The following is a 57200-nucleotide window of genomic DNA, read 5'->3' as shown; positions in this document are numbered from 1 at the left end:
TGACCACCGCGCAGCGGCCGGTGGTGTCCAGCCCCACCCAGGTGCCGCCGGAGCGCAGGTCGCGCCCGGCCAGCAGGCGCTGCGCCGGGGCCGGCCAGCGCTGCAGCGGCGCGGTCGGACGGGCGTGGAATTCGTCGCGGTTGCCGACCAGCAGCAAGCGCCATCGCGGGTGCGCAGCGTGCGCGAGAACGACCAGACACATGCCCGGCAGTGTGCGCGCTTGCGCAACGCGAGGCGAGCCCAGGCGACATGTCGACGGCCGGTGACGACCGCCTTAACACCCCCTACACAGGCCTGAATTTCCGTTCAATCTCAAAATTTGAGACGAAACAGTAACTTGTGGATAAGCCTTGAACAAGTCTCTAAAGATCGTTGCAAACCATTGATCCCGCTAGCGATTTGCCGCTCGCAAAGTTGTTGACAACCCGTTGCGCGCTGCTAAGGTGGGCACTTGAGGGGAAACCGGGTTTTTTGTGGTTTTTCGTGGTTCAATGACCGCCCAGGCGGATTCGGAAAGGTGCAGGCGTCGTGTTTCAGGGCGAGACCGCAATCACTGTGGACGACAAGGGGCGTATGGCGGTTCCCACCGCGTACCGCGACCTCGTCGCGCGCGTGAGCGGCAATCGGCTGGTGCTGACCTACAACCCGTTCGAGGCCGGCTGCCTGTGGTTGTATGCGGAGAAGGAGTGGGAGCGGGTCCGTGACGACGTCATGGCCAAGCCCAACACCCAGCGCGTGGTGCGGGTCCTGCAGCAGAAGCTGGTGGGTTCGTCGGCGGCGCTGGAGCTGGACGCCAACGCCCGCATCACCATTCCGCCGAGCCATCGCGCCGCGGTGGGCATTGAAAAGCGCGCCGTGCTGTTGGGCATGGGCGACAAGTTCGAACTGTGGAGCGAGCAGGCTCATCGCGCACTGATCCAGCAGACGTTGTCTGACGAGGATCTGGGCGATGGATTGCTCGATCTGAAGTTGTGAGTCGGGGTGTCCGGATGCGCGGACAGGCGCAGGCCGGTCACCTCCCGGTGTCGCAACCATCGGCGGCGCATGTGCCGGTGTTGTTCGCACAGGTCCTGGACGGGCTGCAGGTGATCGAAAACGGAATCTATCTGGATGGCACGTTCGGGCGTGGCGGACACGCGCGCGGGGTGCTGCACAAACTCGGCCCAGGAGGCCGGCTGCTGGTGATGGACAAGGACCCCGAGGCGATCGCCGAAGCCGAACATGCGTTCGGCGCCGACGCGCGCGTGTCCATCTATCGCGGCAGCTTCGCCGAACTGGGCCAGTGGGACGCCGCGGTCGCCCTGGACGGGGTGCTGTTCGACCTGGGCGTGTCCTCGCCGCAGCTGGACGTGGCCGCGCGCGGCTTCTCCTTCGGCAAGGACGGCCCGCTGGACATGCGCATGGACCCGGACGCCGGCGAGAGCGCGGCGCAGTGGCTGGCGCGCGCCGACGAGCGCGAGATCGCCGACGTGCTGTGGACCTACGGCGAAGAGCGGCAGAGTCGGCGCATCGCCCGCGCCATCGTCGCCCGCCGCGAGAAGCAGCCGCTGACCCGCACCGCCGAACTGGCCGACCTGATCGCCGGCGTGATGCCGCGCGGCGACAGCAAGACCCACCCGGCCACGCGCAGCTTCCAGGCCATCCGCATCCACATCAACCGCGAACTGGCCGATCTGGAAACCGGCCTGGACGCGGCGCTGGCCCGGCTCAAGCCCGGCGGCCGCCTGGCGGTGATCAGCTTCCACTCGCTGGAAGACCGCATCGTCAAGCAGTTCATGCAGCGCCACGCCAAGGCCCCGCCGAGCAACCGCCGCCTGCCGGAGGCCACGACCTTCGTGCCGACCCTGCGCCTGCATGGCGGCGCGATCAAGGCCGACGCCGACGAACTGGCGGCGAACCCGCGCGCGCGCAGCGCGGTGTTGCGGGTGGCGGAGAAGCTGGGAGTCGGGAGTCGGGAATCGGGAATCGGGAAAAGCGAAAGCAAGAGCGCGCTTCCCGGGACGGAAGGTTTCCGTGCGCAGTCGACCGGCTCTTCCCCATTCTCCATTCCCGTTTCCCCATTCCCGCCGGCCCATGGCGCGCTCCACAGGAGCGCACCATGAGCCGGCTGCTGCTGCTCGTGCTGCTCGCCTGCACCATCGCCTCGGCGATCGGGGTGGTGTACATGCGCCATCGCCATCGCCAGTTGTTCGTGGAGCTGTCGCGGCTGGAGCACAACCGCGACGAGCTGAACATCGAGTTCGGCCGGCTGCAGTTGGAGCAGGCGACCTGGGCCGAGAGCAATCGCGTCGACCAGGTCGCGCGCGAGCGGCTGGGGATGAAGTTCCCCGAGACCGGCGACATCGTGGTGGTGCGTCCGTGAACAAGAGCGGCCGCAATCGCCCCCGCAGCAACTTCAACCTGCGCGGCCGCCTGGCGCTGGTCGGTGCGGCGCTGGGCCTGTGCTCGGTGACGCTGATCGGCCGTGCGGCCTACGTGCAGTTGATCAACAGCGATTTCTACCAGCGCCAGGGCGAAGCGCGCTACCTGCGCGAACTGCCGATCGCCACCTCGCGCGGCATGATCACCGACCGCAACGGCGAGCCGCTGGCGGTGTCCACGCCGGTGGAGTCGATCTGGGTCAATCCGCAGGAGCTGCTGCGCAGCCCCGACCGCATCCCGCAGCTGGCGCAGGCGCTGGAGCTGCCGGTCGACGAACTGACCGCCAAGCTGTCGCAGAAGGCGGACAAGGAGTTCATGTACCTCAAGCGCCGGATCAATCCGGACAAGGCACATGCGGTGGTCGCGCTGGGCATTCCCGGCGTGTTCTCGCAGCGCGAATTCCGCCGCTTCTACCCGCAGGGCGAAGCGATGGCGCACGTGCTGGGCTTCACCAACATCGACGACCGCGGCCAGGAAGGCCTGGAGCTGGCGTTCGATTCCTGGTTGCGCGGCAAGCCGGGCGCCAAGCGGGTGATCCGCGACCGCAAGGGCGCGATCGTCGAGAGCATCGACCTGGTCAAGCCGGCGCAGCCGGGCAAGGACCTGACCCTGAGCATCGACCGCCGCATCCAGTTCCTGGCCTACAAGGAACTGCGCAACGCGCTGGTCGAGAACAAGGCCGCCGGCGGCTCGATCGTGATCATGGACGTGGCCACCGGCGAGATCCTGGCCATGGTCAACCTGCCGACCTACAACCCCAATGCGGTCAACGGGGTCAACCCGGACGTGCGCCGCAACCGTGCGGTCACCGACCTGGTCGAGCCGGGTTCGACGATGAAGCCGCTGACCATCTCCACCGCGCTCAAGGCCGGGGTGGTGACCAAGGACACGCTGATCGACACCAACCCCGGCTACATGTCGGTGGGCCGTTTCACCATCAAGGACGTGCCGCGCAACAACGGCGTGCTGACCGTGACCGGGGTGATCACCCGCAGCTCCAACATCGGCGCGGCCAAGATCGCGGCCAAGCTGCCGGACCAGACCTTCTACGACCAGGTCCACAGCTACGGCTACGGCAGTTCCCCGCACAGCGGCTTCCCCGGCGAATCGGCGGGCGTGTTCCCGTCGCCGGCGCGCTGGAGCGGTTCGTCCAAGACCACCATGTCCTACGGCTACGGCCTGTCGGTGACGCCGCTGCAGATCGCCCGCGCCTACTGTGCGCTGGGCAACGGTGGGCGCCTGGTCACCCCGACCTTCGTCAAGGGCCAGCACGAGGACAGCAAGCAGGTGCTGGACCCGGCGATCGCCAAGGAAGTGGTGGCGATGATGGAGACCGTGGTCACCCAGGGCGGCGCCAAGGGCGCGGCGATCCTGGGTTACCACGTGGCCGGCAAGACCGGCACCGCGCGCAAGGCCGGCCCCGGCGGCTACGAGCGCGGCCACTACAACGCGCTGTTCGCGGGCCTGGTGCCGGCGAGCAACCCGCGCTTCGCCACGGTCATCGTCATCAACGACCCGCAGGGCGCCAAGTACTACGGCGGCCTGGTCTCGGCGCCGGTGTTCCACAACGTGATGGAAGGCGCGCTGCGCCTGATGGACGTGCCGCCGGACGACATCCAGTCGTGGCTGGCCGCGCAGGCCGCCGGCAAGAGCGGCCACGCGCCGCCGCCGGCGCCGGTGGAGCCGGATCCGGCCACCGTGCCCGACGCTGCCGCCGAGGTCGATGCCGCGCTGCCCAGCGCGCGCGCGGTGGCGCCGCCGGCGCCGGCGGCGTTGCCGGCCCCGCTGCAGGAGACCCGCCAGTGACCCGCGCGATGTCGCTGTCGCAACTGCTGCCCGGCGTGATACTGGCGCACGACGTGCAGGTGTCCGGGCTGGTCATGGACAGCCGCGCGGTGCGCCCGGGCGATGCCTTCGTGGCGATCGCCGGCTTCGGCGCGCACGGCCTGGGTTTCGTCGAGCAGGCGCGCGCCAACGGCGCGGTCGCGGTGCTGTACGACCCGCCGGCCCCGGCCGATCTGCCGGCGCCGGCCGACGCGATCGCGGTCCCCGGCCTGCGCGCGCGCATGGGCGCGATGGCCGACCAGTTCCACGGCCATCCGTCGCAGACCATGACCATGGTCGGGGTCACCGGCACCAACGGCAAGACCTCCACCGTGCAACTGCTGACGCAGGCCTGGCACCTGCTGGGCACGCGCAGCGGCAGCATCGGCACGCTCGGCGCGGGCCTGTACGGGCAGGTACAGCCGACCGGCTTCACCACGCCGCTGGTGCTGCCGCTGCACGCGCTGCTGGCGCAGTTGCGCGACGCCGGCGCGCAGGCGGTGGCGATGGAAGTCAGCTCGCACGCGCTCGACCAGGGTCGCGTGGATGCGGTGCATTTCGACGTGGCGGTGTTCACCAATCTCACCCGCGACCATCTCGACTATCACGGCGACATGGCCAGTTACGGCGCCGCCAAGGCGCGTCTGTTCGCCACGCCGGGGCTGAAGTCGGCGGTGGTCAACCTGGACGATGCGTTCGGCCGCGAACTGCTGGGCACGCTGGATCCGGCGCTGCGCCGCATCGCGGTCAGCTCGCGCGGCCAGGACGGCGCCGAGGTGCGCGCCGAGGCGCTGCGCCTGGACGCGCGCGGCATCGGCTTCATCCTGGCGATCGGCGAGGAGCGGCATCCGCTGCAGTCGCCGTTGCTGGGCCGTTTCAACGTCGACAACCTGCTGGCCGTGGCCGGCGCGCTGCATGCGCTGGACGTGGCGCCGGTACGCATCGCTGCCACCCTGGCGCAGCTGCAGCCGATCCGCGGGCGCATGAACCGGCTTGGTGGCGATGGCGCGCAGCCGCTGGTGGTGGTCGACTACGCGCATACCCCCGACGCGCTGGAGCAGGCGCTGCAGAGCCTGCGCGCGCACGCGCAGGGCCGCATCACCTGCGTGTTCGGCTGCGGCGGCGAGCGCGACACCGGCAAGCGCCCGCAGATGGCGGCGATCGCGCAGCGTCTGGCCGAGCGCGTGGTGGTCACCGACGACAACCCGCGCGGCGAGGACGGCGACCGCATCGTCGCCGACATCCTGGCCGGCTTCGACGGCATGCAGGCGGTGCAGGTGCAGCGTGACCGCGCGCAGGCGATCGCCATGGCCGTGGCCGACGCCGGCGCCGAGGACATCGTGCTGATCGCCGGCAAGGGCCACGAGCCCTACCAGGAGATCGCCGGCGTGCGTCACCCGTTCGACGACACCGAGATCGCCGCGCAGGCGCTGCGCGCGCATGCGACGGAGGCGGCCCGATGAAGCGCCTGCCGTTGTCGATGATCGCGCACTGGGCCGGCGCCGAACTGCACGGCGACGACGTGGCGATCGACGCGATCAGCCACGACACCCGCAGCCTGGCCGCCGGCAGCCTGTATGTGGCGCTGCGCGGCGAGCGTTTCGACGGCCACGCCTTCGTCGCCGACGCCGCTGCGCGCGGCGCCAGCGCGCTGCTGGTGGAGCGCGTGCAGCCGCAGATCGAACTGCCGCAGATCGTCGCCGCCAACGCCGAGCTGGCGCTGGCGCGGATCGCTGCCGGCATGCAGCGCGGCCGCGCCACCCGCGTGGCCGCGATCACCGGCAGCAACGGCAAGACCAGCGTCAAGGCGCTGCTGCTGGCGATCCTGCAGCACGCCTGCCGCATCGACGGCGGCAGCGTCTATGCCAACCCCGGCAACCGCAACAACGAGATCGGCCTGCCGCTGGCGGTGATCGAGGCGCCGGACGACGCCGACTACGCGATCTACGAAATGGGCGCCGGCAAGCCGGGCGACATCGCCTATCTCACCGACATCGCGCCGCCGCAGGTGTCGCTGGTCAACAACATCGCCCCGGCGCACCTTGAGCGTCTGGGCAGCCTGCTCGGCATCGCCCAGACCAAGGGGGCGATCTACACCGCGCTGCCGGCCGACGGCACCGCGGTCATCAATAGCGACGACGCCTTCGGGCTGTGGTTCGAGCAGCGCCTGGCGACGGCCGACGTGCGGCCGCAGTTGCTGCGCTTCGGCCTGCAGCACGGCGCCGACGTCGGCGCGGCGCAGGTGCGCATGGCCGCCGACCTCACTCGGTTCGTGTTGACCACGCCGCGCGGCGACGTCGAGGCGACGCTGCCGCTGCCGGGTCGGCACAACCTGCAGAACGCCCTGGCCGCCGCCGCGCTGGCGCTGGCGCTGGGCGTGGCCCCGGCGCGCATCGCCGCCGGCCTGGCGCAGGTGCAGCCGGTCCCCGGTCGGCAGATCACCCACACGCTGCCCGACGGCGCGGTGCTGATCGACGACAGCTACAACGCCAACCCCGGCTCGCTGGCCGCGGCGATCGATGCGCTGGCCGCGGCCGGCGGCGAGCGCTGGCTGGTGCTCGGCGACATGCGCGAACTCGGCGCCGACGCCGCAGCCCTGCACGCCAGCGGCGGGCGCCGCGCGCGCGACGCCGGGCTGACCCGGCTGTACGCGCTCGGCCCGCTCAGCGCCCACGCTGCGCAGGCCTTCGGCGAGAGCGGCCGGGTGTTCGACAGCCATGCGGCGCTGATCGAGGCGCTGCAGCGCGACCTGGCGGCGGTGGCCGGGAATCGGGAATCGGGAACCGGGAATCGGCAAGAGCAGGATCAAGAGCAGGAATTCAAGCACATGCATGAGAACACCGGTGCGCCGTCGCATGGCGCGCTCCAGCCGGCCCCGGCCACGCTCCTCGTCAAGGGCTCGCGCGGCAGCGCCATGGACACCGTGGTCCGCGCGCTGCTGAACCAGGCACAGGAGGCGCCGCATGCTGCTTGAACTCGCCCGCTGGCTGCAGCAGCTCGAAAGCATGTTCGGGCTGTTCGGCTATCTGACCTTCCGCGGCATCCTCGCGGCGCTGACCTCGCTGTTCCTGTCGCTGTGGCTGGGCCCGGCGGTGATCCGCAAGCTGGCGCAGTTCAAGGGCGGCCAGCCGATCCGCCAGGACGGCCCGCAGACCCACTTCTCCAAGGCCGGCACTCCGACCATGGGCGGCTCGCTGATCCTGCTCACCGTGCTGCTGTCGGTGCTGCTGTGGGGCGACCTGCGCAACCGCTACGTGTGGCTGGTGCTGGCGGTGATGCTGGCGTTCGGCGTGATCGGCTGGTACGACGACTGGATCAAGATCGTGCGCCGTGACCCGAACGGGCTGAAGTCGCGCTGGAAGTACCTGCTGCAGTCGATCTTCGGCCTGGCCGCCGGCCTGTTCCTGTACTACACCGCCGACGTGCCGGCAGCGATCACCTTCTACATCCCGATGTTCAAGTCGATCGCGCTGCCGCTGGCCGGGATCAGCTTCGTCGCCATCGCCTACTTCTGGATCGTCGGCTTCTCCAACGCGGTCAACCTGACCGACGGCCTGGACGGCCTGGCGATCATGCCGACCGTGCTGGTGGCCTGTGCGCTGGGCGTGTTCGCCTACGCCTCGGGCAACGCGGTGTTCTCGGCCTACCTGAAGATCCCGACCATCCCCGGCGCCGGCGAACTGATCATCATCTGCGCGGCGATCGCCGGCGCGGGCCTGGGCTTCCTTTGGTTCAACACCTATCCGGCGATGGTGTTCATGGGCGACATCGGTGCGTTGGCGCTGGGCGCGGTGCTGGGCACCATCGCGGTGATCGTGCGCCAGGAACTGGTGCTGGTGATCATGGGCGGCGTGTTCGTCATCGAGACCCTGTCGGTGATGATCCAGGTCGCCTCGTTCAAGCTCACCGGCAAGCGCGTGTTCCGCATGGCGCCGATCCACCACCACTTCGAACTGAAGGGCTGGCCGGAGCCGCGGGTGATCGTGCGTTTCTGGATCATTTCGGTGGTGCTGGTGCTGGTCGGCCTGGCCACGTTGAAGGTGCGCTGATGAACGACGCTGCCCGCCAAGCGACCCGCCTGGAGGCCATCGGTGGCCGCTACGACCCGTGGCTGCTCGGCGCCGCGGTGGCGCTGGCGTCGCTGGGCGTGGTGATGGTCGGCTCCAGCTCGATCGAGCTGACCACCAGCCCGTTCTACTACCTGAGCCGCCACCTGCTGTTCCTGGCCGGCGGCATCGGCCTGGCGTTCTGGGCGATGCGCACCGAGCTGAAGAACATCGAGCAGTACAACCAGTTGCTGCTGCTGGCCTGCTTCGGCCTGCTGCTGGTGGTGTTCGTGCCCGGCCTGGGCAGCACGGTCAACGGCGCGCGGCGCTGGATCAACCTGGGCATCTCGCGCTTCCAGACCGTGGAAGCGGTGAAGGTGCTGTACATCGTGTGGCTGTCCAGCTACCTGGTGCGCTTCCGCGACGAGGTCAACGCGACCTGGCCGGCGATGCTCAAGCCGCTGGGCGTGGCGGTGGCACTGGTCGGCCTGCTGCTGCTGCAGCCGGACTTCGGTTCCTCCACGCTGCTGCTGGCGATCACCGCCGGCATGCTGGTGCTGGGCGGGGTGAACCTGCCGCGCATGTCGATGCCGATCGTGATCGGCCTGCCGGTGTTCGCCTTCATCGCGATCCTCGAGCCGTACCGCCTACGCCGCATCACCTCCTTCCTCGACCCGTGGGCCGACCAACTCGGCTCCGGCTACCAGTTGTCCAATGCGTTGATGGCGGTGGGCCGCGGCGAACTGTTCGGGGTCGGCCTGGGCGGTTCGGTGCAGAAGCTCAACTACCTGCCGGAAGCGCACACCGACTTCATCTTCTCGGTCATCGCCGAGGAACTGGGCTTCGTCGGCGTGTGCCTGATCATCTCGCTGTACGCGCTGCTGGTCGGTCGCGCGTTCTGGCTGGGCATGCGCTGCGTGGAGATGAAGCGTCACTTCTCCGGCTACATCGCTTTCGGCATCGGCCTGTGGATCAGCCTGCAGAGCTTCGTCTCGGTCGGCGTCAACCTGGGCATCCTGCCGACCAAGGGCCTGACCCTGCCGCTGATCTCCGCCGGTGGCTCCAGCGTGCTGATGACCTGCGCGGCGATGGGCCTGCTGCTGCGCGTGTCCTACGAACTCAACCGCGCCGAGCGCCAGGTGGCGCTGGTGCGCAGCGACGCGGCGATGCCGGTCAAGCAGACCGTGGACAACGCCGAGGACCTGCACGCCGCGCGCGAGGCCAGCGCCAGCGCGGTCGCCGCGGCGATCCAGGGCGCCCCGGGGCGCGGCACCAGCCGCATGCAGCCGCGGGTCGAACCCACCTTCGGGAGGCTCGGATGAGCGCGGTGCAGGGCGATCGTCCGGTGATGATCCTCGCCGGCGGCACCGGCGGGCACATCTTCCCCGCGCTGGCCGTGGCCAAGGTGCTGCGCGCGCGCGGCGTGCCGGTGGTGTGGCTGGGCGCGGCCGGGCGCATGGAAACGCGGCTGGTGCCGGAGCACGGCATCGAGCTGGACACGATCGAGATCGGCGGGCTGCGCGGCAAGGGCGCGCTGGCCCTGTTCGGCGCGCCGGTGCGGGTGATGCGTGCGGTGCGCGCCGCCGGCTTCGTGCTGCGCCGGCGGGCGCCGCGTGCGGTGATCAGTTTCGGCGGCTTCGCGGCCGGCCCCGGCGGCCTGGCCGCGCGGCTGCTCAAGCTGCCGCTGCTGGTGCACGAACAGAATCGCGCGCCGGGCCTGACCAACAAGGTACTGGCGCGGGTCGCGCGGCGCGTGCTGACCGGTTTCCCCGGCAGCTTCGCCACGCGCGAGGAAGCGGTGGGCAACCCGGTGCGTGCCGAGATCGCCGCGCTGGCGCCGCCGGCGCAGCGCCTGGCCGCGCGCCACGGCGCGCCGCGGCTCCTGGTGCTGGGCGGCAGCCAGGGCGCGCGCGTGCTCAATCAGGCGCTGCCGCAGGCGCTGGCCGCGCTCGGCGTGGCCGTCGAGGTGCGCCATCAGTGCGGCGAAGCGCTGCGCGAGGAAGCCGCGCGCGCCTACGCCGACGCCGGCGTCGCCGCCAGCGTCGAAGCCTTCATCGGCGACATGGCCGCCGCCTACGCCTGGGCCGACCTGGTGGTGTGCCGCGCCGGCGCCTCGACCCTGGCCGAACTGTGCGCGGTCGGCATCGGCAGCGTGCTGGTGCCGTTCGCCGCCGCCGTCGACGACCACCAGACCCGCAACGCCGAATACCTGGTCGAACGCGGCGCCGCCGTGCTGCTGAAGCAGGACGACGCCCTGGCCGGCCACCTGCAGCGCGTGCTGCGCGACCTGCTGGCGCAACCCGCGCAGCGCCTGGCCATGGCCGAGGCCGCGCGCCAGCTGGCCAAGCCGGATGCGGCCGAGCGGATTGCGGACATCGTTTTGGAAGAAGCCGGGAATGGAGAACCGGGAATGGGGAATGGGTACAAGCACAATCAAGGGCAGAATCACGCAGTGACACACGCAGACACGAACACGCGGCAGGCGCGGATCGCCGCCAGCGCTTCGCTTTTCCCGAATCCCGAATCCCGATTCCCGAATCCCGCCTCCGCAGGAGGCCAGCAATGATTCGCCGTCTCCACGACACCGGCGATCTGGTCCGCGCGTTCCCGCGGGTGCACTTCGTCGGCATCGGCGGTACCGGCATGAGCGGCATCGCCGAGGTCATGCTGACGCTGGGCTATGAGGTGTCCGGCTCGGACAACGCCGACAATGCGGCGACCCGGCGCCTGGTCAAGCTCGGTGCGCGGGTGATGCGCGGGCACTCGGCGGCCAACGTGCTCGGCACCGACTGCGTGGTGGTGTCCAGCGCGATCCGCGAGGACAACCCGGAACTGATGGAAGCGCGCAGCCAGCGCATTCCGATCATGCCGCGTGCGGCGATGCTGGCCGAACTGATGCGCTTCCGTCGCGGCATCGCGGTGGCCGGCACCCACGGCAAGACCACCACCACCAGCCTGGCCGCGGCGGTGCTCAGCGAAGGCGGGCTGGATCCGACCTTCGTGATCGGCGGGCAGCTGCTCGCCGCCGGCGCCAACGCCAAGCTCGGTGGCGGCCAGTGGCTGGTGGCCGAGGCCGACGAGAGCGATGGCAGCTTCCTGCGCCTGAATCCATTGGTCTCGGTCATCACCAACATCGATGCCGACCACCTGGAGAACTACGGCAACGATTTCGCCCGCGTCCAGGCGGCGTTCGCCGAGTTCCTGCAGCGCCTGCCGTTCTACGGCCTGGCGGTGCTGTGCATCGACGATCCGGAAGTGGCCGCGCTGGCGGCGAAGACCCCGCGCCACGTGATGAGCTACGGCCTCAGCGAGAACGCCGACGTGCGCGCCGAGGACGTGGTGCAGGACGGCCCGCGCATGCGCTTCACCCTGCGCCTGCCCGAAGGCAACAGCATCCCGGTGACCCTGGCGTTGCCGGGCCGGCACAACGTGCTCAACGCGCTGGCCGCCGCGGCCATCGGCTGGCAGCTCGGCGTGGCGCCGGAAGCGATCGCCAGCGCGCTGCAGAGCTTCGCCGGCATCGGCCGCCGCTTCAACGATCTTGGCGAAGTGACCACCGCCGGCGGCGCGCGCGTACGCCTGGTCGACGACTACGGCCACCATCCGCGCGAACTGGCCGCGGTGTTCGCCGCCGCCCGCGGCGGCTGGCCGGACAAGCGCCTGGTGGTCGCGTTCCAGCCGCATCGCTACAGCCGCACCCGCGACCAGTTCGACGCCTTCGCCGCGGTGCTGTCGGAAGTCGACGCGCTGGTGCTCAGCGAGGTCTACCCGGCCGGCGAGGCGCCGATCCCGGGCGCAGACGCGCGTTCGCTGGCGCGCGCGATCCGCGCACGCGGCCGCAGCGAGCCGGTCGTGGTCGGCCAGGTCGGCGAACTCGACAGCGTGCTGCCGGACGTGCTGCAGGACGGCGACCTGCTGCTGATGATGGGTGCGGGCGACATCGGCTACGTCGCCCAGCACATCGCCCAGCACGGCTTCGCCGGCGGAGCGGACGCATGAGCGTGCAAACCCTGCCGCCGCCGCGCGTCACCGACCCGGCCGCGTTCGGCCGCGTCGCCGTGCTGCTCGGCGGCACGTCCAGCGAGCGCGAGGTGTCGCTGAACTCCGGCGCCAACGTGCTCGAGGCGCTGCGCAGCCGCGGCGTCGACGCGCAGCCGGTGGACGGCATTCCCGCCTTGCTCGAGCGCATCCGCGCCGGCGAGGTCGATCGCGTGTTCAACATCCTCCACGGCGGCGACGGCGAGAACGGCGTGCTGCAGGGCCTGCTGCGCGCGCTGCAGGTGCCGTTCACCGGCCCCGACGTGCTCGGCAGCGCACTGACCCTGGACAAGATCCGCACCAAGCAGGTGTGGATCGCCGCCGGCCTGCCGACTCCGGGCTTCGCCCGCATCGACGCCCAGGCCGACCTGGCCGCGGCCGCCGCCGCGCTGGGCTACCCGCTTTTTGTCAAGCCCGCCTGCGAAGGCTCCAGCGTCGGCGTGTTCCGGGTGCTGTCCGAGGCCGACCTGGCGCCGGTGCGCGCCTTCGCCGCCGACTACCGCGGCGAACTGCTGATGGAGCAGATGGTGCAGGGCGAGGAATACACCGTCGGCGTCCTCGGCGACATCGCGCTGCCGTCGATCCGCATCGTCCCCGCCGGCGACTGGTACGACTACCACGCCAAGTACATCGCCGAGGACACCCAGTACCTGTGCCCGGGCATGGACGGCGAGGACGAGACCGAGATCCGCCAGCTTGCGCTGCAGGCCTTCGCCGCCGCCGGCTGCAGCGGCTGGGGTCGCGTGGACGTGATGCGCGACCGCGTGCGCGGCCTGCAGTTGATCGAGGTCAACACCGCCCCGGGCATGACCAGCCACTCGCTGGTGCCCAAGGCGGCGGCGCAGCTGGGCGTGGACTTCGCCGGCCTGTGCTGGCGCATCCTGGAGCAGACGCTGTGAAGCCGGGAATCGGGAATCGGGAATCGGGAATGGGCAAGAGCGGTGCCGCGTGCGCGGCCGCTTGTGCCTTGCCCATTCCCCACTCCCGATTCCCCATTCCCGCGCACCGGAAGGTGCGCCGATGAACGCCTCCCTGCGCATCCTCGCCTGGCTGCTGGCGCTGGCCCTGGTCGCGCTGCCGATCGTGGCCGTGCTCAACGGCTGGGTCGGGGCCGAGCGCTGGCCGCTGAGCCGGTTGCAGGTGAGCGGCGACTTCAAGCGCGTGTCTGCCGAGCAGTTGCGCCAGGTGGTGCTGCCGTATGCGCGGCGCGGCTTCTTCGCGGTGCGCCTGCAGGATGCGCAGGACGCGATCGAGCGCCTGCCGTGGGTCGAGAGCGCGCGCGTGCGCAAGCGCTGGCCGGACGTGCTGGAAGTGCGCGTCGTCGAGCACCGCCCGTTCGCGCGCTGGGGCGAAGACCGCATGCTGTCCGAGCAGGGCCGCATCTTCGCCCTGCCCAACGAACTGCGCGACGTGGCCCTGCCGCACCTGGCCGGCCCCGACGCCAAGGCCGCCGACGTGGTCGCGCTGTACAACGCCTCGCGCGCGCTGTTCGCCCCGGTCGGCCTGCCGGTGCAGGGCGTGGCCCTGGACGCGCGCGGCAGCTGGTCGCTGGCGCTGGGCAACGGTGTGCAGGTGGTGGTCGGCCGCGACGACGCGCGCGCCCGCCTGGAGCGCTTCGCCCGGGTGCTGCCGCAACTGCTGCAGCCGGGCCAGCCGCCGCTGGCGCGCGCCGATCTTCGCTACACCAACGGATTCACCGTGGCATGGGTACCCGAGAGCAAAGAGCCGAGTAAGGAGCCGGGCAAGGAGAAGAAGCCTGCGGCGCCGGCCCAGCCCGCGCGGCACGCGGCACTGGCCGACCCTCCATCCCATCGCGAGAGCCCGCTCTTCTCCCTTCCCCATTCCCGATTCTCTATTCCCGGCTCCAAGACATGAACCGCAAAGGCGACAAATCCCTCATCGTTGGACTGGACATCGGCACCTCCAAGGTCGTCGCGCTGGTCGGCGAATACTCGCCCGGCAACCCGATCGAGGTGATCGGCATCGGTTCGCATGAGTCGCGCGGCCTCAAGCGCGGCGTGGTCGTGGACATCGAATCCACCGTGCAGTCGATCCAGCGCGCGATCGAGGAAGCCGAACTGATGGCCGGCTGCGAGATCCGCTCGGTGTATGCGTCGATCTCCGGCAACCACGTGCAGTGCAAGAACTCGCCGGGCATCGTGCCGATCCGCGACGGCGAGGTGACCTGGAACGACCTGGACCGCGTGCTGGAAGCGGCCAAGGCGGTGGCGATTCCGGCCGACCAGCGCATCCTCCACGCGATCCCGCGCGAGTACGTGCTGGACGATTCGCAGGAAGGCATCCGCAACCCGGTCGGCATGACCGGCGTGCGCCTGGAGGTGCACGCGCACCTGGTGGTGTGCGCGCAGTCGGCCGCGGCCAACATCAGCAAGTGCGTGCAGCGCTGCGGCCTGCAGGTGGACGACCTGATCCTGTCCTCGCTGGCGTCCTCGGTGGCGGTGCTGACCGCCGACGAGCGCGAGCTGGGCGTGGTGCTGGTGGACATGGGCGCCGGCACCACCGACCTGGCGGTGTTCGTACAGGGCGCGATCTGCCACACCGCCTCGCTGCCGATCGCCGGCGACCACGTCACCAACGACATCGCGCACATGCTGCGCACGCCGACCCCGGAAGCCGAGCAGATCAAGGTGCGCTACGCCTGCGCGCTGGCGCAGCTGGCCACCGCGGAAGAAAGCATCCAGGTGCCCAGCGTCGGCGACCGTCCGCCGCGGCGCATGCCGCGCCATTCGCTGGCGCAGGCGGTGCAGGGGCGCTACGAGGAGATCTTCGAGATGGTGCAGGCCGAATTGCGCCGCTCCGGCTTCGAGGAACTGGTGCGCGCCGGCATGGTGCTCACCGGCGGCGCCTCGAAGATGGAAGGCGTGGTCGAACTGGCCGAGGAAATGGTGCAGATGCCGGTACGCGTGGGCATTCCCCAGCACGTCACCGGCCTGGGCGAAGTCGTCGGCAACCCGGTCCACGCCACCGGCGTGGGCCTGCTGCTGATGGGCAGCCAGATCGAACACCCGCGCCGCCCGTCGCTGCCGACCGGCCGCGCCGGTAGCTTGTTCAAGAAATTGAAGAACTGGTATCGCGGCGAGTTTTGACGGCCGGGAATGGTGAATCGGGAATTGGGAATGGGTAAGAGCAAAAGCAAAGGCGGTGCTGCGGTGAGATCGGTGGAGAGCGGTGAGAGAAGGTAGGTAGGCGTGGTTTTTTTGCAATTCCGCTGAGGAAAAGGTCCCGGGCTGGAGACGCGCTGTTGCGATTCCCCACTCCCGATTCCCCATTCCCAGCTTCCAAACAACAACACTCGCCGAAATGCGGGTGTCGGGACAGCGAACGGAGCGATCCGATTCCCCATTCCCGATTCCCCATTCCCGGCTCAAAGAGGAAACGGACATGGCGCATTTCGAACTGATTGAAAAGATGGCACCCAATGCAGTGATCAAGGTGGTCGGCGTGGGCGGCGGCGGCGGCAACGCGGTCGCGCACATGGTCAGCAGCAGCGTGGACGGCGTGGAGTTCATCACCGCCAACACCGACTCGCAGGCGATCAAGAACTGCGGCGCCAAGCTGCAGCTGCAGCTCGGCACCAACGTCACCAAGGGCCTGGGCGCGGGCGCGAACCCGGAAGTCGGCCGCCAGGCCGCGCTGGAAGACCGCGAGCGCATCATGGACGCGCTGCAGGGCGCGGACATGGTGTTCATCACCGCCGGCATGGGCGGCGGCACCGGTACCGGCGCCGCGCCGGTGGTGGCGCAGCTGGCCAAGGAAATGGGCATCCTGACCGTGGCCGTGGTCACCAAGCCGTTCCCGTTCGAAGGCCGCCGCCGCATGCAGGTGGCGCTGAAGGGCATCGAGGAACTGAGCCAGCACTGCGACTCGCTGATCACCATTCCGAATGAAAAGCTGATCACCGTGCTCGGCCGCAACGCCACCATGATCCAGGCGTTCCGCGCCGCCAACGACGTGCTGCAGGGCGCGGTGCAGGGCATCGCCGACCTGATCGTGCGTCCGGGCCTGATCAACGTCGACTTCGCCGACGTGCGCACCGTGATGTCGGAAATGGGCCTGGCGATGATGGGCACCGGTTCGGCCCGCGGCGACGACCGCGCGCAGGCCGCCGCCGAAGCGGCGATCCAGAACCCGCTGCTGGACGACGTCAACCTGGCCGGCGCCAACGGCATCCTGGTCAACATCACCGCCGGCCCGGACTTCACCATGGCCGAGTTCGACGAGATCGGCCGCACCATCGAAGGCTTCTCTTCCGAGGACGCCACCGTGGTGGTCGGCACCGTGCTGGATCCGGACATGCAGGACGAAGTGCGCGTGACCGTGGTCGCCACCGGCCTGAACCGTGCGGTGTCGCGCCAGTCGCAGCGTCCGGAGCAGCGTGCGCCGATCAAGCTGGTGCGCAACGCCACCACCGGCCAGCCGGAGTTCGGCGACTTCGAGCACGGCGGCGATGCCGTGTCCAAGGCGGTCGGCGGTGCGATGGGCCTGGGCCTGCGCCGTCCGAGCGGCGACGGCATGGGCGCAGCGCCGTCCGCACCGGCGCCGGCCGCGGCCGACCTGCCGAGCGACTACCTGGACATCCCGGCGTTCCTGCGCCGCCAGGCCGACTGAGGTCTGCGTCATCGGCCGGCGCGCGCGCCGGCCCGCAACACCGCCGTCCAGGAGCGCCTCCCTGGCCGGCGCGCCGTGTCCCTTGCTGCCGGGTCCCCGCGACCCGGCAGGTTTTTGCGACCGCGACGCCGGCACGGGCCAGTGTTGCAAGCATGGGATGCTGTGACCGCTTTGTTAAAATTTAGCTAAACGCGTGATATTCTCGTTGTCTGTTCAGTTCCCGTGCGAACAGACGTTCCCAGACTGTCTGCCATGACCCAGCAACGCACCCTCAAGAACACGATCCGCGCCACCGGCGTGGGCTTGCACAGCGGCGACAAGGTCTACATGACCCTGCGCCCCGCACCGGCCGACCACGGCATCGTGTTCCGACGCGTGGACCTGGATCCGGCGGTGGACGTGCCTGCCGATGCCGAGCTGGTCACCGAGACCACGCTGTGCACCGGCCTGAGCCGCGGCCAGGCCAAGATCCAGACGGTGGAGCACCTGATGTCGGCGATGGCCGGCCTCGGCGTGGACAACGCCATCGTCGAACTGTCCTCGGCCGAACTGCCGATCATGGACGGCTCGTCCGGTCCGTTCGTGTTCCTGCTGCAGTCGGCGGGCATCGTCGAGCAGGACAAGGCCAAGCGCTTCATCCGCATCAAGCGCGAGGTCGAAGTGCGCGACGGCGACAAGATCGCCCGTTTCGTGCCGTACGACGGCGGCTACAAGCTCGGTTTCACCATCGAGTTCGACCACCCGATGATCCCGGCCAAGCAGTCGCGCCAGGAGATCGAGTTCTCGACGATGGCCTACATCAAGGAAATCTCCCGCGCGCGCACCTTCGGCTTCATGCGCGACCTGGAGTACATGCGCGAGCGCAATCTCGGCCTGGGCGGTTCGATGGACAACGCCATCGTGCTCGACGAGTTCCGCGTGCTCAACGACGACGGCCTGCGCTACGCCGACGAGTTCGTGCGCCACAAGATCCTCGACGCGATCGGCGACCTGTACCTGGCCGGCGGTGCCATCCTCGGCGCCTACGAGGGCTACAAGTCCGGCCACGCACTGAACAACAAGCTGGTCCGCGCCCTGCTCGCCGAACAGGCGGCGTGGGAATGGGTCAGCTTCGAATCCGCCGCGCAGCAGGCGCCGGTGGCCTACGGGGCGGCGGCTTACGCCTGAACCCGTTCAACCCGGTGACGGCCGGGTGGGGATCACGGAATCGGCAATCGACCGTTTCTTCTTCTCCCCTTAACGCCGATTTAACGAATCGGTAACGACCTGATGCCCGACGCCCGCTAGGATGCGTCGGTCGCGGCGTGCGTGTCTACGTACGTCGACGGCCACGGTCGGAGCCCGTGGTCGCATCAGGCGTCGCGGAGACGACGTCCTGCAGGGAAGCCAAGGCCTCGCGCAAACCCTTGTGCGTGGCCGCAGAAACCGGAGCCGGCGTGCTTCTTGCCTGCTGCATTGGGGAATGCGCGGGTGCAGTCGCAGTCTTGACGGTCACTTTGGTGGCTTTCAGCCCGAGGGAACGGGCCGCAGCAAGGATGTCGGCCTCGGCCAGCCTGACCCGGGCGTGCCAGACCGGAGACTCAACGAGAAAAACGAGCTGTTCGCCGTTCACGTTGGCCAACCGGCACCGGGAGGCCAGGTTCGGCGGCAGATGGGGGCGTAACTGCCGGTCCAGCGCGTCGAGCCACAGGGCGCGGCGCAACGGGTCGCCCGCCTTGTCCGCCAGTGCGGCGTCCAGTGCCGGCTGCGGCGTGGCGGTATGGCCTTCGCCGGACTTTCGCTTAGACATGAAAACTCATATGACGTTCAAGAAGATCGTAATCCGTTCCAGTGAAAAGGGGGTCAAGACGTTACCGTGGCGATTGCGCGATTTCGCCGATCGCCGCCCCCTCGCCGCGCTCGGTTCCGTGCTCGGCCTCGGCATGGTACTCGGCATCGGCGTCAGCGCTGCAGCCGGGTGGGGTGGTTCGGCGCAACTGCGCGCCAAGCTCGAGCGGCAGGACCAGGAACTGGCGCAGGTGCGCCGCGACGCGCAGACCCAGGTCAACGCCCTGGCGGCGCGGCTGGGCGAACTGCAGGCGCAGGCGACCCGGCTCAACGCGCTCGGCGATCGCCTGACCCGCATGGGCAAGCTGCAGGACGGCGAGTTCGATTTCGACCAGCCGGTCGGCGTCGGTGGCGGCGACGACGAGCCCAGCCACGACATGCCCGCGCAGCAGCTCGGCAAGGAACTGGACGGGCTGCAGCAGCAGTTCGCCACCTCCGGCCAGCAGTTGTCGGTGCTCGAATCGCTGCTGTTCGACCACCAGTTGGACCAGAACGCGGTGCCTTCGCGGATGCCGATCCGCAACAGCTACATCACCTCGGCCTTCGGCGGCCGCGCCGATCCGTTCGGCCGCGGCACCGGAAACCACAAGGGCATCGACTTCCACGCCAACGTCGGCGACCCGGTGCTGGCGGTGGCCGACGGCGTGGTCAGCTACTCCGGCGTGCGCGGCGGCTACGGCAACGTGGTCGAGGTCGACCACGGCAATGGCTATGTCACCCGCTACGCGCACAATTCGCGGCTGTCGGTGAAGGTCGGCGACCTGGTGCGGGTCGGCCAGGAAGTGGCCAAGGCCGGCTCCACCGGTCGTTCCACCGGCGCCCACGTGCACTTCGAGGTGTGGAAGGACGGGGTGGTGGTGAACCCGGCCAAGTTCCTCGGTGAGGGCGCCATTCCGGTGGGCCGCCGCGGCCGCGGCTGAGCCCCGCGGGGGCTGGCGTGCCGGCGCTTGAATCGCCGGGCGCCGCCCCAAGCTACAATGTGCTTTGCCATCGACAGGGCGCCTCGCGCCCTGTTTCGTTTGCGGCCCGTCGATTCCCTGGGGGATCGGGCCGTCGAGGCGTTCCTTTCCAACCGGTTCCTTCAATGATCAACAGTCTGCTTACTCGCGTTTTCGGTAGCCGCAACGAGCGCCAACTGCGCCAGCTCCACCGTATCGTCGCCAAGATCAATGCGCTGGAGCCGGAGATGGAGCAGCTCTCCGACGCGCAGCTGCAGGCCAAGACCCCGGAACTGCGCGGGCGCATCGCCGGCGGCGAGACCCTGGACAAGGTGCTGCCGGAAGCGTTCGCGGTGTGCCGCGAGGCCAGCCGCCGCGTGCTGGGCATGCGCCACTACGACGTGCAGTTGATCGGCGGCATGGTCCTGCACCTGGGCAAGATCGCGGAAATGCGCACCGGCGAGGGCAAGACCCTGGTCGCGACGCTGCCGGTGTACCTCAACGCGCTGGAAGACAAGGGCGTGCACGTGGTCACCGTCAACGACTACCTGGCACGCCGCGACGCCGCGCAGATGGGCAAGCTGTACAACTGGCTGGGCCTGAGCGTGGGCGTGGTGTACCCGGGCATGCCGCACAGCGACAAGCATGCCGCCTACGCCGCCGACATCACCTACGGCACCAACAACGAATTCGGCTTCGACTACCTGCGCGACAACATGGCGCTGTCCAAGGCCGACCGCTTCCAGCGCGGGCTCAACTACGCCATCGTCGACGAGGTCGACTCGATCCTGATCGACGAAGCGCGCACCCCGCTGATCATCTCCGGCCCGGCCGACGAGTCGCCGGAGCTGTACATCCGCGTCAACCGCATCGTGCCGCAACTGGTCAAGCAGGAGTCGGAAGAGGGCGAGGGCGACTTCTGGGTCGACGAGAAGGGCAAGCAGGTGCACCTGTCCGAAGCGGGCATGGAGCACGCCGAAGAGCTGCTGCGCGCCGCCGGCATCCTCACCGACGAGGAAGACCGCCTGTACGGCGCGCAGAACCTGAGCGTGGTCCACCACCTCAACGCGGCGCTGCGCGCGCACGCGATCTACCAGCGCGACGTCGACTACATCGTGCGCGACGGCGAGGTGGTGATCGTCGACGAGTTCACCGGCCGCACCCTGCCGGGCCGGCGCTGGTCCGACGGCCTGCACCAGGCGGTGGAGGCGAAGGAAGGCGTGCCGGTGCAGCGCGAGAACCAGACGCTGGCCAGCATCACCTTCCAGAACCTGTTCCGCATGTACAAGAAGCTGTCCGGCATGACCGGTACGGCCGATACCGAAGCCTACGAGTTCCAGAGCATCTACGGCCTGGAAGTGGTGGTGATCCCGACCAACCGCCCGACCATCCGCAAGGACTGGCCGGATCAGGTGTTCCTCAACCGCCAGGGCAAGTTCAACGCGGTGCTGGCCGACATCGAGGACTGCGCCAAGCGCGGCCAGCCGGTGCTGGTCGGCACCACCTCGATCGAGACCTCGGAGATGCTGTCCGAGCACCTGCGCAAGGCCGGCGTGAAGCACGAAGTGCTCAACGCCAAGCAGCACGAGCGCGAAGCGCAGATCGTCGCCAACGCCGGCCAGCCGGGCGCGGTGACCATCGCCACCAACATGGCCGGCCGCGGTACCGACATCGTGCTCGGCGGCTCGCTGGAAGCCGAACTGCATGCGCTGGGCGAGGAGCCGGACGAGGCCACGCGCGCGCGCCTGAAGGCGGCCTGGCAGGAGCGCCACGACGCGGTCAAGGCCGCCGGCGGCCTGCACATCATCGGCACCGAGCGCCACGAGTCGCGGCGTATCGACAACCAGCTGCGCGGCCGTTCCGGCCGCCAGGGCGACCCGGGTTCCTCGCGCTTCTACCTGTCGCTGGAAGACAACCTGATGCGCATCTTCGCCTCGGACTGGGTGCAGAAGGCGATGCGCATGATGGGCATGAAGGAAGACGACGTCATCGAGGACAAGCTGGTCAGCCGGCAGATCGAGAAGGCGCAGCGCAAGGTCGAGGCGCACAACTTCGACATCCGCAAGAACCTGCTCGACTTCGACGACGTCAACAACGACCAGCGCAAGGTGATCTACGCCCAGCGCGACGAACTGCTCGACGCCGAGTCGGTGAAGGAGAACGTCGACGGCATCCGCGACGACGTGATCTACGACATCGTCTCGCGCTTCGTGCCGCCGAACTCGGTGGACGACCAGTGGGACCTGCCGGGCCTGGAAGCCACGCTGGCCAGCGAGCTGGGCCTGTCGCTGTCGATCGGCGACCTGGTCAAGCGCCACGAGGAACTGGACGCGGACGGCATCGTCGAGAAGGTGCGCGAGGAAGTGGACCGCCATTTCCGCGAGAAGGAATCGGCGATCGGCAGCGAGACCATGCGCGCGCTGGAGAAGCACGTGATGCTGACCGTGCTCGACCAGAGCTGGAAGGAGCACCTGGCGCGCATGGACTACCTGCGCCAGGGCATCCACCTGCGCGGCTACGCGCAGAAGCAGCCCAAGCAGGAATACAAGAAGGAAGCCTTCGAGCTGTTCTCGGAGATGCTGGAGCACGCCAAGCGCGAAGTGGTGACCCTGCTGGCGCGGGTGCGCATCCGCAGCGAGGAGGAAGTGGCGGCACTGGAGGCGCAGGAGCGCCAGCAGATGGAGGCGCAACTGCGCCAGGCGCAGTTCCAGCACCAGGACGCAGGCGGCTACGGCGCCGACGAGGAAGCCGAGCAGGTGCAACGCGGCGAAGCGGGAGCGCCGACCGTGGCGCAGGTGACCCGCGAAGCGCCGAAGGTCGGCCGCAACGATCCGTGCCCCTGCGGCAGCGGCAAGAAGTACAAGCACTGCCACGGCCAGCTGAGCTGAGCCTGGCCTGGCCGCACGGTGGCGCATGCGCGCCGCCGCTGCGGGCCGGCCCCCTTCAGGGGTGAAGACGCGGCTCCGTTGCTCCCGCAGATGCGCGGGACGGCGGCCATCAGCCGCTCAGTTGCCCAGTTCGGCCAGGCGCGCCGCCAGCCTGCGTTGGATCAGCGGCGCATGATCGATCAGCCCAAGCAGGCCGTTGCGGACCGTGCGCGTCACCGGCGCGGTGGCGGTGGCCGCGCGGGTCATCGCGTCGGTCATGCGCACCACGCCGCGGGCGATGCGGCGGCGGCGGGTCGCCCAGGCGTCCAGGCCCTGGTCGTCGTGCTGGTGTAGCGCCTGCTGCAGCGCTGTCGCCAGGGCGACCGCGTCCTGGATGCCGGTGTTCATGCCCTGGCCACCGGCGGGGCTGTGCACGTGCGCCGCATCGCCGCACAGCAGGACCCGCCCCCGGCGCATCTGCGCGGCCACCCGGTGCTGCAGATGGAAGTCCGAACGCCACAGCAGTGTGTCGACGCGCGCGCGCCCACTGCGCGGTCCGCGCGCATCGAGCAAGGCCTGCACCTGCGCCAGCGTCGGCGGCCCGATTGCGTCCGTCACCGTGGCCACGATCCGGTGGCGATCGCCCGCGGTACCGTCGGGTTCCGGTAACGGCGCCACCACCATCAGGCCCTGCGGCGAGAAGAACAGGCTGACTTCGTCGCGCGGCAGCGGCCAGGCCATGCGCACATCGGCTAACACGAACGTTTCCGCGTAGTCACCGCCCTCGAACGCGATCCCGGCGCCCTGCCGCACCGCGCTGTGCGCCCCGTCGCAACCGACGATCCAGCGCGCATGCACCTGCCGCCGGCGCTGCTGCGGCAGTTCCAGGTCGGCGCTGATGCCGTCTGCTGACTCTGCGAACGAGAGCAGGCGCGCGGGCCGCCACACCGTGGCCGAGTCCGGCTCCAGGGCGTCGGCGAGGATCGCTTCGGTCGCGTTCTGCGGGCACATCAGCGCATAGCGGTGCGCCGAGGGCAGGTCGTCGAAGCCGATCTGCAGCAGCACCCGGTCGCCGTCGCGCACGCGGAAGATGGTGGTGCGTACGCCCGCCGCGAGCAGGCGCGGCACCACGCCCAGCGGTTCCAGCACCTCCAGGGTGCGCGCATGGATCACCGCCGCGCGCGAGGTGTTCAGCCCGGCCGGATGCCGGTCGACCAGCAGCGAGGCGATCCCGAGCCGGTCCAGCGCCAGGCGCAGCGCCAGTCCGCTGGGGCCGGCACCCACGATCAGGACCTCCGTCGATCGCGTGTCGCAGTTCGCGTTCATCGCATCTTCCCGGGTAAGCGTGTGTTTACATCCTGCTCCGTTTCCGGGGTGGAGTAAACTTCTGTTTACAAGGGCCGCACCTGTGCCCTGCACAGACGCATCCGTGACCCGTTCGCAGGCAACCAAGGACCGCATTCTCGAATCGGCGCGCGCGCTGTTCGCGTTGCACGGCTACGACGGCACCACGGTGCGCCAGATCGCCGCGCAGGCGCAGGCCAATGTCGCGCTGGTGATCCGCTACTACGGCAGCAAGGAGCAGTTGTTCCTGGCCGCGGTGGAGTTCGACCTGCGCCTGCCGGATCTGCGCGACCTCCCGGCCGGGGACGTGGGCGAGCGCCTGGCGGTGCATTTCTTCGCGGTCTGGGAGGACGCACCGTCGGGCCATCAGCTGGTGGCCTTGCTGCGCGCGGCGGTGAGCCACGCCGATGCGAAGGCGCGGATCACGGAGATCTTCGAGAGGCAGCTGCGCACCGCGGTACGGCGTTACCTCGGGCCGGGCGCGGCAGCGGAGACGCGCGCCGCGCTGATCGCCTCGCAGATGCTGGGCTTCGCCCTGGTGCGCTATGTGCTGGAATTTCCAGCCAGGGGCCTGACCCGGCCGCGCGCAGTGCGGGTGTTGGGAGAGACGCTGCAGCGCTATCTGACGCAGCCTCTGTAAGGGCTGGGCGCGTTTGCCAAGCCCGGCCGTACGATGGTGGTCGCGCGCGGGTGGCCGGATGGCGTGGGCATGGACAGAGCGTCGCGCGCGCGCTCTTGCTGGCGTATGCGCCGTCGCGACGTGGCATGCTCGGTCATGGATCGCTCGAACACCTTGGAGAAATCACCTTGGATGCCTCTCCCAGCCGGGAACTGAAGGTCTTCGTGCCGGCGCAGGATTTCGCGCTGTCGGCGCAGTTCTATGCGGAGGTAGGCTTCGCGCCCGAGCCGCTCGGCGACGGCCTGATCTGCTTCCGCCATGGCGACCGTTGCGCGTTCCTGCTGCAGGATTTCTACCACGCGGGCCTGGCGCACAACCTCGTGCTGCACCTGTGGGTGGAGGACGCCGATGCGTGGTGGCGGCGGCTGCAGGCGGCCGACGTGGCTGGCCGCTACGGCGCGCGCCTGGGCGAGCCCGAGGACCGGCCCTGGGGCATGCGCGATTTCACCTTGCACGATCCCGGCGGCGTGCTGTGGCGGATCGGCCACGGCCTGGATGCCTGAGCGGTGCGCGCTGGATGTCCGCAGCCTGGCGGGCCAGTCTGCGCATGATCTTGCCTTGGCGTGGCAGCCCGGCCCGCAGCGCACGCCGACGCGCAGCGCTGGGTTTCCGGATTGCATTGGCGCCGCTTACATGCCGATCGCCGCCGATGTGAACCCGGTTGATTGCGTTGGCGCTGCCTGAAACGGCAAGCTTGCGCCATGTCCGAACCGCTCAGATCCATTCATGTCGTCGCCGGCGTCATCACCGATGCGCGCGGCCGTATCCTGCTGACCCGCCGTACCGAGGGTCGCGACCTGGCCGGCCTGTGGGAATTCCCCGGCGGCAAGCGCGAGCCCGGCGAGACCTCGGAGCAGGCGCTGGTGCGCGAACTGCAGGAGGAACTGGGCATCGATGCGGTGGTCGGCGAGTGGCTGATGGAAGTGCCGCAGCGCTATCCGGACAAGCGCCTGCGCCTGGAAGTGCGCCAGGTATCGGCGTGGAAGGGCACGCCGCGCGGCCGCGAAGGCCAGGCGCTGACCTGGGTGAGCGCCGACAAGCTGGGCCGCTACGCGATGCCCCCGGCCGACCAGCCGGTGGTGGCGATGCTGCGCCAGCCCGCCTGCTACCTGGTGACGCCGGAGCCTGCTGAGCCGGGTCCCTGGTTGGCGGCGCTGCAGCGCGCGCTGGACGCTGGCGTGCGCCGCGTGCAGTTGCGCGCGCGTGGCGTGCCGGCCGAGCAGTGGCTGCCGCTGGCGCGGGCCGCGGCAGCGCTGTGCACGACGCGTGGCGCGCAGGTGCTGGTCAACCGCGACGTGGCGCTGGCGCAGGATCTGGGCGTAGGCGTGCATCTGGGCGCGGAGCAGCTGCCGCAGTGGCAGGCGCGTCCGCTGCCGGCCGGACAGCCCGTGGCGGCGTCCTGCCACACGCTCGAAGAGTTGCAGATGGCGCAGCACCTCGGTTGCGATTTCGCGGTGGTCGGGCCGCTGGCGGCCACCGCCAGCCATCCTGGCGCCGCCCCGCTGGGCTGGGAGGCGTTCGAACACCTGCGCGAGCAGGTCGCCCTGCCGATCTACCCGATCGGCGGCCTGCTGCCGAGCCAGGTGGCCGAAGCGCGCCGCCACGGCGGCCAGGGCATCGCCGCGATCCGCGGCCTGTGGCCGCTGGCGGCCGATGTGGCGTGAGTGCGGCGACAGCAACCGCTTCCCGTAGGAGCGGCTTCAGCCGCGACCGTGCAGCCACCGAGACGGCCCGATCGCGGCTGAAGCCGCTCCTACAGATGATGCGGTGCGCACACAGGGAGCCGCTGTCGCGATTCCCCAATCCCTATTCCCCATTCCCGGTTTCTCAAAAACTGATCCAGAAGCAGTCGTACTGCCGGCGCAGGTCCAGCACGGTGGAGGCCGGGGTGATGCTGCCGGCAAGGGTCTGCTGCAGGCGCAGGCCGGTCGGATGCGGGCGCGATGGCGCCTCGCCACCGTCGGCATCCCTCGCGGCCGACGTGGCCGTTGCCGCGGATGCGGCTGTCGACGACGTGACAGCTGCAGCGTCGGTGGTCGCGCTGCTGTCCGGCAGCACCGGCACGATCGCGACCAGGGGGCGGCGCACGATCGCCTCCAGCCGGTCGAAGATACGTTGCGCGCCGTCGTCGGAAACGCCGTTCCACCAGTACAGCGCCGATAGCCGATTGACGTCGCGGGCATCCACGGCGCTGCGGATCTGCTGGACCAGCACACTGAGCCGGCGCACGCACTGCGGCGGCGCCAGGCCACGGGCGTTGCTGGCGACGTTGCCGGGCGCGGCCGGTGGCGGCAAGCGGTCGATCGCGCCGACGTCCTCGCAGCGGCGATCGCTGAACACGGTGGTGCCGTCGGGGCCGGTGCAACGGTTCACCCGCTGCGCCATCGCCGGCGTGGCGAAGACGCACAGGCACAACAGCAGCAGGATCGGCGGAAGGGCGCGCATCGCCGCAGGGTAGCCGCAGCCGGCGTGACCGCGGAGCGAATGCCTTACGAGCGCTGGGATTCGGGATTGGGGATTGGGGATTCGCCAAAGCGAGGCCGCGCGCCGCTGTTACCAATCTCCAATCCCGAATCCCCAATCCCAGCGTTCGGCCAGCGGCCGCGACACTCAGCCGACGGCTGAGGGCAGACGTGCCAGGACGCTGGTGGTCGGCTTGGCCAGGTTGAGCGTATAGAAATGCAGCGCCGGCGCGCCGCCGTCGATCAGGCGCTGGCACAGCGCGGCGACCACGTCGGCGCCGAACTCGCGGATGGCTTCGGCATCGTCGCCGTAGGCCTGCATGCGCTTGCCGATCCAGCGCGGGATTTCCGCGCCGCACTGCTCGGAAAAACGTCGCAGCTGGCTGAAGTTGGAGATCGGCATGATGCCCGGCACGATCGGGATCTGTACGCCGAGCTTGCGCACCGCGTCGACGAAGTGGAAGTAGGCGTCGGCGTTGTAGAAATACTGGGTGATGGCGGAATCGGCGCCGGCGTCGACCTTGGCCTTGAAGTGGCGCAGGTCGCTGAGCGCGTCGTGGGCCTGCGGGTGCGTTTCCGGATAGGCGCCCACTTCCAGGTGGAAGGCGTCGCCGTGCTCGGCGCGGATGAAGGCGATCAGGTCGGCGGCATAGCGCAGGTCGCCGGGGTGGCCCATGCCGGAGGGCAGGTCGCCGCGCAGCGCGACCAGGCGCCGGCAGCCGATGGCACGGTACAGCTTGAGCAGTTCGCGGATCTCCTCGCGGCTGCCGCCCACGCAGGACAGGTGCGGTGCGGCCTCGAAGCGGTGATGCTGCTTGAGGTGGCGCACGGTCTCGGAGGTGTAGCTGAGGGTCGAGCCGCCAGCGCCGAAGGTGCAGGACACGTACTCCGGCGCGTAGGCCTTCAGCCGCGCGGCGGTGCGGTCGAGCTGCGCGCGCTGTTCGTCGGTCTTGGGCGGATAGAACTCGAAGCTGATGGCGGTCATGGGCGCAACGCAGCGGGCGGTGCGATCAGTATATCTCTTCATCCGGATGGATGTGCAAGAAAAGACCGGGCCGCCGGAACGGAACGGCCGGCGCCGCGCCGGAGCCGCGGGACCACGCGGGCCAGGTCGTTACGACGCCGACGCGCCCACATGGGCGCGCCGGCTGGATGCGGACGCTCAGCGCTTCCACATCCGCGCCTGCCGCGGCGGCAGGCTGAAGGTGTAGCTGCCGCTGGAAATGCGCACCACGCTGCCCGAGCCCAGCGCATCGGTGTAGTCGACGTTCCAGCGCAGCACGCTGCCGTTCATCGGCACGGCGGCGGTGACGGTGGTGCCGCACTTGTTGATGCCGACGATGCCCAGGTCGCCGCGGCGGAACAGCAGGTAGCAGTCGCCGTGCGCCAGCACCTGCATGTCGCGGCCCTGCGCGGCGTTGTGGAAACCGACCATGCGCTTGAGGTCGTCGCGCTGGTAGGCGTTGACCCAGCGGTTGTCGCCGCTCTCGTTGTTGTCCGAGTACACCATCGGCACGCCGCCGTCGCGGCCGAGCAGGTAGGCGTAGGCCAGGGTTTCGTCGACCGGGTCCATGATCGCGTAGCGGAAGCCGGCGTTGTTGGGGATGTCGTGGGTGATGGCGAAGGTCACTGCGCGCGCGCCGGGCAGCGCCTGGCCGTAGGCGCCCGGATCCACCAGCACATCCATGCTGCCGCCGTAGGCGAAAGCGTTGCGCACCGAGTTGAACAGCGGGAAGTCGTAGGCCGCGTGCGGCGTGGCCTGCAGGTACGGCGCCAGGAACTGGTCGTAGTCGGAATTGCCGCTGCCGCCGCCGGTGATCACCTCGCCGAACACCATCACCCCGGAGCGCACCTGCGCATCGAGCACCTTGTTCAGATGGTCGAAGGTCATGTGCTTGGCGGCATCGATGCGGAAACCGGTGACGCCCAGCGCCTTCAGCGCCAACAGGTAGTTGCGCTGCTGCTGCACCACCCAGTCGTTGCCGACCAGATCCGGCAGGCCGGGATCGTTGCCGCCGCCGCAGATGCGGTAGGTGCGCACCTGGTAAGGGTCGTTGTAGTTGGTGATGCACTGCGCCGGGCCGAAATCGCTGGCGCTGAGGAAATTCTGCGAGAGGTCGCCGAACAACCGCAGCGCGGCATAGCGCTGCGGATTGGCGGCGTACTGGCCCAGCACCGCGCTGCCCGGGTAGTTCAGGTCCGAGCGCGTGGCCGCTTCGTTGGCCATGTGGTTGAGCACCACGTCGGCATAGGTCTCCACGCCCACGGCCTTCAGCGCCTGCACCATGCTGGCGAAGGCGTCGGTGTCGCCGAGCGGGTTGTCGATCAGGCGCATGTCCTGCGGCTGGTAGCGCGCCCACCAGGCGTCGCCCTGCGAGCGGTAGGCCGGCGCCACCAGCACCTTGCGGTAGCCGGCGGCGGCGATCTGCGCGGCACGCGCTTCGACGGTGGCGTAGGGCCAATTGAACGCATGCAGGATGACGTCGGCCTGGGCGCTGGCGGTGGCCAGGAGCAGCAGCAGGCCGACCAGCAGGCTGCGCCAGCGGTGCAGGCGCAGCAGACGATTTGCAGCGGATGGGACGCGCATCGTTCGATCTCCTCGTTGCGTGGGCGCAGGCGGGGCGCCTGCAGGACAGGGGCATGACCTCGCCGCGGGGCTGGCGTGCGGCGGGAGGATGCTAAGCGCGCATCGCGGCGCAACATGCGCGCGCTACATACGTATTCATGGCGACAGCGCGCGAAAGCGGGATCGGCATCCGCTTCCGCAAGGAGGTACCGCTAGCGCGGTGTTCGTGGCACATAGCGCATCGCGGCCCCTGCGCTTTGCTACAGTCGCCGCCCTCACCTGTCGACGCGGAGCCGCATCATGACCAGCGCAGCCTTCTATCCGATCGGAACCCCCGGCGTGCCCTGGGGCACTGCCGAGAAGGCGGTGTGGCTGGCCGGGCAGCCGCGCCGGCGCAGCTACCAGGACGAGGTGGTCACGGCCATCGAGCGCCTGCGCGGGCCGTGGGAACTGGTCGAGTACGGCGAACTGGCGTACGCGCAGGAGCGCTATCCGTTGCTGGCGCTGCGCAGCCGCGATTGGAACGAGGCGCTGCCGTGCATGCTGGTCACCGGTGGCGTGCACGGCTACGAGACCAGCGGCGTGCACGGTGCGCTGCAGTTCGCGCAGCAGCATGCCGAGGACTACGCCGGCCGCGCCAACGTGCTGCTGGCGCCGTGCGTGAGCCCCTGGGCGTACGAGCGCATCCACCGCTGGAACGCCGATGCGGTCGATCCCAACCGTTCGTTCCGCGCCGACAGCCCGGCGCAGGAATCGGCGGCGCTGCTGCGTCTGGTCGCGCCGTTGCGCGAGCACATTCGCATGCATATCGATCTGCATGAGACCACCGACAGCGACGAGTCCGAGTTCCGCCCGGCGCTGGCCGCGCGCGACGGCGTCGACTATGCGCCGGGCGGCATCCCCGATGGCTTCTACTTGGTCGGCGACAGCGAGAACCCGCAGCCGGCGTTCCAGCAGGCGGTGCTGGCCGCGGTGGCGCAGGTCACCCATATCGCGCCGGCCGACGCCGCCGGCGAACTGATCGGCACGCCGCTGGCGGCGCCGGGAGTCATCAACTATCCGGTGAAACGGCTGGGCCTGTGTGCGGGCATCACCGATGCGCGCTACACCACCACCACCGAGGTCTACCCGGACAGCGCCAGCGCCACGCCGGAGCAGTGCAACGCCGCGCAGGTGGCGGCGGTGCGCGCGGCGATCGACTACGCGTTGGCGCATCCGTAGTCGCAGGCATGGTGTGCAGTATCCGTAGGAGCGGCTGCAGCGATGGGTTACCGGTAAGGCATCGCGGCTGAAGCCGCTCCTACATGGGCGTGCGACCACGCGGAGGCGCTGGCCGCGGTGGGCACCGACCCTGCCGCGCGCTACGCTTGTCCGCCCCCATTCGCCATGCATGCCATGTCCATCGTCCTCACGCCGTTCGCCCGCACCCGCCTGTTCCCGCGCGACGGACGTCGCAATGCGATCCAGGACTGCACGCCGGAGCAGTTCGAGCAGCATCTCAATGCCAACGCGCCGCTGCAGGTGCTCGACGGCTATGCGCCGTTCTGCAAATTGCACGTGCACCGCAACTGGACCTCGACACGCTGCCTGACGGTGCCGATCACCGATGCCAACCGGCGCCTGCTGCGTTCCGGCTATGAGGCGCGCAGCCGCGAAGAACTCCCTGTGCTGGTGCGCTGGTTCGAAGGCGTCGAGCCGCCGGTGGCCGCCTACCTGCTGCCGATCCTCTACAGCCGCGAACAGCTCGCCCACGAGGGCGCGCCGATCGACGCCGACTGGGGCGTGGTGGGTTGCCTGTACACCGCCGAGCCGCAGGAGATCCCGATGGCGCCGATCACCATGCTGCGCAATGCGCTGGGCGTGGAGGAGGGCGGCTCCGGCGTGCCGCTGGATCGCGATGCCTACCGGCGCAGCGTGGCGTTCTGGGAGCACAACGCCAACTGGCGGCCGTAAGCGCTGCCCGTACGCGGTCTGCGTGCGGTGACCTGGCCGAGCACGTAGCGCGTTGCGTGCGATGGCGATGCATGCGCCCACGTCACCGTGCATGGGCGTGATCGCACCGGAGTCGGTCGCGCATCTGCACATCGGTTTTCCCGCATTTCTGCAAGCCGCCGCTGCCGGCACGCTTTGCTGCATCCGTGCACGCAGTTGTTCACTGGCGCACAAATGCGGCAGGAAACTGCGCGCTGCCGCGCGTTTTCACCGCGAACCCATGTCCGTTCATCGGTATCACGCGGGATACCCATCAAGTTTGTCGATGGCGGGACGATAGCCAGGGGTGGGCCGCCATGCAGCAGCGCCAGGACGCAAGGTCCGGCGGCGCGTCGCGACCCGATGGGGAATGCGTCTCGGGCAGGTCATCGGCAACGGACGCGGCGCGCTCGCGCCGCGCCGCAGCGGCCTGCCGCATGACGCGTTCCCCACGACCGCATTCCCTCCCCCTATCAAGGAAGTCGTCATGTCCACTCCGTCGCCGCACCGCCGTCGCGGCAGCGTCGCCAAACGTCTGATGCTGGGCACCGGCCTGCTCGCGCTGGCCTGCTTCGGCCTGACCGCGATGATCATCTACTGGCGCAGCAGCGATGCATTGCTGTCGACCTCGCGCACCAGCATCGAGAACCTGGCGCAACTGGAAGCGCAACGCGTGTCGCGCGAGATCGGCGTGGCCTTCGACGCCAGCGAGGCGCTGGCCAACAGCTTCCGCGTGCAGCATGGCGCCGGCGGTCTGTCGCGTGCCACCGCCACTGCGGTGCTGCGCAGCCAGCTCGATGCGCATCCGCAGTGGCTGGGCACCAGCACCATGTGGGAGCCGGACGCGTTCGACGGCAACGACAAGGGCTTCGTCGGTGCCGAGGGCCACGACGCCACCGGCCGCTACATGACCTGGTGGTCGCGGCAGAACGGCCAGCTGGTGCGCGAGGCGCTGCGCGACTACGAGAAGCCGGGCGACGGCGACTGGTACCTGCTGGCGCGCAACACGCACAAGCCGGTGGTGATCGAGCCCTACTACTACCCGGTGGCCGGCAAGGACACGCTGATGACCACGCTGGCCACGCCGATCCTGGAGAACGGCCGCTTCCTGGGCGTGGTCACCGTCGACTTCACTCTCGATACCCTGCAGCAGCGCATCGCCGCGCTGCGGCCGATGGGCGAGGGCCATGCCAGCCTGCTGTCGCCGTTGGGCATGGTGATGGCCAGCCGCGATCCGCAGCAGGTCGGCAAGACCCGTAACGACGCCTGGTCCAGGGACATGCTCGCGCGGGTGGCCAAGGGCCAGGTGGTGTTCGACCATCGCCGTGCCGACGGCGAGGATGCGTTGAACGTGTTCGTGCCGCTGAAGATCGGCGATGCGCCGCAGGCGTTCGCACTGGGCATCTCGGTGCCGTACGCGCTGGTGATGGCCAAGGCGCGCGCGTTGCTGTGGACGATCGCCGCGGTCGGCCTGCTCTCGGCGCTGTTGCTGAGCGGCGCGCTGTACCTGCTGCTGCGCCGGCAGGTGCTCGACCCGCTGGCCGAGGCGGTGCGGGTGTCCTCGGCGGTCGCCGCCGGACGCCTGGACAGCCAGGTCCGGCATCGTCGCGACGACGAACTGGGCCAGTTGCTGGACGCGATGGGCAGCATGCAGACGCAGCTGCAGGCGGTGATGCAGGCGCAGGCGGAGATGGCGCAGCGCCATGACGCGGGCGAGATGAGCTACCGGATGGACGCTGCGCGTTTCCCCGGTGAGTACGGGCGCATGGTCCACGGCACCAACGCGCTGGTCGCCGCGCACGTGGACGTGCAGCGGCGCCTGGTCGAGGTGATGTCGCAGTACGCGATCGGCAACATGCAGGTGGACATGGAAGCGCTGCCCGGCGAGAAGGCGGCGATCACCGAGGCGATGCGCACCACCAAGCGCAGCCTGCAGGCGATCAACCAGGCCATCACCGAACTGGCGCAGGCCGCGGCCTCGGGCGATTTCTCCCGGCGCGGCGACGCCGAGCGCTTCCAGTACGACTTCCGCGGCATGGTGGTCGGGTTGAACCGGCTGATGGAGCTGACCGAGGGCAACCTCTCGGCCTTGTCGGCGCTGCTGCGTGCCGTGGCCCAGGGCGACCTCACTGCGCGCATGCACGGCGAATTCCATGGCGTGTTCGCGCAGATGCGCGACGACGCCAATGCCACCGTGGAGCAGTTGACCGGCATCGTCGGCCGCATCCAGCACGCCACCACCGCGATCAACACCGCCGCCAGCGAGATCGCTGCCGGCAACGACGACCTGTCGCGGCGTACCGAGCAGCAGGCGGCCAACCTGGAAGAGACCGCCGCGTCGATGGAGGAGCTGACCTCCACGGTGAAGCAGAACGCCGCGCATGCGCACCAGGCCAATCGCCTGGCGCAGGACACGGCCGGCGTGGCCTCGCGCGGCGGTGCGGTGGTCGAGCAGGTTGTGGAGACCATGACCGGCATCGCCGAAGCGTCGAAGAAGATGGCCGAGATCATCGGCGTCATCGACGGCATCGCCTTTCAGACCAACATCCTGGCGCTCAATGCCGCGGTGGAGGCGGCGCGTGCCGGCGAGCAGGGCCGCGGTTTCGCGGTGGTGGCGAGCGAAGTGCGCGCGCTGGCACAGCGCTCGGCGACCGCGGCACACGAGATCAAGGGCCTGATCGACGCCTCGGTCGGCAAGATCGATGATGGCACCGCGCTGGTCAACGGCGCCGGCGACACCATGCGCGAGGTGGTGGCCAGCGTGCGCCAGGTCACCGACATCATGAGCGAGATCGCCGCCGCCTCGCAGGAACAGAGCGCCGGCATCGAACAGGTGGGCAAGACCATCGTGCAGATGGACGAGGTGACCCAGCAGAACGCCGCGCTGGTCGAGGAAGCCACCGCGGCGGCGCGGGCGATGGAGGATCAGGCCGGGGAACTGCAGCGCGCGGTGGCCCTGTTCAAGCTCGCCGCGCCTGCATCGAGCCGCCTGGCCGCACCGGTCCGCACGCGGCTGGAGCGGGTCTCGTGAGGGCCGTGCGCACGATGGTGCTGCTGCTGGCGCTGGGCGTCGCCGCACCGACCTGGGCCGGCACCGCCAGCGCCAACCTGGCCGCGACCTCGAACTACGTCTCGCGCGGATTCGAGCAGAGCTGGGGCCGGCCGGTGCCGCAGGGCGGGCTGGACGTGGCCGCGGACAGCGGCTGGTATGCCGGCACCTGGGCGTCCGGGGTGAGCCCGTACTTCATCGAAGGCGGGCACGTGGAGTGGGACGTGTACGCCGGCTACGCGGCCAGCCGCGGCGACTGGGGCTGGCGTGCCGGCGTCTACCACTATGCCTATCCCGGCGCACGCATGAGCGCCAGCGGCACGCGCTACGACTACGGTGAGGCCATCGTCGCCGGGCATTGGCGCACGTTGGAACTGTCCTACGCCAGCACCTGGACGCGCGACTACTTCGGCTACAACAGCGCCGCGCTGGGTGTCGGCCAGGGCCGGCACTCGCGCGGCTCCGGCTATCTGGCAGTGGACGCCACGCTGCCGCTGGCATCGGACTGGCAGGCCAGCGTGCACGCGGGCCACCAGCACGTGCGCAACTTCGCCGACTACGGCTGGACCGATGCGCGTCTCGGTGTGAGCCGCACCTGGCGCGGCACCGAATTCGCCCTGGGCTACGCACGGGCCTGGAACAGCGCCGGCGTCTATCGTCGCTATACCACCGGCGTGGCGGACGGCGAGGGCCGGGTGCATGTCTCCAATCCGATCGATGGCGCCTGGTCGTTCACCATCAAGCGCAGTTTTTCGCTGTAGCCGGACGCGCGCTCAGCCGTCGGCGGGCGGCGCGAACGCCTCCACGGCGAGCCGGTCCAGGTAGTCGCGCAAGCGCTGTTCGCGTTGTGCCGGGTCGCTGGGCAGCGGACGCGCTGGCGTGCCGCCGCTGCGCGCATGCACGCGGGGATACGGCTGCGTGGGCACCGTCACGCCCAGGAAGGCGCACAGCGGTTCCCAGCCCGTCTGCGCGTCGGTGTCGAGCACCAGCAGGCGGTGCGCCGGCACGCCGGCGATGACCGCCTGGTTCCAGCGCTGGAAATAGTCGGTCATGAAGCCGCGATCGTCGATGCGCGTGGCGAACTCGCGGCGCAGGAACTGGCTCAGGCGCTGGCCGTCGGGGCCGAACAGCGCCGGCACGCGGCCGTCGCTGGCGAAGATGGTGTTGTTTACAGAATCGAACCAGGCATCGGCATCGCGCACGGTCAGGATCACCTTGGCCTGCGGATAGCGTGCGACCAGTTCGCGCCAGAAGCAGCAGCCTGGATAATCGACGGTGGCGGTATAGCCGGCGAACAGCGTGTCCCAGTCCGCCTGTCCGTCGAGCGCCGTATCCCACAGCGGCAAGGCCTGGCGCAGGTTCGCGGCCAGTTCCATGGCGTGGTAGCAACGGCCCAGGCCCAGATGCTCCAGCGCCAGCTTCAGCGACAGGGTGCCGGTGCGGCCGAGGCCGGCGCCGATGATGCGCAGGCTCATGGCGTCTGCCTTGTACCGTGGGCCAGCCACTGCGCGGCCGCGCCGCCCAGCTCGGCCTGCGCGCGCGCGTCATAGTCCGCGGCAACGCTCGCCGGCAACAGCGTGCGCCAGCGGCCACTGCGCCCCTGGTTGAAGAAAGCCTTGCCGCCTTCGCGCCACAGCCCGGCGCCCTGCGGCACGTAGCGCGCGGCGTGCTGGCGCATGTAGTCGAACTGGCAGTGCGCCAGGATCGTGTCCCAGGTGGCGTCGCGTACCGGGATCTCGAGAAATGCGGCGATGCGCCGCACCTGCGCAGGCAGATCCACCAGCAGATCGGCGTAGTGCACCAGCAGCACGTTCGGCTGCGCGCGCTGCTGCCACCAACTGCGCACGCCCTCCCAGAACGGCCAGAACGGTGCGCCGTCGTGGGACAGCCAGTGCGCCACGTAGGCGTCCACTGGCAGGCTCGGCGGCGGCACCACGCGCAGCTTGCCCGGTTCGGCCGCGCCGGCATCCAGCCGCGCCTGCGCATCCTGGCTGACCGCACACTGGTGGTCGTACAGGCTCAGCGCGATGTCGCGGCCATCGCGGCCGATGTACAGATACTTGGCGCGGTCGCTGATCACCAGCGCATCGGCCGGCAGATGGGTCTTGATGAAACGCCGGTGGCTCTGCGCCTGCAGCAGCGCAAGCTTGCTGGCGCGGTCCGGGTACACGCCGTCCAGCCACGGCGAGATCGCCGACACGTCAACGTCGGCCGCACCCTCGAACAGCAGTTGCGCCACGATCTGCTGCAGCCAGGTGGTGCCGGCCTTGGCGTAGCTGGCGATGACGATGTCGCCGTCGCGGAAGGAAAACGCGTTCCAGGCAGCCGAATCGAAGAAGCGGTTGGGATATTCCCGAGTCTTGGCGAAGGCGGCGAGGTCAGCCATGCGGGGCGTCCGGGGCAGGAGGGTGGGGCGGCGTCGTGTCATGCGACCGACGGCCAGGGGTGGCGGTGCGTGGCCGCAGCGCGATGCGGACGTCGAGTGGGCGCAGTACCAGCGCCGGGAACGGCCGCGGCTGCGCATCTGCCGCCAGGTGCAGCGTGCGCTCGCGCAGCAGGCCGGCCACGACCATGGTCATCTGCACCAGCGCGAGTTGGGTGCCGATGCAGCTGCGCGGGCCGCCGCCGAACGGAAAGTAGGTGTAGCGCGCTGGCGTGTGCGCGACATCCAGCCAGCGCGTCGGCAGGAAGCGCTCCGGCGCGACGAAATGGCGTGGATCGCGCTGCACCACCCACTGGCTGACGATCACCTGCGTGCCGCGCGGCACCGCGAATCCCTCCAGCGCGGTGTCGCGTTGCGCGATGCGCGCTGTCATCCAGGCCGGCGGATACAGGCGCATGGCTTCCTTCACACAGGCGCGGGTCAGTGGCAGGTGTTCGACAAGAGTGTCGTCGCCTGCCGTGGCGGATGCGTTGCCGATGTCGGGCAACGCGTCGGCTTCCTCCGTCACCGCTTGCGCGATCGACGGATGCTGCGCCAGCAGCAGCAACGTCCAGGTCAGGCCAGCCGCCATCGGCTCCAGCGCCGACATCAGCATCGCCGCCGTCTCATCGCGGCACCAGTCGCCCTGGCCCTGTGGATCGTCGCGCCGCAGCAGGTCCAGCACCGAGGCGTTCGCGCCTGGTGGACGTGGCGATGCCAGGATCTGCGTCAGTGCGCTGTCCAGTGCGCTACGTGCGGCACGTAGACGGCGCTTGCCGGCGCTCGGCCACCAGGCCGGCGTCGCGGACGGCGTACGCGTCTGCTGCAGGATCGCATCGACCATCGGCAGCATCCCCAGCAGCGCGGGCGCGTGCGCCGCATCGCCGAGCAGGAAGCCGGCGCCCAGCTCCGCACAGAGCACTGTCATCCTCAGGCGCAGGTCCTGCGCATGCGCGTTGTCGTCGCCCGATTGCAGCAGCGCCTGCGTGGCGGCGAGTGCCTGTCCGGCGTAGTCGCGGACCAGTCCGGCGCGGAATGCGGGCTGCAATGCCTGGCGCTTGTGTCGCCAGGCCTCGCCCTCGCTGTTCATCACCGAGGCCGGGAACGCAGCACGCCGCGCGCGCGGGTCCGGATCGGATTTGGCGTAGAGGCTGCCGTCGTCGCCCAGCACGGTCGCGATGGCTGCCGGCGACGCCAGCAGGTAGGTGCGCTCGGCGATTCGCACCACGTCGCCATGTTCGCGTGCGCAGCGTTGAAGGAAGTCGAGGGGATCGTGCGCGAAGGCCTGCCGGTTGCCGAACGCCCAATGCCCATGCGGACCGGGTGGACATTGTTGCGTCTGTGTCACGCACTCACCTGCACGAAGAAGCATGGCAGCACGGTGCACCGCGATGCGGAAGGCGACATTGGACCGATGGCGAACGCATGCGTGGCCGTGCAATGCGCCGAGTGCCGAAGAGAGAGAGGGGACGGATCGCCCCCTCTCACACGCGAATGCCACGCAACGGTGGCGGGAAGATCAGTAGGTGTAGATGTAGCCGAGCCTGTTGCCACCGAGGCTCTGTACCCAACGCGACAGCGAATCAAAAAGGCGCTTCATGGCGATACTCCTGATTGAACGGGGGACTCTGTTGCGATCGTCGCGCCTGTCGCCTGCGGCAGGCGCGCAGAAAGCTTCCTCGCTCGACTACGGCGACGCAAGCAAAAGACTGAAGCGCCGCCAACTGCAACATCTTTGTCATCTTTCGTCGAGCACCTTGCGTCGCAAGCGATCGGATCGCGTCGCCGCGTTTGCCGCCGGCGTCGCCGCCGTGCGTGCGCCATTGCGTCGCGATCGCTGCGTGCTATCGTCGCGCCACTTCGGCAACGAGTGGCTGCGGATGCCCGTGACCCACGAGTACGATCGCCTGGCCGCCATCTATGATCGCGTCTACGATCGCTGGCCTGCCGCCGCTACGCAGCAGTGCGTCGACGTGCTGGCTGAACTGGCCACGGGCCGCGCGGCGCTGGAACTGGGCATCGGAACCGGCCGCATCGGCTTGCCGCTCGCGCACCGCGATGTGCCGGTCACCGGTATCGACAATTCCCCGGCGATGCTCGAGGTCTTGCGTGCCAAACCCGGCAGCGACCGCCTGCAGTTGGTCTGCGCCGATTTCGCCGACATGCCGGTGTCCGGGCCGTTCGGCCTGATCTATGCGGTGGGTGCGTTCGGCTATCTGCTGACGCAGGCCGAGCAGCTGCGGTGCGTGGTCAATGCGGCGCGCTGCCTGGCGCCCGACGGGCACTTGCTGATCCAGAGTGCGGTGCCGGGCGCAGAGGTGTTCGAAAGCGGTGGCAAGGTCAGCCAGGTGCTGGACGTGCCGGACACCGACGGCGATGGCGCGGCAGTGATGCTGGTGTGCTCGCAGCCGGATCCGCTGCAGCAGCGCATCGACCAACGCGTGGTGGTGCTGGGCGAATCCGGCACGCGCATCTTCAGCGAGCACCGCCGCTACGTGTGGCCATCGGAACTGGACCTGATGGCGCAGATCGCCGGCCTGCGCCTGGAAGTGCGCTGGAGCGACTGGGCACGCACGCCGTACCACGCGCGCAGCCGCATCCAGATTTCGGTGTACGTGCCGGCCAGTGCGTGCATGGCCTGAAAAGATTCGTGCCATGTGCTTGTTTTGGTCGACGCCAGCGGAAATGGCCAAGCCCGCGTGCTTGACTTCGATCGTCACAATTTTGCGACTGCGGCCACTCGGCACCTAATCCGCCGACAGCGAGACGTTGCGTTGGTCGCTGTCGAGGGCGCGGTTAGGATGAATCAGTTCGCAGTGGGCTGAAGGCGATCCACGATGCTTCTGCCGGTGTTCGTCGATGCGGTGGTGCGGAGGTCGACTCGGTTTCATCCGCCGCGCGCATAGCCCGCCTCCCGCTGTGCGCGGATGGCCATCACGATCACCGTATCGGTCACATCCACATAGCGATACAACGCCAGGTACCCATGCGAACCGCGGCCCATCACCAGTTCGCGGTTGTCTCCATGGACTGGCCTGCCGATCAAGGGATTGCCTGCCAGCACGTCGAACGCGCTGACGATCTCCTCGGTCCTCGCCTCGGCGTGCTCGCTCTCGTGGTCGCGCAAATACGCGGCGATCCGCTCCAGATCCTCGATCACGCCGGGAGCGATGCGGACTCGCGTCATCAGTCTTCCAGCTTGCGCGCCACCGGCCGCTTTGCGGGCTTTCCTGCGGCCAGAGTCTTGAAATAGGTACGCGCTTCGTCCCAGGGAATGGTCTCACCCGTTTCTAGGAACTCGGCCCAGCGCTGATCGGCTTGTGCATGGAAGTCGACGCGCCGCTCGGCCAACTCGGCCTTCTCGGCAATGGCTTCCAGGATGAAGTTGTGCGACGTGGTGCCGGCCGCTTCCGCGGCCTTGGCGACGCGGGCCTTGAGCGCATCCGGCAGGCGGATGGTGGTGGTGCTCATGGGGGAGCTCCAGGCGATTGGTGTGGAATCAATGTAGCACAGGTGTGGTACAGGTGGCCTGGCTGGACAGGCGCGTCGGCCGACTGGCCGGAAAAGGCCGCTTGCAGCAGGGACTGCGCAAGGTGACGATGTCTGCGGCTTTCACTCCGTACGAATTTCCAGCCCCCTGTCTCCAGACGCTCGCAGCGCCGATCGCACAAAAAACGGGCGCCTCGCGGCGCCCGTTCCTGTCTGCCTGGCGATATCCTGCCGATGGCTCAGTAGCGGTAGTGCTCCGGCTTGAACGGGCCGTCGACCGGCACGCCGAGGTAGGCGGCCTGCGCGTCGGTCAGCTTGGTCAGCTTCACGCCGATCTTCTCCAGGTGCAGGCGCGCCACTTCCTCGTCCAGCTTCTTCGGCAGGCGGTACACCTGCTTCTCGTAGCTGTCCTTGTTCTGCCACAGGTCGATCTGCGCCAGGGTCTGGTTGGCGAAGCTGTTGGACATCACGAAGCTGGGGTGGCCGGTGGCGCAGCCCAGGTTGACCAGGCGGCCTTCGGCCAGCAGGAAGATCGCATTGCCGTTGGGCAGCACGAACTTGTCCACCTGCGGCTTGATGTTGATCTTCTGCACGCCCGGCAGCTTGTACAGCGCCTCGACCTGGATCTCGTTGTCGAAGTGGCCGATGTTGCAGACGATGGCCTGGTCCTTCATCTGCGTCAGGTGCTCGATGCGGATGATGTCCTTGTTGCCGGTGGTGGTGACGTAGATGTCGGCTTGGCCAAGGGTGTCCTCGACGGTGTTGACCTCGAAGCCTTCCATCGCCGCCTGCAGCGCGCAGATCGGGTCGATCTCGGTGACGATGACGCGGGCGCCGTAGGCGCGCAGGCTGTGCGCCGAGCCCTTGCCGACGTCGCCGTAGCCGCACACCACCGCGACCTTGCCGGCCAGCATCACGTCCATCGCGCGCTTGAGGCCGTCGGCCAGCGACTCGCGGCAGCCGTAGAGGTTGTCGAACTTGCTCTTGGTCACCGAGTCGTTGACGTTGATCGCCGGGATCAGCAGGGTGCCGGCTTCGGCCAACTGGTACAGGCGGTGCACGCCGGTGGTGGTCTCTTCGGAGACGCCCTTCCAGTCCTTGACCACGCGGGTCCAGTAGCCCGGGCGCTCCACCGCCACGCGCTTGAGCAGGTTCTTGATCACCTGCTCCTCGTGCGAGGACGCCGGCTCGTCCACCCACTTGGAGCCGTTCTCCAGCTCGTAGCCCTTGTGGATCAGCAGGGTCACGTCGCCGCCGTCGTCCACCACCAGCTCCGGGCCGGTCTGGGTGCCGTCGGGCAGGGTGAAGGTCAGCGCGTCGAGGGTGCAGTCCCAGTATTCCTCCAGGGTCTCGCCCTTCCAGGCGAACACCGGGGTGCCGGTGGCGGCGATCGCCGCGGCGGCGTGATCCTGGGTGGAGAAGATGTTGCACGAGGCCCAGCGCACGTCGGCGCCGATGTCCTTCAGGGTCTCGATCAGCACCGCGGTCTGGATGGTCATGTGCAGCGAGCCGGTGACGCGCACGCCGGACAGCGGCTTGGCGGCGGCGTACTGGCGGCGGATCGACATCAGGCCCGGCATCTCGTGCTCGGCGATGTCCAGTTCCTTGCGGCCCCAGTCGGCCAGGCTGATGTCGGCGACCTTGTAGTCGCCTTCGGTGGAAAAGCTCTTGAGTGCAGCGTTCATCGATAAAGCTCCGGTCAATGGCGAGAAACTCGCGAAGTCCGGGCGCCGTTGTCGCTCAAGCCTCGCGCCGAGCCTGGCCGGGTCTGGAGACGGTGACTCCGGTCTCGATCCGGTCGCAGCGCCCCTCGGCGCAAGGGGTAACCGATTATAGCGGCTGCCACGTGCGGCGCTTGAACACACGCCTGCGCCCAACCATCGACAGGGGGCGGGCGGCGCCCGCCCTGCTACCGTCGTCGGCATCGATCGATGCGAAGGAGAGGGGAGAGATGAACCAGATCACAGAGCGCGGGCGCCGCCGCGTGCCCGGCCCGGTCTGCGGCCTGCTGTGCGCGGCCCTGGCGGCGGCCGGCAGCGCCGCGGCGAACGCCGCCCCGGCATCTGCGGCGGCCGCCGCGCCCGCCGATGCCGCCGACAGCGGCTACCAGTTGCCGTCGGCGCCGCTGCAGGCCATCGTCGATGCGCCGCGGCCGCCGCAACTGTCGCTGAGCCCGCGGCGCGATCTGGCGGCGATGCTGCAGTTGCCCGCGTTGCCCGGCATCGCCCAGGTCGCGCAGCCGGAACTCAAGCTGGCCGGGCTGCGCATCCATCCGCGCACCCGCTCGCAGAGCCGCTTCGCCTTCGGCGACAGACTATGGCTGCTGCGCATCGCCGACGGCAGCGAACTGCGCATCGAGGGCCTGCCGTCGCCGCTGTCGATCGCCGGCATGGCCTGGGCGCCGGACCAGCGGCATCTGGCCTTCAACCGGGTCGATGCGCGCAGCGGCGCCAACGAACTGTGGGTGGTGGACATCGCCACGCTGCGGGCGCGGCGGGTCGCCGAGCGGCTCAACACCGTGTCCGGCGACGGCTATGCGTGGATGCCCGACAGTCGCCAGTTGCTGATGTTGCTGCAGCCGCAGGAGCAGGGCGCCGCGCCTCCCACCGATGCGGTGCCGACCGGGCCGGCGGTGCAGCAGACCGCCGGCGGCGGCGCCACCGCCTTGCGCACCTACCAGGACCTGCTGAAGAACGAGGCCGACGCGCGCCAGTTCGACTACCAGTTGCGCGCGCAGCCGGCGCTGGTCGACGTCGACGGGCGGATGCAGCGCATCGCGTCTCCCGACCTGTACCTGTCGCTGGCGCCGTCGCCGGACGGCCGCTATCTGCTGGCGCAGCGCCTGCAGCGGCCGTTCTCCTACCTGGTGCCGGCCAGCGGCTTCCCGCGCACCATCGAGGTGCTGGACCGCGCCGGCAAGCCGGTGCACACGGTGGCGCAGCTGCCGCTGGTGGAAGGCCTGCCGACCGGCAACGATGCGGTGCGCACCGGTGTGCGCGACATCGATTGGCGCAGCGACGCCCCGGCCACCCTGGTCTGGGCCGAGGCCCAGGACGGTGGCGATCCGGCGCGCGAGGCGGCGGTGCGCGACGCGGTGCGGATGCAGGCGGCGCCGTTCACCGCGCCGCCGGCGACGCTGGCGCGCCTGCAGTCGCGTTTCGCCGGTATTTTCTGGGGCCGCGGCGACCTGGCCCTGATCGACGAGTTCTGGTGGAAGACGCGGCAGACCAGGCAATGGCGCGTGGCACCGGACAACCCCGCGCAGGCGCCGCAACTGCTGGTGCAGCGTTCGCAGGAGGACCGCTACGCCGATCCGGGCACGCCGGTGACGGAGCGCGATGCCGCTGGCAACCCGCGCCTGTTGATCGCCGCCGACGGTCACAGCCTGTTCCTGCGCGGCGAAGGCGCCTCGCCGCAGGGCGACCGGCCGTTCCTGGATCGCTACGATCTGGACACGCGGCACAGCACCCGCCTGTTCCAGTCGCAGGCGCCGTACTACGCGGTACCGCAGGCCTTGCTCGACGACAGCGGCCAGCGCCTGCTGATCACCCGCGAGACGCCGCAGGAGCCGCGCAACTTCTATCGGCTCGACCGTGCGGACGCGGAGCCGGTGGCGCTGACCCGCTTCCCGCATCCCACGCCGCAGTTGCGCGACGTGCACAAGGAGCAGATCCGCTACCGGCGCAAGGACGGCGTGGAACTGACCGCGACCCTGCTGCTGCCGCCAGGCTACGACGCCAAACGCGACGGCCCGTTGCCGATGCTGATGTGGGCCTACCCGGGCGAGTTCAAATCCGCCGACGCCGCCAGCCAGGTCACCGACTCGCCGTACCGCTTCAACGCGATCGGCTACTGGGGGCCGCAGGCGTTCCTGGCGCTGGGCTATGCGGTGCTCAACGACCCGTCGATGCCGATCGTCGGCGAGGGCGCGCGCGAACCCAACGACACCTACGTCGAGCAACTGGTCGCCGATGCGCAGGCGGCGGTGGACGAGGTGGTGCGGCGCGGCGTCGCCGATCGCGATCGCATCGCCATCGGCGGGCATTCGTATGGCGCCTTCATGACCGCCAACCTGCTCGCGCACACCCGCCTGTTCAAGGCCGGCATCGCCCGCAGCGGCGCCTACAACCGCTCGCTGACCCCATTCGGCTTCCAGTCCGAGGAGCGCACCTACTGGCAGGCGCAGCCGGTCTACCAGGCGATGTCGCCGTTCAACTACGCCGACCGGATCAAGGATCCGCTGCTGCTGATCCACGGCGCCGAGGACAACAACTCCGGCACCTTCCCGATCCAGAGCGAGCGCATGTACGCGGCGATCAAGGGCAACGGCGGCACCGCGCGGCTGGTGATGCTGCCCAACGAGGCGCATGCCTATCGCGCGCGCGAATCGGTGCTGCAGATGCTGGCCGAGAGCGAGCGCTGGCTGCGCACCTATCTGGGGCCGGCGCCGACGCCGACGTCCGCGCCGGCTGAGGCAGGCGCTACGCCGCGCTGAGCCGCGCCTGCGCCACGGCCGCACGTGCGTGCCGCCGTGGCGCAGGGCACTGCTGTGCCGCGCAAATGGTTCGCTTTGAAACCGTCGCGCAGCCGACGGGAGCGCGATCCCTTTTCGGTTAGGCTTGCGGCGCCCCCACTGCCGAGCCATGCGTTTCCCGATGAACGAGTCCCGCAGCAGCATCGCCTTCGCCACGCCCGACCTTCCCTTGCGCGACGACGTGCGCCGGCTCGGCGCCCTGGTGGGCGACCTGCTCGCCGAACAGGTCTCGGCGCAGTTCCTCGACGAGATCGAACGCATCCGCACCACCGCGATCGCGCGCCGCGAGCGCGCCGCGCCGCTGTCCTCGCTGAGCGAGCAACTCGCCGGCCGCGCGCCGCGCGATGCCGAAGCGCTGGTGCGCGCCTTCAGCACCTATTTCCAGGTGGTCAACATCGCCGAGCGCGTGCACCGCATCCGCCGCCGCCGCGACTACCAGCGCAGCAGCGCCGACACGCCGCAGCCGGACGGCCTGCTCGACGCCTTGCGCCGGCTCAAGGCGCAGGGCGTCGGTATCGAGGAACTGCGCGACTGGCTGCCGCGCATCGACGTCGAGCCGGTGTTCACCGCACACCCGACCGAGGCGGTGCGGCGCGCGCTGCTGGAGAAGGAACAGTTGATGGTGGCCAGCCTGGTCGACAACCTCGACGGCCTGCGGACACCGGGCGAGCGCGCCACCGACGCGGCGCGCTTCCGCATGGCGCTGACCGCCTCGTGGCAGACCGCCGATTCCTCGCCGGTACGCCCCACCGTGGAGGACGAGCGCGAGCATGTCGGCTTCTACCTGACCCAGGTGCTGTACCGGGTGATCCCGGTGATGTACGAGACCCTGGAGCACGCCATCGAGCAGACCTACGGGCAGGCGCTGCCCCTGCCGCGGCTGCTGCGCTTCGGCACCTGGGTCGGCGGCGACATGGACGGCAACCCCAACGTCGATGCCGCCACCATCACCGCCACCCTCGACGCGCAGCGGCGTGCGGTGCTGGAGCGCTATCTGAAGGAGCTGTGGCAGCTGGCCAGCCTGCTCAGCCAGTCGACCACCCTGGTCGCGGTGAGCGCGCCGCTGCTGGAGCAACTGGCGCGTTACCGGCAACTGTTGCCGGAGGCCGCGGCGCGTTCGCGGCCGCGCCATGGCGACATGCCCTACCGCCTGCTCAACGACCTGATGCGCGCGCGCCTGCAGGCGACTCTGGACGATGCGCCGGGTGCCTATGTCGCGCCGACCGAACTGGAAAGCGACCTGCAACTGATCCTGGACAGCCTGCAGGCCAACAAGGGCCTGCACGCCGGCTGGTTCGCGGTGCGGCGCCTGCTGTGGCGGGTGCGCAGCTTCGGGTTCCACCTGGCGCGGCTGGACGTGCGCCAGGAGTCCAGCGTGCATGCGCGCGCGGTCGCCGCCGCGCTGGACACGCAGGACTGGGACACGCGGGCCGTGGAGGAGCGCGCAGGCCTGCTCGGTCCCTACGCCAGCGGCGAGCAGACCCTGCCGACGGCCGACGACGACGGCAACGCGCGGCTGGACGCGGTGTTCGCCGCGCTCGCCGATGCGCGCGCGCGGCACGGCGCCGACGCGCTGGGCAGCTACATCATCTCGATGGCGCACGACCGCGCCGACGTGCTGACCGTGCTGGCGCTGGCGCGCCGCGGCGGCCTGGTCGATGCCGACGGCGCGGTGCCGCTGGACATCGTGCCGCTGTTCGAGACCGTGGACGACCTGCGCGGCGGCACCGCGACCCTGCGCGACCTGCTGGCCGACCCGGTCTACCGCCGCCACCTGGCCGCGCGCGCCGACGTGCAGATGGTGATGCTCGGCTATTCGGACAGCGGCAAGGACGGCGGCATCGCCGCCTCGCGCTGGGGTCTGCAGCGCGCGCAGGTGGAACTGCTGGAGGCGGCGGCCGAGCTCGGCATCCGCCTGACCTTCTTCCACGGCCGCGGCGGCTCGATCGTGCGCGGCGGCGGCAAGACCACGCGCGCGCTGGAGGCGGCGCCGCGCGGCAGCGTCGACGGGCGCCTGCGCGTGACCGAGCAGGGCGAGGTGATCCACCGCAAGTACGGCATCCGCGCGCTGGCGCTGCGCTCGCTGGAGCAGATGACCGGCGCTGTGCTGCTGTCGAGCCTGCGCCCGCGCGCGGCCGACGCGCGCGAAGACGGCTGGCGGCCAGTGATGGACCTGGTCGCCGAGCACAGCAGCCAGGCGTACCGCGGCTTCGTCGGCGATGCCGAGTTCATGCGCTATTTCCGCCTGGCCACGCCGATCGACGTGATCGAGCGCATGACCCTGGGCTCGCGGCCGTCGCGCCGGCTCGGCCAGGATGCGGCGCTGTCCAACCTGCGCGCGATTCCCTGGGTGTTCGCCTGGAGCCAGGCGCGCGCGGTGATCCCGGGCTGGTACGGCGTGGGCAGCGGCCTGCAGGCGGCGGTGGATGCCGGCCACGAGGACGCGCTGCGCGCGATGGCCGCGGACTGGCCGTTCTTCCGCACCTTCCTCGACGACATCGCCATGGTCCTGTCCAAGGGCGACCTCAACATCGCCGAGATGTTCTCGCGCCTGTCCGGGCCGCTGCACGAGCGCTTCTTCCCGCGCATCCGCGACGAACTGGCGCTGACCAAGGGCTGGGTGAAGGCGCTGACCGGGCAGGCCTCGCTGCTGCAGCACGACCCGCGCCTGGCGTTGTCGATCCGCCTGCGCAATCCCTACATCGACCCGATCAGCGTGCTGCAGGTGGACCTGCTGCAGCGCTGGCGCGCCACCGACGGCGAGGACGAGGACCTGCTGCGGGCGCTGGTGGCCTGCGTCAACGGCGTCGCCCAGGGCGTGCAGAACACCGGTTGAGGCTGGTGCCACAAGGCGCCGCCGGCCGCTGCCGGCGGCCGCCCGTCGCGACGCGCTTGCGGGCGGACAAAATTGTCCGATAATGCCGCGCATGGAGATGCGAGCCGATACCGCCCACCGCCGCCGCCTGTTGCTGGACGCCGCCGACGAGGTGTTCTGCATGCACGGCGTGCTGGCGCCGCTGGAACTGGTGGTGGAGCGCGCCGGCCTCGGCCGCGCCACCCTGTACCGTCATTTCGCCGACCGCACCGAGCTGATGGCGGCGCTGCTGGAACGTGGCCTGGACGGCCTAGAGGGCTGCGCGCGCGAGATCGGCACGCGGCCGGACGGGCTGTTCCTGCTGATGTACGACGTCGCCGAACACATCGCGATGTCGGCGCCGCTGGCCGACTATTGGCGGTCGATGCCGCGCGAGCATCCGATGATGGACGCGGCGCATACGCGGGCGATGGCGATCCTGTTGCCGTTCCTGCAGCGTGCGATCGCCGCCGGCCTGTGCCGTGCGGACCTGGGCGAGGACGACCTGGCCCTGGCGATGGACATGCTCGGCGCCTGCCAGCGCGGCAGCGACGAGAGCGAACGCAAGGCGCTGGCGCAACGCGGTTGCCGGCTGCTGTGCCACGCCCTGGCCACGCCCGCGGCGGCGGCGGACTTGTGAGCGCCGACAGCGCCGCACGCCGACGCGCCTGGCCGAGGCGGCTGGCGCGCGCGGTGGCGATGCTGGCGGTGCTGGCCGCCAGCCTGTGGGGCGCGCTGTTCCTGGCCTATCTGCCGCACACCGGCGCGGTGGTGCGCTACGGCTCGGCGCTGCTGTGGGCCGCGCTGGGCGGCGCGGCGCTGTGGGGCCTGCGCCATCCGCGCGAGTACCGCGTGCTGCCGCTGCTGTTCGCGGTCGGCTGCGCGGGCATGGCGGTGGGCTGGTCGGCGCTGCAGCCGCAGCAGAACCGCGACTGGGCCGACGATGTCGCGCAGTTGCTGGAGCCGCAGGTGGATGGGCAGGTGGTGACCCTGCACAACGTGCGCAACTTCGCCTGGCGCAGCGACCACGACTACACCCCGCACTGGGAGACGCGCCGCTACGACCTGGAGCGGCTGGCCTCGGCGGATCTGGCGCTGTCGTACTGGATGGGGCCGGCGATCGCCCACACGCTGGTCTCGTTCGGTTTCGACGACGGCCGCCGCGTGGTGTTCTCGCTGGAGATCCGCAAGGAGCGCGACGAGGCGTTCTCGGCGCTGGCCGGGTTCTTCCGCAATTTCGAGCAGGTGATGGTGGCCGCCGACGAGCGCGACATCCTGGCGGTGCGCAGCAACGTGCGCGGCGAGGACGTGTACCTGTACCGGCTCAACCTCTCGCGCGCACAACTGCGCCAGCTGTTCCTGGGCTACGTGGCGCAGGCGCAGCAACTGCAGCGCACGCCGCGGTTCTACAACACAGCCACCAGCAACTGCACCACCATCGTGTTCGAGCTGGCGCGCAAGCTCGATCCCGCACTGCCGCTCGACATCCGCCTGCTGCTGTCCGGCTACCTGCCGTCCTACGTCTACGCACAGCACGGCTTCGTGCCCGGCTACAGCCTGGCCACGCTGCGCGCGCGCGGCCGCATCGGCGAACGCGCGCGCGCGGCAGGCGCCGGCGCCGATTTCTCCACGCGCATCCGCGCCGGCATTCCCGGCGACGACCCCGCGGCCACGCCATGACCCTGCGCGCACGTCTTGCGCGGTGCACGGGCGCCGCGCTGCTGGCTGCCGCGTCGCTGCTCGGCAGCGGCTGCGCGATGGTCAGCGTGCAGTCGCGCAGCGCCGCCGACTACATCGCCACCCAGCGCGGCGACGTGCTCAGCACGGGCAGGCTCAGCGATGCCAGCCTGGAGACGCTGCGCGTCCTCGCGCTCGATCCCAAGACCTGCGAGGCGGACGTTCCGGCCTGCGCCACGCAGCTGCGCGCATTGCAGGGGCTGGATCAGGAGCGGCGGTTGGCGACCCTGTCGGAGCTGTGGGTGCATGCGGCCAATGCGCGCACGCCGCGGCAGGCGAGGGCGCTGGACGATGCGACGCTGCAGGCGTGGCTGGAGGCCGCGCGCTACGCCTACGCCTACCTGTTCTACACCCCACGCCCGGCCAGCGCGCGCGCCTTCGAGGATCGGCAGACCCAGGTGCGCGACTACTACAACTACGCCGTGCAGCAGGTGGTCGGCGAACTGTTCCTGCGCTGGCGCGCCGGCAGCGCCAGCGGTGAGTTGCACGACGACGACGCGCTGCGCACGGCCGGCTGGCAGGTGCGCGCGGACATGGGCAGCTTCCGCCTGCCCGGCGGGGTGGCGCGGCCGGACGCGATGCTGCCGGCGTCGACGCTGCGCTTCGATGGCCTGCGCAGCACCTACCGGCGCGACGGCTTCGGCGCCGAACTGGTCGCGGAGATCGCGCCGGCCAAGGTCGGCGACCCGACCGCGGCGGTGGCCGCCAAGGCCGCGCCGGACCCGCACGCGCCGGCGTTCAGCGAAATGCCGTATGCGCCGACCACGGTGCTGCTGCGCTTCGACGGCGACAGCCTGGCGCAGGTACTCGACACCCGCAGCGTGGTGGTCGCGCCCTACGATCCGTACCGCGACGGCGAGGTCGAGGTGCACGGCCAGCGCCTGCCGCTGGCGGCCAACTTCACCGCCGCCTACGGCCTGTGGCTGGCTCGCGCCGGCTTCGCGCGGCAGTCGCTGCGCTCGATGCTCGGGCGCGGGGATGGCATCGACCAGCCGCATCTGTACCTGATGCAGCCGTACGATCCGGACCGACGCATCATCCTGATGCTGCACGGCCTGGCCAGCAGTCCGGAGGCATGGGTCAACGTCGCCAACGAACTGATGGGCGACGAGCAACTGCGCCGCCACTACCAGATCTGGCAGGTCTACTACCCGACCAACATGCCGATCGCCTGGAACCGCGCGCAGATCGCCACGCTGCTGCAGCAGACCCTGCGCCATTTCGATCCGCCTGGGCAGGCGCCGGCGTCGCAGCACATGGTCCTGATCGGCCACAGCATGGGCGGGGTGATCGGGCGCCTGCTGGTCAGCGATTCCGGCGACACGCTGTGGAACGACCTGATCGGCGCGCGTGCCGGCCGGCGCCCGCTGGACCCGCAGGCGCTGGCGCAGTTGCAGCCGCTGCTGCGCTTCGCGCCGTTGCCGGAGGTGGACCGCGCCATCTTCATCGCCGCGCCGCAACGCGGCACCACCTTCGCCGAAGGACGGCTCGGGCGCCTGGCCGGGCGCCTGGTACGCCTGCCGGTGACGCTGCTTGATCGCCTGAACACCTTGCTGCAGGGGATCGACGGCCCCGATGGCGCGCCGGTGCGCGTGCCCAACAGCATCGACAACCTGCGCGACACCGATCCGTTCGTGCGCGCGGCGGCGGATCTGCCGATCGCGCCGGCGGTGCGCTACCACACCATCATCGCCCGCCGCGATCCGGCGTTGCCGCTGGCCGAGTCCGACGATGGGCTGGTGCCGTACCGCAGCGCACATCTGCCGGGGGCAGTGTCCGAACTGGTGATCACCTCGGGCCACAGCGTGCAGGAGACGCCGCAGGCGATCCTGGAGATCCGCCGCATCCTGCACGCGCAATTGCAGGGCGACGCCACCGCGGCGCGGTGACGATGCCCGCGACGGGCGGTTGCACGCGCCGTCGTCGAGCGCGCCGAGGGCATCGCATTGCCGCGCACTCCCCGACAGGCGCGATGCATCGCCGACGATCGCTTCGCGGCGCATCGGGGGGAAGCGCCTAACCGGTCGCCTTGTTGTCAGTTCCATCCGCATCGCAGCGTGGACGCACCGCTGCGGTTGTGCCGAATTGCGCAGAAAACGTGTCGAATCGCCCGCCGATGGTTTCGGATGACATCGTTGTCACGAAATTGCAGCCGCCAACCCGAACAATGCGCGCCGCCGTGAACACGATCACGGCCTCTCTCCCCTCCATGCCCGGCCTGCGGCGCGTTCCGTTGGCCGCGCCTACGTTCGGATTCTTCATGTCGCACTCGATCCATCTTCAAAAACGCCTGTCACTGGCGATCGCCGCAGCGTTGCTCGGTGTCGCGCCGATGGCCTTGGCCCAGGCGCAGGATGCGCAGGAGACGCAGACCGCCGCGTCCGACGCCAGCGCCAAGACCCTGGACAAGATCACCGTCGCCGTCACCCGCTACAACGCCGCGGACATGCAGATGGCCGCGACCAACACCGCCAACGTGCTGTCGGCCGAGGATTTGAAGTACACCGCCGTGCACAACATCGCCGAGGCGCTGGGCCTGCTGCCGGGCGTCAACGTGGTCAACACCGGGCAGTCGTACTTCGGCGGCGTCGACGGCGCCGCGCGCGGCGAGGGCATGTTCGCCTCGGTGCGCGGCCTCAACGCCGAGTACAACGTCAACCTGATCAACGGCGTCAACGTCGCCCAGGGCCTGCCCTACAGCCGCAGCGTGCAGCTGAGCCTGCTGCCGCCCTCGGGCCTGCAGACCATCGTGTTGAACAAGACCTCCACCGCAGCGATGGACGGCGACGCGATCGGCGGCACCATCGACTACCGCACCCCGAGCGGCTTCGACTACAGCGAAGCGATGGGCGGCAGCGTCACCGCCAGCGGGCGCATGGAAAGCCGTGCGCGCGACTACGGCGACAACGGCCTGGGCAAGGGCGCGGCCGGCGAATTCCACGCCAAGTTCGGCGCCGACAACCAGTTCGGCATCTACACCAGCGCGTACTACGACGAGCGCCACTACGTGAACAGCGAAGTGGCCAACGCCGCTGCCTCGCGTGGCGACTGGAACAAGCACTACTTCTCTCGTACCGACGCCAGCGGCCAGCCGGCGCCCGGCTACGATCCGCAGGACCTGCTGATGGCCACCGGCGCCAACATCGGCTATTCCGCCGGCGACACCACTCGCTACGGCGGCAACGTGTCCTTCGACTGGCACGTCGACCCGAGCCTGCAGCTGTACGCGCGCGCCACCTATGCCTACGCCAAGACCGAGCAGAACACCGGCTACACCCAGCTGGTGCCGGCCAACGTCAGCCTCGCGCAGATCGGCACCACCGGCGTGTACCAGCCGCAGATCAACCGGGTGGCGGTGCGCTACTGGTACGAGACCAATCCGGAAGTGGCGGACCTGGCCACCTTCCAGTTCGGCGCCGACAAGCAACTGGGCAACTGGACGCTGTCGCCGAACCTGTTCTACAGCTACGGCGACAACGATCGCCCGGACCACGTGGAGATTTCCGCGCGCGTGGACCAGTACGCCTCCACCCAGTTCCCGTACGGCGGCGCCAGCACCTTCTCCGGCTACGACGGCGAAGGCTTCCCCAAGCCGCTGCTGACCCCGGCGCTGCAGGCCCAGGCCAGCGACATCGGCAGCCTGTATGCGCGCCGCTACGGCCAGTTGACCAAGTCCTACAGCGGCCAGACCAAGGGCGGTGCCAAGTTCGACGTGCGCTACGACTTCGACCAGGGCGCGCTGAGCAACATCCAGTTCGGCGTGAAGTACGTCGACAGCTCGCGCGACTTCACCTCGCGCGACTGGACCAACAGCAAGTTCACCGACGGCACCCTGCTGCGCGACACCGGCCTGGTGGTCGGCCAGTACGACTCGGTGTATCCGGGCAAGTATGCGTGGCCGACGGTCAAGCTCAGCAACAGCGGGCTGAAGGCGATGATCGCCCAGCACCTGACCGCGGCCAGCTTCGACACCTGCGGCAGCCTGGCGATCAACAACCAGAACTGCGCGACCATGCGTGGCGACGAGGCGGTGACCTCGGCCTATGCGATGGCCACCTTCCGCAGCGGCGACCTGGAGGTGATCCCGGGCGTGCGCTTCGAGCACACCAGCATCCGCAACACCTTCTGGACCATGCCCGAAGACGCCAAGGGCAACGAACTGCCCGGTTTCTTCAGCAGCAACCACACCAGCTACGACGTGCCGCTGCCGAGCGTGTTCCTGAACTACCGCCCGGGCGACGGCAGTGCGGTGTACCGCGCCTCGGTGTGGACCAGCTACACCCGGCCGGCGCTGGTGCAGCTCGGCGGCGGCGCCAACTACGACGTCTCCAGCGACGGCACCACGGTCATCACCGAGGGCAATCCGGACCTGAAGCCGATCAAGTCGCTCAACGTCGACCTGTCCGGCGAGTGGGACAACGGCCACGGCGGCCACGCGATGCTGGCCGGCTACTACAAGCGCCTGACCGACTACATCTACGAGAGCGGCTCGGATCCGGCCAACGCCGGCACCAGCGCCGGCGCCGGCAACGTGCGCTACGTGCGTCCGCAGAACGGCGGCGACGGCAAGGTGCTCGGCGTCGAGGCCGCGGTCCGGCAGACCCTGCAGGGCATGCCGGCGCCGCTGGACGGCTTCGGCATCGGTGCCAACGTCACCCGCCAGACCACCCGCGTCGACCTGGGCATGGACGGCTTCCACGACGAGCGCATCCAGAACGCGCCGGACCTGATGGCAAACGCCGAGCTGTTCTACGAGAAGGGCCCGCTGTCAGTGAACCTGGCCTACCACTACTCCGGCGAATACGTCTCGGTGTACGACTACTACAACCGCGGCGCGACCTGGGACGACCTGTGGGTCAAGCCGATCACGCGCGTGGACCTGCACGTGGGCTACACCTTCAACGAGCACCTGCGCGCCGACCTGTCGGTGGCCAACCTCACCAACCGCCTGAGCTACTGGGCGCACGTGGGCCACAACAGCACCGCGATCTCCGACATCGTCGATGCCGGCCGCACCGCGCTGCTGAACGTGAAGTACACGTTCTGAAGCGGGCGCTTGCGCACGCTGGACGTCGCCATCCGTCGCACGGCCCTGTGCCGCGCGGCGGGTGGCGCGTTGTCGGCATCGCCGCGCTGCGCGTCTGGCTGGCGCTGACGGTCCTGCCGGGAACGGCCATGGCGGCAGAGGCGCCGGCGACGGCGCCGATCGACGGCCTGCGTCTGGACCAGGTGCAACTGCTCGGCTCGCACAACAGCTATCGGCCGGTGCCAACCGCGCAGGTGCGGCGGCGCCTGCAGGCGCACGACGCCGCCGAATGGCCGGCACTGGCCTATGGCCATCCTTCGCTGCAGGCCCAGCTCGCGCTGGGGCTGCGGCAACTCGAACTCGATGTGGCCGCCGATCCGCATGGCGGCCTGTACGCCGCGCCGTATGCACGGGCGGATGCGGCGACCCGGGCCCGCATGCACGCGCCCGGCGCCAAGGTCCTGCACCAGCCGGGCCTGGACTACGCCAGCCATTGCCTGCGCTTCCGCGACTGCCTGGCGATCCTCGCCGCCTGGTCGCGCGCGCACCCACGGCACACGCCGCTGGTGGTGCTGGTCAATGCGGTGGATTTTGATCCGGTGCCGGGCCTGTGGCCGCACCGTTCTGCCTTCGACGCCAGCGACCTGGACGCGCTGGACCGCGACATCGCCGAGGTTGTGGGGCGTGCGCGGTTGATCGTGCCCGACGACGTGCGCGGCGCTGCGCCGAGCCTGCGCGAGGCGGTGCTGGCGCATGCCTGGCCGCGGGTGGCGCAGGCGCGCGGCCACTTGCTGTTCGTGCTCGACGGCAATCCGCGGCACGAGGCGCTGTATCGCCAGGCGCATCCATCGCTGCGCGGACGCATGATGTTCGGCTGGTATGCGCCGGACCAGCCAGAAGCCGCGGTGCTGTCGATCGAGGATCCGCTGTCCGAAGCGCCACGGATCCGCGCGCTGGTCGCGCAGGGGTTCGTGGTGCGCACCCGCGCCGATGCCGACGGCCGCGAGGCGCGCACGCACGACCGCCGCCGCGCGCAGGCGGCAGTGGATGCCGGCGCGCAATGGATCAGCACCGACTACTACGCCGGCGCGCCGGATCCGCAGCGGCTGGGCTACTGGCTCGGCATCGCCACGGGCCTGCACTGCGACCGGGTCACGGCCGCGTGCGGCACGCGCTCACCGTGAGACTTTCCATGTTGGGGACGATGATGAAAACAGGTGCGCGTTGGATGCTGTGGGTCGTGCTGCTGGTGGCGGCATTGAGCGCGCAGGCGCGGCCGGCGCCCAAGGCCGCGCCCGCGCTGCAGGTGGAAAAGGTGTGGATGCTGTTCCGCCACGGCGTGCGCGCGCCGCTGCCGGGCGAGGCCGCGGCCGCCGCGCTGGCGCCGCAGCCCTGGCCGGTGTGGGACACGCCGCCGAGCCTGCTCACCGCGCATGGCCGCACGGCGGTGGAGCGCAGCGGCGACTACACCCGGCAATGGCTGCTGCGCGATGGCGTGCTGCCGGCGCAGGGCTGCCCTGCGGACGGCACGGTCAGCATCTACGCCAACACCGACCAGCGCACCATCGTCAGTGCGCAGTTGCTCGCCGACACGCTGGCGCCCGGCTGCCATCTGCAGGCCGGCCACCAGGCCGAAGGCAGCGACGACCCGCTGTTCCGCCCGGTGGAAGCCGGCGCGGTGGAGTTCGATGCCGCCGCCGCGGTGGCATCGATCCAGCGCCAGACCGGCGGCCCTGGCGCGGTGCTGGCGCCGTATGCGCGCGAACTGCGCGCCATGCAGGAGATTCTCGGCTGCACCGAGCGCTGCGACTTCGTGCACATGCCCTCGTCGCTGACCGCGGGCGAGAACGGGCGCAGCCTGGCCCTGCACGGGCCGCTGGATCTGACCTCGGGCACGGCCGAGGTGTTCATCCTGCAGTACGCCGAAGGCATGCCGCTGGACCAGGTCGGCTGGGGCCGCGCGACGCCGGCGCGCATCGCCGCGGTATCACGGCTGCATGCCTTGCTGTTCGAGATCTACGCACGGCCGCAGTACATGGCCGCGCGCGCGGGCGCGCCGCTGGCGCACCGCCTGCTGGACACGCTGGGCGCGGCCGACGCGCCGCGGCTGAGCGTGCTGGTCGCCAGCGACACCCACATCGCCGCGCTCAGCGGCCTGCTCGACCTGCACTTCCATCTGCCCGGCTTCGGCCGCGACGACGCGCCCCCGGGCGGCGCGCTGGTGGTGGAGCAGGTGCGCGATGCACGCAACGGTCAGCGCTACGTGCGCGTGCGCTACCAGGCGCAGTCGCTGGATCAACTGCGCGCACTGACCCCATTGAGCCTGCGCCACCCGCCGCTGCTGCAGACTTTGCAGATTCCGGGTTGCAGCGAGGCCGCGACCGGGCTGTGCCCGCTGCCGAAGTTCGAGTCGCTGCTGCAGGCGGCGTTGCAGCGGCGCGGCTGAGGCGGTTCTTCGCGCGTCTGCTCGTCCGCTC

The 57200-nt window shown here is 69.8% G+C and carries 46 protein-coding genes and 1 riboswitch (1 of these 47 cut by a window edge); of the genes, 33 read left to right on the top strand and 13 right to left on the bottom strand.

The genetic code is table 11. The features are described 5' to 3' along the window. A protein-coding gene (locus J7357_RS13795; protein ID WP_209247270.1) for an NRDE family protein crosses the window boundary here: on the bottom strand, nt 1-202 show its beginning. 584 nt of this gene lie to the left of the window's left edge; only the first 202 of its 786 coding nucleotides appear in the window; its start codon is at nt 200-202; its stop codon lies off the left edge, out of view. A 326-nt stretch (nt 203-528) separates the two neighbouring features. On the opposite strand from J7357_RS13795, the gene mraZ reads away from it, so the two are divergent. The 15 genes from mraZ (at nt 529) to lpxC (ending at nt 18125) form a co-directional block, all read left to right on the top strand. After that, on the top strand, nt 529-975 hold the full coding sequence (gene mraZ, locus J7357_RS13790) for a division/cell wall cluster transcriptional repressor MraZ (RefSeq protein ID WP_026144304.1): 447 nt from the start codon (nt 529-531) through the stop codon (nt 973-975). 14 nt (nt 976-989) lie between these two features. Continuing rightward, entirely contained in the window at nt 990-2102 is a 1113-nt protein-coding gene (gene rsmH / locus J7357_RS13785) for a 16S rRNA (cytosine(1402)-N(4))-methyltransferase RsmH (RefSeq protein WP_209247310.1), read from the top strand. Beyond that, on the top strand, nt 2099-2362 hold the full coding sequence (gene ftsL / locus J7357_RS13780) for a cell division protein FtsL (RefSeq protein ID WP_010344441.1): 264 nt from the start codon (nt 2099-2101) through the stop codon (nt 2360-2362). The genes rsmH and ftsL overlap by 4 nt, the downstream gene beginning before the upstream one ends. Further along, complete coding sequence (locus tag J7357_RS13775) at nt 2359-4227, top strand: penicillin-binding transpeptidase domain-containing protein (RefSeq protein WP_209247268.1); 1869 nt, start codon at nt 2359-2361, stop codon at nt 4225-4227. The genes ftsL and J7357_RS13775 overlap by 4 nt, the downstream gene beginning before the upstream one ends. Further along, entirely contained in the window at nt 4224-5708 is a 1485-nt protein-coding gene (locus tag J7357_RS13770) for a UDP-N-acetylmuramoyl-L-alanyl-D-glutamate--2,6-diaminopimelate ligase (protein ID WP_209247266.1), read from the top strand. Before J7357_RS13775 ends, J7357_RS13770 begins: the two co-directional genes overlap by 4 nt. Continuing rightward, on the top strand, nt 5705-7219 hold the full coding sequence (gene murF / locus J7357_RS13765) for a UDP-N-acetylmuramoyl-tripeptide--D-alanyl-D-alanine ligase (RefSeq protein WP_209247264.1): 1515 nt from the start codon (nt 5705-5707) through the stop codon (nt 7217-7219). The genes J7357_RS13770 and murF overlap by 4 nt, the downstream gene beginning before the upstream one ends. Further along, the gene (gene mraY / locus J7357_RS13760; protein ID WP_010344435.1) at nt 7209-8294 is read left to right on the top strand and encodes a phospho-N-acetylmuramoyl-pentapeptide-transferase; all 1086 of its coding nucleotides are present in this window, start codon (nt 7209-7211) and stop codon (nt 8292-8294) included. Before murF ends, mraY begins: the two co-directional genes overlap by 11 nt. Next, entirely contained in the window at nt 8294-9613 is a 1320-nt protein-coding gene (gene ftsW / locus J7357_RS13755; protein WP_209247262.1) for a putative lipid II flippase FtsW, read from the top strand. Before mraY ends, ftsW begins: the two co-directional genes overlap by 1 nt. Continuing rightward, entirely contained in the window at nt 9610-10857 is a 1248-nt protein-coding gene (gene murG, locus J7357_RS13750; protein ID WP_244667507.1) for an undecaprenyldiphospho-muramoylpentapeptide beta-N-acetylglucosaminyltransferase, read from the top strand. Before ftsW ends, murG begins: the two co-directional genes overlap by 4 nt. Beyond that, a complete protein-coding gene (gene murC, locus J7357_RS13745) occupies nt 10854-12290 on the top strand; it encodes a UDP-N-acetylmuramate--L-alanine ligase (protein ID WP_209247260.1) in 1437 nt (478 codons plus the stop codon). Before murG ends, murC begins: the two co-directional genes overlap by 4 nt. Then, nucleotides 12287-13228: a D-alanine--D-alanine ligase gene (locus J7357_RS13740; RefSeq protein WP_209247258.1), complete on the top strand. Its 942-nt coding sequence runs from the start codon at nt 12287-12289 to the stop codon at nt 13226-13228. The genes murC and J7357_RS13740 overlap by 4 nt, the downstream gene beginning before the upstream one ends. A gap of 121 nt (nt 13229-13349) precedes the next feature. After that, nucleotides 13350-14204 carry a cell division protein FtsQ/DivIB gene (locus J7357_RS13735; protein WP_209247256.1) on the top strand — a complete coding sequence of 285 codons (855 nt, stop codon included), beginning with the start codon at nt 13350-13352 and terminating at the stop codon, nt 14202-14204. After that, a complete protein-coding gene (ftsA, locus tag J7357_RS13730; protein WP_010340121.1) occupies nt 14201-15436 on the top strand; it encodes a cell division protein FtsA in 1236 nt (411 codons plus the stop codon). The genes J7357_RS13735 and ftsA overlap by 4 nt, the downstream gene beginning before the upstream one ends. Before the next feature lie 295 nt (nt 15437-15731). Next, the gene (ftsZ, locus tag J7357_RS13725; protein ID WP_017909650.1) at nt 15732-16958 is read left to right on the top strand and encodes a cell division protein FtsZ; all 1227 of its coding nucleotides are present in this window, start codon (nt 15732-15734) and stop codon (nt 16956-16958) included. 252 nt (nt 16959-17210) lie between these two features. After that, nucleotides 17211-18125 carry a UDP-3-O-acyl-N-acetylglucosamine deacetylase gene (gene lpxC / locus J7357_RS13720; RefSeq protein WP_209247254.1) on the top strand — a complete coding sequence of 305 codons (915 nt, stop codon included), beginning with the start codon at nt 17211-17213 and terminating at the stop codon, nt 18123-18125. Between the two features lie 145 nt (nt 18126-18270). Here lpxC and J7357_RS13715 read toward each other — a convergent pair whose 3' ends face one another. After that, on the bottom strand, nt 18271-18747 hold the full coding sequence (locus J7357_RS13715) for a DUF721 domain-containing protein (RefSeq protein WP_010340118.1): 477 nt from the start codon (nt 18745-18747) through the stop codon (nt 18271-18273). A 10-nt stretch (nt 18748-18757) separates the two neighbouring features. On the opposite strand from J7357_RS13715, the gene J7357_RS13710 reads away from it, so the two are divergent. Beyond that, complete coding sequence (locus J7357_RS13710; protein ID WP_209247252.1) at nt 18758-19705, top strand: M23 family metallopeptidase; 948 nt, start codon at nt 18758-18760, stop codon at nt 19703-19705. Between the two features lie 164 nt (nt 19706-19869). Then, nucleotides 19870-22611: a preprotein translocase subunit SecA gene (gene secA / locus J7357_RS13705; protein WP_209247250.1), complete on the top strand. Its 2742-nt coding sequence runs from the start codon at nt 19870-19872 to the stop codon at nt 22609-22611. Nucleotides 22612-22728: 117 nt separating this feature from the next. Here secA and J7357_RS13700 read toward each other — a convergent pair whose 3' ends face one another. Next, entirely contained in the window at nt 22729-23916 is a 1188-nt protein-coding gene (locus J7357_RS13700) for an FAD-dependent monooxygenase (protein ID WP_209247248.1), read from the bottom strand. Nucleotides 23917-24019: 103 nt separating this feature from the next. On the opposite strand from J7357_RS13700, the gene J7357_RS13695 reads away from it, so the two are divergent. The 3 genes from J7357_RS13695 (at nt 24020) to J7357_RS13685 (ending at nt 26277) form a co-directional block, all read left to right on the top strand. Beyond that, entirely contained in the window at nt 24020-24574 is a 555-nt protein-coding gene (locus J7357_RS13695) for a TetR family transcriptional regulator (RefSeq protein WP_209247246.1), read from the top strand. Nucleotides 24575-24741: 167 nt separating this feature from the next. After that, nucleotides 24742-25116, top strand: coding sequence for a VOC family protein (locus J7357_RS13690; protein WP_209247244.1), 375 nt, complete (start codon nt 24742-24744; stop codon nt 25114-25116). 198 nt (nt 25117-25314) lie between these two features. Further along, entirely contained in the window at nt 25315-26277 is a 963-nt protein-coding gene (locus tag J7357_RS13685; protein ID WP_209247242.1) for a Nudix family hydrolase, read from the top strand. 163 nt (nt 26278-26440) lie between these two features. Here the strand turns inward: J7357_RS13685 and J7357_RS13680 are convergent, their stop codons facing one another. From J7357_RS13680 to J7357_RS13670, 3 genes are all read right to left on the bottom strand, one after another. Then, nucleotides 26441-27058, bottom strand: coding sequence for a DUF4124 domain-containing protein (locus J7357_RS13680; RefSeq protein ID WP_209247240.1), 618 nt, complete (start codon nt 27056-27058; stop codon nt 26441-26443). Nucleotides 27059-27223: 165 nt separating this feature from the next. Continuing rightward, on the bottom strand, nt 27224-28060 hold the full coding sequence (gene metF / locus J7357_RS13675) for a methylenetetrahydrofolate reductase [NAD(P)H] (protein ID WP_209247238.1): 837 nt from the start codon (nt 28058-28060) through the stop codon (nt 27224-27226). A gap of 177 nt (nt 28061-28237) precedes the next feature. Further along, nucleotides 28238-29608 (bottom strand): alpha-amylase family protein, encoded by a 1371-nt coding sequence (locus J7357_RS13670; RefSeq protein ID WP_209247306.1) that lies wholly within the window; start codon nt 29606-29608, stop codon nt 28238-28240. Between the two features lie 333 nt (nt 29609-29941). Here J7357_RS13670 and J7357_RS13665 point away from each other — a divergent pair, with 333 nt between their 5' ends. The 4 genes from J7357_RS13665 to J7357_RS13650 all read left to right on the top strand — a co-directional run bounded on the left by J7357_RS13665 (nt 29942) and on the right by J7357_RS13650 (nt 35422). After that, on the top strand, nt 29942-30862 hold the full coding sequence (locus J7357_RS13665) for a M14 family metallocarboxypeptidase (RefSeq protein ID WP_209247237.1): 921 nt from the start codon (nt 29942-29944) through the stop codon (nt 30860-30862). A gap of 174 nt (nt 30863-31036) precedes the next feature. Continuing rightward, the gene (locus J7357_RS13660) at nt 31037-31594 is read left to right on the top strand and encodes a DUF3228 family protein (RefSeq protein ID WP_209247235.1); all 558 of its coding nucleotides are present in this window, start codon (nt 31037-31039) and stop codon (nt 31592-31594) included. A gap of 505 nt (nt 31595-32099) precedes the next feature. After that, the gene (locus tag J7357_RS21515) at nt 32100-34643 is read left to right on the top strand and encodes a methyl-accepting chemotaxis protein (RefSeq protein WP_209247233.1); all 2544 of its coding nucleotides are present in this window, start codon (nt 32100-32102) and stop codon (nt 34641-34643) included. Then, a complete protein-coding gene (locus tag J7357_RS13650) occupies nt 34640-35422 on the top strand; it encodes a TorF family putative porin (protein ID WP_209247231.1) in 783 nt (260 codons plus the stop codon). The genes J7357_RS21515 and J7357_RS13650 overlap by 4 nt, the downstream gene beginning before the upstream one ends. A gap of 12 nt (nt 35423-35434) precedes the next feature. On the opposite strand, the gene J7357_RS13645 is transcribed toward J7357_RS13650, so the two are convergent. The 3 genes from J7357_RS13645 to J7357_RS13635 are packed head-to-tail and all read right to left on the bottom strand — an operon-like array spanning nt 35435 to nt 38455. After that, the gene (locus J7357_RS13645) at nt 35435-36136 is read right to left on the bottom strand and encodes a sulfotransferase family protein (protein WP_209247229.1); all 702 of its coding nucleotides are present in this window, start codon (nt 36134-36136) and stop codon (nt 35435-35437) included. After that, complete coding sequence (locus J7357_RS13640; protein WP_209247226.1) at nt 36133-37047, bottom strand: sulfotransferase domain-containing protein; 915 nt, start codon at nt 37045-37047, stop codon at nt 36133-36135. The genes J7357_RS13645 and J7357_RS13640 overlap by 4 nt, the downstream gene beginning before the upstream one ends. Continuing rightward, nucleotides 37040-38455, bottom strand: coding sequence for a cytochrome P450 (locus tag J7357_RS13635; protein WP_209247224.1), 1416 nt, complete (start codon nt 38453-38455; stop codon nt 37040-37042). Before J7357_RS13635 ends, J7357_RS13640 begins: the two co-directional genes overlap by 8 nt. A 508-nt stretch (nt 38456-38963) precedes the next feature. Here J7357_RS13635 and J7357_RS13630 point away from each other — a divergent pair. After that, on the top strand, nt 38964-39725 hold the full coding sequence (locus tag J7357_RS13630) for a class I SAM-dependent methyltransferase (protein ID WP_209247222.1): 762 nt from the start codon (nt 38964-38966) through the stop codon (nt 39723-39725). A 245-nt stretch (nt 39726-39970) separates the two neighbouring features. Here the strand turns inward: J7357_RS13630 and J7357_RS13625 are convergent, their stop codons facing one another. The 3 genes from J7357_RS13625 to ahcY all read right to left on the bottom strand — a co-directional run bounded on the left by J7357_RS13625 (nt 39971) and on the right by ahcY (nt 42257). Then, entirely contained in the window at nt 39971-40270 is a 300-nt protein-coding gene (locus tag J7357_RS13625) for a type II toxin-antitoxin system RelE/ParE family toxin (RefSeq protein ID WP_209247220.1), read from the bottom strand. After that, the gene (locus J7357_RS13620) at nt 40270-40554 is read right to left on the bottom strand and encodes a ribbon-helix-helix protein, CopG family (protein ID WP_209247218.1); all 285 of its coding nucleotides are present in this window, start codon (nt 40552-40554) and stop codon (nt 40270-40272) included. Before J7357_RS13620 ends, J7357_RS13625 begins: the two co-directional genes overlap by 1 nt. Before the next feature lie 257 nt (nt 40555-40811). Further along, a complete protein-coding gene (gene ahcY / locus J7357_RS13615) occupies nt 40812-42257 on the bottom strand; it encodes an adenosylhomocysteinase (protein WP_209247216.1) in 1446 nt (481 codons plus the stop codon). Between the two features lie 33 nt (nt 42258-42290). Beyond that, nucleotides 42291-42390, bottom strand: a riboswitch (S-adenosyl-L-homocysteine riboswitch). A gap of 133 nt (nt 42391-42523) precedes the next feature. Between ahcY and J7357_RS13610 the strand changes: the two genes are divergently transcribed. The 5 genes from J7357_RS13610 (at nt 42524) to J7357_RS13590 (ending at nt 51586) form a co-directional block, all read left to right on the top strand. Then, the gene (locus J7357_RS13610; protein WP_244667506.1) at nt 42524-45067 is read left to right on the top strand and encodes a prolyl oligopeptidase family serine peptidase; all 2544 of its coding nucleotides are present in this window, start codon (nt 42524-42526) and stop codon (nt 45065-45067) included. A gap of 160 nt (nt 45068-45227) precedes the next feature. Next, nucleotides 45228-47942, top strand: a complete 2715-nt coding sequence (gene ppc, locus J7357_RS13605) for a phosphoenolpyruvate carboxylase (RefSeq protein ID WP_209247214.1) — start codon at nt 45228-45230, stop codon at nt 47940-47942. A gap of 82 nt (nt 47943-48024) precedes the next feature. Then, entirely contained in the window at nt 48025-48600 is a 576-nt protein-coding gene (locus J7357_RS13600; protein WP_209247212.1) for a TetR/AcrR family transcriptional regulator, read from the top strand. Nucleotides 48601-48659: 59 nt separating this feature from the next. After that, nucleotides 48660-49640, top strand: a complete 981-nt coding sequence (locus J7357_RS13595; RefSeq protein ID WP_209247302.1) for a DUF4105 domain-containing protein — start codon at nt 48660-48662, stop codon at nt 49638-49640. 2 nt (nt 49641-49642) lie between these two features. Continuing rightward, nucleotides 49643-51586, top strand: a complete 1944-nt coding sequence (locus tag J7357_RS13590; protein ID WP_209247300.1) for an alpha/beta hydrolase — start codon at nt 49643-49645, stop codon at nt 51584-51586. 127 nt (nt 51587-51713) lie between these two features. Here J7357_RS13590 and J7357_RS13585 read toward each other — a convergent pair whose 3' ends face one another. Next, entirely contained in the window at nt 51714-51959 is a 246-nt protein-coding gene (locus tag J7357_RS13585; RefSeq protein ID WP_209247210.1) for a hypothetical protein, read from the bottom strand. Between J7357_RS13585 and J7357_RS13580 the strand changes: the two genes are divergently transcribed. The 3 genes from J7357_RS13580 (at nt 51958) to J7357_RS13570 (ending at nt 57169) form a co-directional block, all read left to right on the top strand. Beyond that, nucleotides 51958-54744 carry a TonB-dependent receptor gene (locus tag J7357_RS13580; protein WP_209247208.1) on the top strand — a complete coding sequence of 929 codons (2787 nt, stop codon included), beginning with the start codon at nt 51958-51960 and terminating at the stop codon, nt 54742-54744. The genes J7357_RS13585 and J7357_RS13580 overlap by 2 nt on opposite strands. Before the next feature lie 128 nt (nt 54745-54872). Next, nucleotides 54873-55907, top strand: a complete 1035-nt coding sequence (locus tag J7357_RS13575; RefSeq protein WP_244667505.1) for a Ca2+-dependent phosphoinositide-specific phospholipase C — start codon at nt 54873-54875, stop codon at nt 55905-55907. Between the two features lie 44 nt (nt 55908-55951). Beyond that, complete coding sequence (locus J7357_RS13570; protein ID WP_209247204.1) at nt 55952-57169, top strand: histidine-type phosphatase; 1218 nt, start codon at nt 55952-55954, stop codon at nt 57167-57169. Nucleotides 57170-57200: the final 31 nt, after the last annotated feature.

This window comes from Xanthomonas sp. D-109 (genome assembly GCF_017746095.1).
Taxonomy (GTDB): domain Bacteria; phylum Pseudomonadota; class Gammaproteobacteria; order Xanthomonadales; family Xanthomonadaceae; genus Xanthomonas_A; species Xanthomonas_A sacchari.
The sequence above is the reverse complement of the archived record's forward strand: the minus strand, read 5'-3'. Positions and strand labels throughout refer to the sequence as shown.

What these genes read in the sequence shown, in the direction of transcription:
- metF (WP_209247238.1), bottom strand. Translation starts at nt 28,060, where the DNA reads ATGACCGCCATCAGCTTCGAGTTCTATCCGCCCAAGACCGACGAACAG.
- J7357_RS13570 (WP_209247204.1), top strand. Translation starts at nt 55,952, where the DNA reads ATGCTGTGGGTCGTGCTGCTGGTGGCGGCATTGAGCGCGCAGGCGCGG.
- J7357_RS13635 (WP_209247224.1), bottom strand. Translation starts at nt 38,455, where the DNA reads ATGCTTCTTCGTGCAGGTGAGTGCGTGACACAGACGCAACAATGTCCA.
- murC (WP_209247260.1), top strand. Translation starts at nt 10,854, where the DNA reads ATGATTCGCCGTCTCCACGACACCGGCGATCTGGTCCGCGCGTTCCCG.
- J7357_RS13600 (WP_209247212.1), top strand. Translation starts at nt 48,025, where the DNA reads ATGCCGCGCATGGAGATGCGAGCCGATACCGCCCACCGCCGCCGCCTG.
- J7357_RS13630 (WP_209247222.1), top strand. Translation starts at nt 38,964, where the DNA reads ATGCCCGTGACCCACGAGTACGATCGCCTGGCCGCCATCTATGATCGC.
- J7357_RS13680 (WP_209247240.1), bottom strand. Translation starts at nt 27,058, where the DNA reads ATGCGCGCCCTTCCGCCGATCCTGCTGCTGTTGTGCCTGTGCGTCTTC.
- J7357_RS13610 (WP_244667506.1), top strand. Translation starts at nt 42,524, where the DNA reads ATGAACCAGATCACAGAGCGCGGGCGCCGCCGCGTGCCCGGCCCGGTC.
- J7357_RS13625 (WP_209247220.1), bottom strand. Translation starts at nt 40,270, where the DNA reads ATGACGCGAGTCCGCATCGCTCCCGGCGTGATCGAGGATCTGGAGCGG.
- J7357_RS13595 (WP_209247302.1), top strand. Translation starts at nt 48,660, where the DNA reads ATGCTGGCGGTGCTGGCCGCCAGCCTGTGGGGCGCGCTGTTCCTGGCC.
- J7357_RS13660 (WP_209247235.1), top strand. Translation starts at nt 31,037, where the DNA reads ATGTCCATCGTCCTCACGCCGTTCGCCCGCACCCGCCTGTTCCCGCGC.
- J7357_RS13640 (WP_209247226.1), bottom strand. Translation starts at nt 37,047, where the DNA reads ATGGCTGACCTCGCCGCCTTCGCCAAGACTCGGGAATATCCCAACCGC.
- ftsZ (WP_017909650.1), top strand. Translation starts at nt 15,732, where the DNA reads ATGGCGCATTTCGAACTGATTGAAAAGATGGCACCCAATGCAGTGATC.
- J7357_RS13740 (WP_209247258.1), top strand. Translation starts at nt 12,287, where the DNA reads ATGAGCGTGCAAACCCTGCCGCCGCCGCGCGTCACCGACCCGGCCGCG.
- J7357_RS13715 (WP_010340118.1), bottom strand. Translation starts at nt 18,747, where the DNA reads ATGTCTAAGCGAAAGTCCGGCGAAGGCCATACCGCCACGCCGCAGCCG.
- ftsL (WP_010344441.1), top strand. Translation starts at nt 2,099, where the DNA reads ATGAGCCGGCTGCTGCTGCTCGTGCTGCTCGCCTGCACCATCGCCTCG.
- J7357_RS13645 (WP_209247229.1), bottom strand. Translation starts at nt 36,136, where the DNA reads ATGAGCCTGCGCATCATCGGCGCCGGCCTCGGCCGCACCGGCACCCTG.
- J7357_RS13700 (WP_209247248.1), bottom strand. Translation starts at nt 23,916, where the DNA reads ATGAACGCGAACTGCGACACGCGATCGACGGAGGTCCTGATCGTGGGT.
- J7357_RS13575 (WP_244667505.1), top strand. Translation starts at nt 54,873, where the DNA reads ATGGCGGCAGAGGCGCCGGCGACGGCGCCGATCGACGGCCTGCGTCTG.
- J7357_RS13580 (WP_209247208.1), top strand. Translation starts at nt 51,958, where the DNA reads ATGTCGCACTCGATCCATCTTCAAAAACGCCTGTCACTGGCGATCGCC.
- J7357_RS13620 (WP_209247218.1), bottom strand. Translation starts at nt 40,554, where the DNA reads ATGAGCACCACCACCATCCGCCTGCCGGATGCGCTCAAGGCCCGCGTC.
- ftsA (WP_010340121.1), top strand. Translation starts at nt 14,201, where the DNA reads ATGAACCGCAAAGGCGACAAATCCCTCATCGTTGGACTGGACATCGGC.
- mraY (WP_010344435.1), top strand. Translation starts at nt 7,209, where the DNA reads ATGCTGCTTGAACTCGCCCGCTGGCTGCAGCAGCTCGAAAGCATGTTC.
- J7357_RS13710 (WP_209247252.1), top strand. Translation starts at nt 18,758, where the DNA reads ATGACGTTCAAGAAGATCGTAATCCGTTCCAGTGAAAAGGGGGTCAAG.
- rsmH (WP_209247310.1), top strand. Translation starts at nt 990, where the DNA reads ATGCGCGGACAGGCGCAGGCCGGTCACCTCCCGGTGTCGCAACCATCG.
- J7357_RS13665 (WP_209247237.1), top strand. Translation starts at nt 29,942, where the DNA reads ATGACCAGCGCAGCCTTCTATCCGATCGGAACCCCCGGCGTGCCCTGG.
- ahcY (WP_209247216.1), bottom strand. Translation starts at nt 42,257, where the DNA reads ATGAACGCTGCACTCAAGAGCTTTTCCACCGAAGGCGACTACAAGGTC.
- ftsW (WP_209247262.1), top strand. Translation starts at nt 8,294, where the DNA reads ATGAACGACGCTGCCCGCCAAGCGACCCGCCTGGAGGCCATCGGTGGC.
- murG (WP_244667507.1), top strand. Translation starts at nt 9,610, where the DNA reads ATGAGCGCGGTGCAGGGCGATCGTCCGGTGATGATCCTCGCCGGCGGC.
- J7357_RS21515 (WP_209247233.1), top strand. Translation starts at nt 32,100, where the DNA reads ATGTCCACTCCGTCGCCGCACCGCCGTCGCGGCAGCGTCGCCAAACGT.
- ppc (WP_209247214.1), top strand. Translation starts at nt 45,228, where the DNA reads ATGAACGAGTCCCGCAGCAGCATCGCCTTCGCCACGCCCGACCTTCCC.
- secA (WP_209247250.1), top strand. Translation starts at nt 19,870, where the DNA reads ATGATCAACAGTCTGCTTACTCGCGTTTTCGGTAGCCGCAACGAGCGC.
- murF (WP_209247264.1), top strand. Translation starts at nt 5,705, where the DNA reads ATGAAGCGCCTGCCGTTGTCGATGATCGCGCACTGGGCCGGCGCCGAA.
- J7357_RS13585 (WP_209247210.1), bottom strand. Translation starts at nt 51,959, where the DNA reads ATGAAGAATCCGAACGTAGGCGCGGCCAACGGAACGCGCCGCAGGCCG.
- J7357_RS13735 (WP_209247256.1), top strand. Translation starts at nt 13,350, where the DNA reads ATGAACGCCTCCCTGCGCATCCTCGCCTGGCTGCTGGCGCTGGCCCTG.
- J7357_RS13685 (WP_209247242.1), top strand. Translation starts at nt 25,315, where the DNA reads ATGTCCGAACCGCTCAGATCCATTCATGTCGTCGCCGGCGTCATCACC.
- lpxC (WP_209247254.1), top strand. Translation starts at nt 17,211, where the DNA reads ATGACCCAGCAACGCACCCTCAAGAACACGATCCGCGCCACCGGCGTG.